The sequence below is a fragment of the Bradyrhizobium sp. SZCCHNPS1003 genome, assembly GCF_032381555.1.
GTDB lineage: Bacteria > Pseudomonadota > Alphaproteobacteria > Rhizobiales > Xanthobacteraceae > Bradyrhizobium.
Map to the genome: position 1 here is coordinate 1 of NZ_JAUHIU010000020.1, position 54570 is coordinate 54570.

General features: G+C 66.1%; 56 protein-coding genes and 1 pseudogene (1 of these 57 only partly in view). 29 read left to right on the forward strand and 28 right to left on the reverse strand.

The window, feature by feature from the left end:
- Positions 1-203: 203 nt before the first annotated feature.
- Positions 204-755 carry a hypothetical protein gene (locus tag QX126_RS27540; protein WP_315785055.1) on the forward strand — a complete coding sequence of 184 codons (552 nt, stop codon included), beginning with the start codon at positions 204-206 and terminating at the stop codon, positions 753-755.
- A gap of 217 nt (positions 756-972) precedes the next feature.
- Here QX126_RS27540 and QX126_RS27545 read toward each other — a convergent pair whose 3' ends face one another.
- Both QX126_RS27545 and QX126_RS27550 read right to left on the reverse strand, forming a co-directional pair.
- On the reverse strand, positions 973-1536 hold the full coding sequence (locus QX126_RS27545) for a hypothetical protein (protein WP_315785057.1): 564 nt from the start codon (positions 1534-1536) through the stop codon (positions 973-975).
- 359 nt (positions 1537-1895) lie between these two features.
- Positions 1896-2273 carry a tautomerase family protein gene (locus QX126_RS27550; RefSeq protein WP_315785059.1) on the reverse strand — a complete coding sequence of 126 codons (378 nt, stop codon included), beginning with the start codon at positions 2271-2273 and terminating at the stop codon, positions 1896-1898.
- Positions 2274-2370: 97 nt separating this feature from the next.
- Between QX126_RS27550 and QX126_RS27555 the strand changes: the two genes are divergently transcribed.
- The 3 genes from QX126_RS27555 (at position 2371) to QX126_RS27565 (ending at position 6415) form a co-directional block, all read left to right on the forward strand.
- Positions 2371-3228, forward strand: coding sequence for a LysR family transcriptional regulator (locus QX126_RS27555; protein ID WP_315716073.1), 858 nt, complete (start codon positions 2371-2373; stop codon positions 3226-3228).
- Positions 3229-3660: 432 nt separating this feature from the next.
- The gene (locus tag QX126_RS27560; RefSeq protein WP_315785062.1) at positions 3661-5010 is read left to right on the forward strand and encodes a carbohydrate porin; all 1350 of its coding nucleotides are present in this window, start codon (positions 3661-3663) and stop codon (positions 5008-5010) included.
- Between the two features lie 205 nt (positions 5011-5215).
- Complete coding sequence (locus QX126_RS27565; RefSeq protein ID WP_315785064.1) at positions 5216-6415, forward strand: adenylate/guanylate cyclase domain-containing protein; 1200 nt, start codon at positions 5216-5218, stop codon at positions 6413-6415.
- A 156-nt stretch (positions 6416-6571) separates the two neighbouring features.
- Here the strand turns inward: QX126_RS27565 and QX126_RS27570 are convergent, their stop codons facing one another.
- Complete coding sequence (locus QX126_RS27570) at positions 6572-6859, reverse strand: DUF3303 domain-containing protein (protein ID WP_315785067.1); 288 nt, start codon at positions 6857-6859, stop codon at positions 6572-6574.
- 176 nt (positions 6860-7035) lie between these two features.
- On the opposite strand from QX126_RS27570, the gene QX126_RS27575 reads away from it, so the two are divergent.
- On the forward strand, positions 7036-7944 hold the full coding sequence (locus QX126_RS27575) for an amino acid ABC transporter substrate-binding protein (RefSeq protein WP_315770475.1): 909 nt from the start codon (positions 7036-7038) through the stop codon (positions 7942-7944).
- 74 nt (positions 7945-8018) lie between these two features.
- Here QX126_RS27575 and QX126_RS27580 read toward each other — a convergent pair whose 3' ends face one another.
- The 3 genes from QX126_RS27580 to QX126_RS27590 form a co-directional block, all read right to left on the reverse strand.
- Positions 8019-9434 (reverse strand): TolC family outer membrane protein, encoded by a 1416-nt coding sequence (locus QX126_RS27580; protein WP_315785070.1) that lies wholly within the window; start codon positions 9432-9434, stop codon positions 8019-8021.
- 249 nt (positions 9435-9683) lie between these two features.
- On the reverse strand, positions 9684-10463 hold the full coding sequence (locus tag QX126_RS27585) for an enoyl-CoA hydratase (RefSeq protein WP_315739895.1): 780 nt from the start codon (positions 10461-10463) through the stop codon (positions 9684-9686).
- 85 nt (positions 10464-10548) lie between these two features.
- The gene (locus QX126_RS27590) at positions 10549-10938 is read right to left on the reverse strand and encodes a hypothetical protein (RefSeq protein WP_315739894.1); all 390 of its coding nucleotides are present in this window, start codon (positions 10936-10938) and stop codon (positions 10549-10551) included.
- 324 nt (positions 10939-11262) lie between these two features.
- Here QX126_RS27590 and QX126_RS27595 point away from each other — a divergent pair, with 324 nt between their 5' ends.
- On the forward strand, positions 11263-11808 hold the full coding sequence (locus QX126_RS27595) for a sigma-70 family RNA polymerase sigma factor (protein ID WP_315785073.1): 546 nt from the start codon (positions 11263-11265) through the stop codon (positions 11806-11808).
- 2 nt (positions 11809-11810) lie between these two features.
- Positions 11811-12449 carry a DUF1109 domain-containing protein gene (locus QX126_RS27600; RefSeq protein ID WP_315739892.1) on the forward strand — a complete coding sequence of 213 codons (639 nt, stop codon included), beginning with the start codon at positions 11811-11813 and terminating at the stop codon, positions 12447-12449.
- Positions 12450-12477: 28 nt separating this feature from the next.
- Here the strand turns inward: QX126_RS27600 and QX126_RS27605 are convergent, their stop codons facing one another.
- Positions 12478-13587 carry a DUF2336 domain-containing protein gene (locus QX126_RS27605; RefSeq protein WP_315785075.1) on the reverse strand — a complete coding sequence of 370 codons (1110 nt, stop codon included), beginning with the start codon at positions 13585-13587 and terminating at the stop codon, positions 12478-12480.
- 11 nt (positions 13588-13598) lie between these two features.
- Positions 13599-14747, reverse strand: a complete 1149-nt coding sequence (locus tag QX126_RS27610) for a GGDEF domain-containing protein (protein ID WP_315785078.1) — start codon at positions 14745-14747, stop codon at positions 13599-13601.
- Positions 14748-15069: 322 nt separating this feature from the next.
- On the opposite strand from QX126_RS27610, the gene QX126_RS27615 reads away from it, so the two are divergent.
- From QX126_RS27615 to QX126_RS27640, 6 genes are all read left to right on the forward strand, one after another.
- A complete protein-coding gene (locus tag QX126_RS27615) occupies positions 15070-15639 on the forward strand; it encodes a sigma-70 family RNA polymerase sigma factor (protein ID WP_008961196.1) in 570 nt (189 codons plus the stop codon).
- Complete coding sequence (locus tag QX126_RS27620; protein WP_315785081.1) at positions 15636-16481, forward strand: hypothetical protein; 846 nt, start codon at positions 15636-15638, stop codon at positions 16479-16481. The genes QX126_RS27615 and QX126_RS27620 overlap by 4 nt, the downstream gene beginning before the upstream one ends.
- A gap of 33 nt (positions 16482-16514) precedes the next feature.
- A complete protein-coding gene (locus tag QX126_RS27625; protein ID WP_315785083.1) occupies positions 16515-18158 on the forward strand; it encodes a S8 family serine peptidase in 1644 nt (547 codons plus the stop codon).
- Positions 18159-18627: 469 nt separating this feature from the next.
- Positions 18628-19254: a TIGR03809 family protein gene (locus QX126_RS27630; RefSeq protein WP_315739887.1), complete on the forward strand. Its 627-nt coding sequence runs from the start codon at positions 18628-18630 to the stop codon at positions 19252-19254.
- 123 nt (positions 19255-19377) lie between these two features.
- The gene (locus QX126_RS27635; RefSeq protein WP_315777642.1) at positions 19378-19974 is read left to right on the forward strand and encodes a TetR/AcrR family transcriptional regulator; all 597 of its coding nucleotides are present in this window, start codon (positions 19378-19380) and stop codon (positions 19972-19974) included.
- Positions 19975-20043: 69 nt separating this feature from the next.
- Entirely contained in the window at positions 20044-20904 is an 861-nt protein-coding gene (locus QX126_RS27640) for a DMT family transporter (RefSeq protein ID WP_315777538.1), read from the forward strand.
- 9 nt (positions 20905-20913) lie between these two features.
- On the opposite strand, the gene QX126_RS27645 is transcribed toward QX126_RS27640, so the two are convergent.
- Positions 20914-22290 (reverse strand): TIGR03808 family TAT-translocated repetitive protein, encoded by a 1377-nt coding sequence (locus QX126_RS27645; RefSeq protein WP_315785085.1) that lies wholly within the window; start codon positions 22288-22290, stop codon positions 20914-20916.
- Between the two features lie 228 nt (positions 22291-22518).
- Between QX126_RS27645 and QX126_RS27650 the strand changes: the two genes are divergently transcribed.
- Positions 22519-22806, forward strand: coding sequence for a GlsB/YeaQ/YmgE family stress response membrane protein (locus QX126_RS27650; RefSeq protein WP_315739884.1), 288 nt, complete (start codon positions 22519-22521; stop codon positions 22804-22806).
- A 46-nt stretch (positions 22807-22852) separates the two neighbouring features.
- Here QX126_RS27650 and QX126_RS27655 read toward each other — a convergent pair whose 3' ends face one another.
- The 10 genes from QX126_RS27655 to QX126_RS27700 all read right to left on the reverse strand — a co-directional run bounded on the left by QX126_RS27655 (position 22853) and on the right by QX126_RS27700 (position 32311).
- On the reverse strand, positions 22853-23509 hold the full coding sequence (locus QX126_RS27655; protein ID WP_315785088.1) for a pyroglutamyl-peptidase I: 657 nt from the start codon (positions 23507-23509) through the stop codon (positions 22853-22855).
- The gene (gene meaB / locus QX126_RS27660) at positions 23506-24495 is read right to left on the reverse strand and encodes a methylmalonyl Co-A mutase-associated GTPase MeaB (RefSeq protein ID WP_315785090.1); all 990 of its coding nucleotides are present in this window, start codon (positions 24493-24495) and stop codon (positions 23506-23508) included. The genes QX126_RS27655 and meaB overlap by 4 nt, the downstream gene beginning before the upstream one ends.
- Positions 24496-24530: 35 nt before the next feature.
- Positions 24531-25304 carry an RsiV family protein gene (locus QX126_RS27665; protein ID WP_315785093.1) on the reverse strand — a complete coding sequence of 258 codons (774 nt, stop codon included), beginning with the start codon at positions 25302-25304 and terminating at the stop codon, positions 24531-24533.
- Between the two features lie 201 nt (positions 25305-25505).
- Positions 25506-27662, reverse strand: coding sequence for a methylmalonyl-CoA mutase (gene scpA, locus QX126_RS27670; RefSeq protein WP_315785096.1), 2157 nt, complete (start codon positions 27660-27662; stop codon positions 25506-25508).
- Between the two features lie 17 nt (positions 27663-27679).
- Positions 27680-28144: a GFA family protein gene (locus QX126_RS27675; protein WP_315716096.1), complete on the reverse strand. Its 465-nt coding sequence runs from the start codon at positions 28142-28144 to the stop codon at positions 27680-27682.
- A gap of 2 nt (positions 28145-28146) precedes the next feature.
- Positions 28147-30009 (reverse strand): methylmalonyl-CoA mutase subunit beta, encoded by a 1863-nt coding sequence (locus QX126_RS27680; RefSeq protein ID WP_315785100.1) that lies wholly within the window; start codon positions 30007-30009, stop codon positions 28147-28149.
- A 102-nt stretch (positions 30010-30111) separates the two neighbouring features.
- Complete coding sequence (gene folK, locus QX126_RS27685; protein ID WP_315785244.1) at positions 30112-30600, reverse strand: 2-amino-4-hydroxy-6-hydroxymethyldihydropteridine diphosphokinase; 489 nt, start codon at positions 30598-30600, stop codon at positions 30112-30114.
- Between the two features lie 5 nt (positions 30601-30605).
- Positions 30606-30974, reverse strand: coding sequence for a dihydroneopterin aldolase (gene folB / locus QX126_RS27690; protein ID WP_009028138.1), 369 nt, complete (start codon positions 30972-30974; stop codon positions 30606-30608).
- Positions 30971-31828 (reverse strand): dihydropteroate synthase, encoded by an 858-nt coding sequence (gene folP, locus QX126_RS27695; protein ID WP_315785103.1) that lies wholly within the window; start codon positions 31826-31828, stop codon positions 30971-30973. Before folP ends, folB begins: the two co-directional genes overlap by 4 nt.
- Positions 31829-31903: 75 nt before the next feature.
- Complete coding sequence (locus tag QX126_RS27700; protein WP_315739877.1) at positions 31904-32311, reverse strand: DUF4332 domain-containing protein; 408 nt, start codon at positions 32309-32311, stop codon at positions 31904-31906.
- On the opposite strand from QX126_RS27700, the gene QX126_RS27705 reads away from it, so the two are divergent.
- The 3 genes from QX126_RS27705 (at position 32310) to QX126_RS27715 (ending at position 36050) form a co-directional block, all read left to right on the forward strand.
- Positions 32310-32645, forward strand: a complete 336-nt coding sequence (locus tag QX126_RS27705) for a hypothetical protein (RefSeq protein WP_315739876.1) — start codon at positions 32310-32312, stop codon at positions 32643-32645. The genes QX126_RS27700 and QX126_RS27705 overlap by 2 nt on opposite strands.
- A 275-nt stretch (positions 32646-32920) precedes the next feature.
- Positions 32921-34531 carry a helicase HerA-like domain-containing protein gene (locus QX126_RS27710; RefSeq protein ID WP_315785106.1) on the forward strand — a complete coding sequence of 537 codons (1611 nt, stop codon included), beginning with the start codon at positions 32921-32923 and terminating at the stop codon, positions 34529-34531.
- Positions 34532-34646: 115 nt separating this feature from the next.
- Positions 34647-36050 (forward strand): M20/M25/M40 family metallo-hydrolase, encoded by a 1404-nt coding sequence (locus tag QX126_RS27715; RefSeq protein WP_315785109.1) that lies wholly within the window; start codon positions 34647-34649, stop codon positions 36048-36050.
- Positions 36051-36194: 144 nt separating this feature from the next.
- On the opposite strand, the gene QX126_RS27720 is transcribed toward QX126_RS27715, so the two are convergent.
- Complete coding sequence (locus QX126_RS27720; protein WP_315739873.1) at positions 36195-37412, reverse strand: GGDEF domain-containing protein; 1218 nt, start codon at positions 37410-37412, stop codon at positions 36195-36197.
- Between the two features lie 145 nt (positions 37413-37557).
- On the reverse strand, positions 37558-38652 hold the full coding sequence (locus tag QX126_RS27725) for a trypsin-like peptidase domain-containing protein (protein ID WP_315785112.1): 1095 nt from the start codon (positions 38650-38652) through the stop codon (positions 37558-37560).
- Between the two features lie 222 nt (positions 38653-38874).
- On the opposite strand from QX126_RS27725, the pseudogene QX126_RS27730 reads away from it, so the two are divergent.
- From QX126_RS27730 to QX126_RS27745, 4 genes and pseudogenes are all read left to right on the forward strand, one after another.
- Positions 38875-39081, forward strand: a pseudogene (locus QX126_RS27730) (co-chaperone GroES); the annotation flags it as partial.
- 286 nt (positions 39082-39367) lie between these two features.
- A complete protein-coding gene (locus QX126_RS27735) occupies positions 39368-39598 on the forward strand; it encodes a hypothetical protein (RefSeq protein WP_315716108.1) in 231 nt (76 codons plus the stop codon).
- Between the two features lie 233 nt (positions 39599-39831).
- Positions 39832-40281, forward strand: a complete 450-nt coding sequence (locus QX126_RS27740) for an Hsp20 family protein (RefSeq protein ID WP_315739871.1) — start codon at positions 39832-39834, stop codon at positions 40279-40281.
- A 90-nt stretch (positions 40282-40371) separates the two neighbouring features.
- Positions 40372-40899 carry a hypothetical protein gene (locus QX126_RS27745; RefSeq protein ID WP_315785116.1) on the forward strand — a complete coding sequence of 176 codons (528 nt, stop codon included), beginning with the start codon at positions 40372-40374 and terminating at the stop codon, positions 40897-40899.
- Positions 40900-41006: 107 nt separating this feature from the next.
- On the opposite strand, the gene QX126_RS27750 is transcribed toward QX126_RS27745, so the two are convergent.
- Together QX126_RS27750 and QX126_RS27755 are read right to left on the reverse strand one after the other, a co-directional pair.
- Positions 41007-41786, reverse strand: a complete 780-nt coding sequence (locus QX126_RS27750; RefSeq protein ID WP_315785119.1) for a class II aldolase/adducin family protein — start codon at positions 41784-41786, stop codon at positions 41007-41009.
- A 104-nt stretch (positions 41787-41890) separates the two neighbouring features.
- A complete protein-coding gene (locus QX126_RS27755) occupies positions 41891-43543 on the reverse strand; it encodes a glycosyltransferase family 39 protein (protein WP_315785123.1) in 1653 nt (550 codons plus the stop codon).
- 441 nt (positions 43544-43984) lie between these two features.
- Between QX126_RS27755 and QX126_RS27760 the strand changes: the two genes are divergently transcribed.
- Positions 43985-44917, forward strand: a complete 933-nt coding sequence (locus QX126_RS27760) for a hypothetical protein (RefSeq protein ID WP_315785126.1) — start codon at positions 43985-43987, stop codon at positions 44915-44917.
- 229 nt (positions 44918-45146) lie between these two features.
- Complete coding sequence (locus tag QX126_RS27765) at positions 45147-45563, forward strand: MucR family transcriptional regulator (protein WP_315785129.1); 417 nt, start codon at positions 45147-45149, stop codon at positions 45561-45563.
- Between the two features lie 9 nt (positions 45564-45572).
- Here QX126_RS27765 and QX126_RS27770 read toward each other — a convergent pair whose 3' ends face one another.
- Positions 45573-45998, reverse strand: a complete 426-nt coding sequence (locus tag QX126_RS27770; protein ID WP_315739864.1) for a SufE family protein — start codon at positions 45996-45998, stop codon at positions 45573-45575.
- 74 nt (positions 45999-46072) lie between these two features.
- On the reverse strand, positions 46073-46534 hold the full coding sequence (locus tag QX126_RS27775) for a DUF5330 domain-containing protein (protein ID WP_315785132.1): 462 nt from the start codon (positions 46532-46534) through the stop codon (positions 46073-46075).
- Positions 46535-46986: 452 nt separating this feature from the next.
- Here QX126_RS27775 and QX126_RS27780 point away from each other — a divergent pair, with 452 nt between their 5' ends.
- Genes QX126_RS27780 through QX126_RS27790 form a run of 3 tightly spaced genes read left to right on the forward strand, consistent with a single transcriptional unit; the run spans position 46987 to position 49836 of the window.
- Positions 46987-48750, forward strand: a complete 1764-nt coding sequence (locus QX126_RS27780) for a PAS domain-containing sensor histidine kinase (RefSeq protein ID WP_315785135.1) — start codon at positions 46987-46989, stop codon at positions 48748-48750.
- A complete protein-coding gene (locus QX126_RS27785) occupies positions 48743-49435 on the forward strand; it encodes a peptidoglycan-binding domain-containing protein (RefSeq protein ID WP_315785137.1) in 693 nt (230 codons plus the stop codon). Before QX126_RS27780 ends, QX126_RS27785 begins: the two co-directional genes overlap by 8 nt.
- 50 nt (positions 49436-49485) lie before the next feature.
- Complete coding sequence (locus QX126_RS27790; RefSeq protein WP_315739860.1) at positions 49486-49836, forward strand: DUF1491 family protein; 351 nt, start codon at positions 49486-49488, stop codon at positions 49834-49836.
- Positions 49837-49868: 32 nt separating this feature from the next.
- Here QX126_RS27790 and QX126_RS27795 read toward each other — a convergent pair whose 3' ends face one another.
- Positions 49869-50822: a DUF2336 domain-containing protein gene (locus QX126_RS27795; protein ID WP_315739859.1), complete on the reverse strand. Its 954-nt coding sequence runs from the start codon at positions 50820-50822 to the stop codon at positions 49869-49871.
- A gap of 398 nt (positions 50823-51220) precedes the next feature.
- Between QX126_RS27795 and QX126_RS27800 the strand changes: the two genes are divergently transcribed.
- Both QX126_RS27800 and QX126_RS27805 read left to right on the forward strand, forming a co-directional pair.
- Entirely contained in the window at positions 51221-51409 is a 189-nt protein-coding gene (locus QX126_RS27800) for a hypothetical protein (RefSeq protein ID WP_315777554.1), read from the forward strand.
- A gap of 20 nt (positions 51410-51429) precedes the next feature.
- Complete coding sequence (locus QX126_RS27805; protein ID WP_315785140.1) at positions 51430-52191, forward strand: hypothetical protein; 762 nt, start codon at positions 51430-51432, stop codon at positions 52189-52191.
- Here the strand turns inward: QX126_RS27805 and QX126_RS27810 are convergent.
- Entirely contained in the window at positions 52188-53087 is a 900-nt protein-coding gene (locus QX126_RS27810; protein WP_315785143.1) for a LysR family transcriptional regulator, read from the reverse strand. The genes QX126_RS27805 and QX126_RS27810 overlap by 4 nt on opposite strands.
- Before the next feature lie 97 nt (positions 53088-53184).
- Here QX126_RS27810 and QX126_RS27815 point away from each other — a divergent pair, with 97 nt between their 5' ends.
- Positions 53185-54033, forward strand: coding sequence for an MBL fold metallo-hydrolase (locus tag QX126_RS27815; protein WP_315785145.1), 849 nt, complete (start codon positions 53185-53187; stop codon positions 54031-54033).
- Here QX126_RS27815 and QX126_RS27820 read toward each other — a convergent pair.
- A protein-coding gene (locus QX126_RS27820; RefSeq protein WP_315739854.1) for an acetyl-CoA hydrolase/transferase family protein crosses the window boundary here: on the reverse strand, positions 54020-54570 show its end. 940 nt of this gene lie beyond the right edge of the window; 551 of the gene's 1491 nt are visible here — the last part of the coding sequence; its start codon lies off the right edge, out of view; it ends in the stop codon at positions 54020-54022. The genes QX126_RS27815 and QX126_RS27820 overlap by 14 nt on opposite strands.

The following is a 54570-nucleotide window of genomic DNA, read 5'->3' on the forward strand; positions in this document are numbered from 1 at the left end:
ATGGCTCGAAATTGCACCGCGCCGAGCCCTCTCACCCCCCTAATTCGGATTCTTGCCCAGCCTCGTCGGGCAAATCAAATTGGAGCACACAGTGACGCGCCAAACGATCGCGGCGGCGGGCAACACAGAAGTGCCGGACGACAGTGGTGGAGATTCGAGTCTCGGCCCATGACTACCGAGGCCCTAGTTGAGGGACGTGACGCATGTCTGAATTGAGTTTCTTCTGCGATCGCTACGCGGTCTGCGCTTGCGTGGGGGTGCTGCCTTGGATTTACAACAGTTACGTCGAACACGCGGTTCTCAACGATGACCTGGGGATTCGTTCAACGGACGGAACTCCATTGTTCGTTGCCGTGGGTCGAGATTCTTCGTCCTGGCCGGAATTGGTTGTTTCTCTGCGTTTCGATCCAGGTCCTAAGTCCTTCTTCTACCCAGGCATCCTGCTCATCCCGGATCGAGATATCGTTTTCATCGGTGCAGGAACGACGCTCCTCGCCTACAAACTGTTGCCTCTTCGACGCCTTTGGGAGGACACCGCAGATTGTGGATTCTGGAGATGGCGGCAGCACGGCGAACTCGTCCTGATGTCGGCTGAACTCGAGTTGGCCGCTTGGCATGTCGATGGGCGGAAGCTCTGGTCCACCTTCGTCGAGCCGCCGTGGGGGTACGAGATCACCGAAGGTGATGTGTTACTCGATGTCATGGGACGAAAGTCCAGGTTCAACGCTGAGGTCGGGCCGGCAAGGAGGTCGTAGTTTCATTGCTGGAGGTCAGGCTGCCGGTGTTTTTTTCATCTCACGCATCGGTGGGCATGGATTCCGGGCTCGCGCTTTCGGCACGAGGCCGGCGCGCGCCGAGCTCGCTGCCTTCCGCGCGCCCCGGAATGATGAGGGGGAGAGAGGCGTTAGCAGGCGGGCGGTGCTCGATCGCGCCTGTAGAGGATGAGTGATGCGCCGGCCGCCCATACGGTCACTACATGCCGGCCAGTATAGCGATCCGCTCGTCTTCCGTGAAATGGGCCGCGATCCGGCCGAGCGTGCGCTGTCCCTTCGCGATCGCGACGACGCCGAGGATGCCATTGACCAGCATGGGGTCCCCGGTCGTAGCCAATTCCCGCAGTCCCATGTCGACGAGGTGTGCCCAGGCGGCGCTATAGCTCGGCTGAAGATCCGGTGGGATCGGTGGATTGCCGACCCTGTCGCGTGCGAGTTCGATCGTTGCGATGATGCCGTACATGTTCCAGTCAGCACCGCCGCGACGTTCGTGGATTCGGACCAGACAGGGCACGGCGGCGAAGGATGCTTCGCCGATGTCGCCTTGATGGTGCAATTCGTTCCAGAGTTCGTCCCAGGCGGATACATCGCCTTGAGCGAGGCGGTGCAATGCCGGTCGCGGATCATAATGGACGCGATAGCCGCCGCGGAGGCTGGCCCATCGTTCGTTCGACAGCTCGGGTTCGGGGACTTTCACGCAGCGTGACTCGTCTCGGGAGCAGTACGAGCATAGAGGAGCAGAGGGGCCCGCATCGATCAACAACTGCGGTCAGCCGGGGCACGCGCTGCTGCCAACGGCGTAAACGTCGATGCCTGCACAGGCAGGCGACGCCGTCAACTTCTTCATCGAGACATGCGGCCCACCGCCCAATTATCTTGGGCGAGCAAACGTGGGCACGATCCCTTCTGGTCTGCTTCGGGGCGTCGTTCGCGATGAGTGGAATGCCTTCATTCAAGATGCGCAGCCTCGCTAGGACGTACGACGCGCTCTGTCCTTGTCATTGCGAGCGCAAGCGAAGCATTCCAAACTGTCTCTCCGAAGGATTCTGGATTGCGTCGCTGCGCTCGCAATGACGCGCGCAGACATCGTGCTTCCAGGCGAGCCGCTCGCCACCGATCGCCTCACGCAAATTGCGCGAGGCCGTGGCCGACCGACCAGTTCTCCTTGGCGGCGTCGAGGATGGTCATGAACAGGTCCTCCGGCCTGATGCCGGGGCTGTCCCCGAGCAGGTCGGCGATGCGTCGGAACAGCGCCTTCTTCTGCTCTCGCGTGCGGGTGTTGAAGACGGTGATCTGGATGTAGACGAGATCGTCGCTGCGGTTGATGCCGAAGGCGTTGCCATAGCGGAAGTTGGAAGGATCGTGCTCGGTGATGGTCATGAACTGATCGTCCTCCGGCACGTCGAGCGCCTCGCGCATCGCCTGGTAGAGGCTGTCGAAGATCGCCTGCCGGTAGGCCTCCGGCTTGCCCGCGCGCAGCGAGATGTGAAGCAGCGGCATCCCTGGTCCTTTCATCCGTGATGTCGGCTGAGAGGTTAGATGCGGCGATGCGGTTCGGGTATGCTGGGGATCGAGATATCAGTCATAATGGCTGGAAATGACCGAACACCCGCTCGACCTGGACGAGGTCCAGGCCTTCGTCCGTATCGCCGAGCTCGGCAGCTTCACCCGTGCCGCCGAGGCGATGCAGACGACCCAGGCCGCGATCAGCCTGAAGCTGCGGCGGCTCGAGAACCGGCTGGGGTGCCGGCTGATCGAGCGCACGCCGCGTCATGTGCAGCTCTCGGAGCGAGGCAGGGTCTTCCTCGATCCTGCCCGTCAGCTGCTGGCAGCGCATGACCGCGCGCTCGCGGTGTTCGCCGGCGTGCGGCAGCGCCTGATCATCGGCATCAGCGACCATGTCGCCGGGCCGGAGCTGCCGGCGCTGATCGCGCGCATGAACGATCATGATCCGCATCTCGTGGTCGAGATCCGCATCGGATCGTCGGCCGACCTGCTGCAGAGCTACGACCGGCGCGAGCTCGAGGCGGTGATCGTCCGCCTGCATGCCGGACGCAGCGATGGCGACCTCGTGGCCGAGGAGAAGTTCGGCTGGTTCGCTGGCCCGGATTGGGAGCCGCGCGCGGGCGAGCCGTTGCCGGTCGCGACCATGGCCGAGCCGTGCGGCGTGCGCGCGATGGCCGCGCAGCATCTCGATGCGGCCGGCGTGTCCTGGGCCGAAATCTTCGTCGGCGGCGGCGTTGCGGCGGTCGTCGCGGCCGTCACGGCCGGGCTCGGCGTTGCCGCGCTCGCGCCGCGCATGCTGCCATCGGGCGCGGTCGATGTCGGCGCAAGGCTCGGATTGCCGGAGCTGCCCCGGCTGCCGGTCGTGCTGCACACGCGGGTGAGGGATGGCCGGGCGCGCGCGGCGCTCGATGCCCTCGTGGCGGCCTTCCGAAGCGCGGTGCGGGCGTGATGCATGCGGCGCGTGCCGCGGCGCAGGTGATGGAGCTTGGAGCTGAGATCAACTCCGAACGCTATTTCGACGGCCGGATTGATGTCCTGCTCGCGGATGGATCGCGCGTGCCCGCGCGCAGATCTGATCGCTCTTGGAATTGGCTCCTCAGGGGTCGCCGGGGTGGAATTGACGTAAGCCTTATTCCGCAATGCGGGATGTGACACTCGTGTCACAGTTACGGTTATACCGACTCCAAAATATAATATGACTATTCAAGGGCGCCCTGGTGCTTGCTAGGATTGCCATCCAATCTCAGGTTGACGAAATCGCTCCTCGAATGAGCGGCGGCCGGGGTTGAGCCGTGGGGAAGCGCGTGCCGGGACGAAGGCTCTGGGCCGGACGCGACAGAACAACATCCAGAGCCTGGGGACGCTGCGAGGAGCAGGAAAAATGAGTGGGTTTGCGACGACCGCGCGCATGTGCGGCGTAGGGATTGCCTTGTCTTGTTTGTTGGGTGGCGGTGGTGCGGTCGCGGCCGATCTGCCGATGAAGGCGCCGCCGATTCCCTATGCGGGTGTCGATGATTTCTGGATGCGGCCGTATCTGTTCGGCGATCTCGGCCGGACCAGGCTGAAGGAGCAGGGCATCTCGCTCGCGCTCACGCTCGGCGACGAAGCCGTCACCAATCTGTCGGGTGGCTCGCGCAACACCGCGGCCAATGCCGGGCAATTGTGGTTCGAAGCCAAGTTCGACATGGCCAAGCTCGCCGGCATCCAGGGCGGCATGATCGGCGTGACGCTGGTCGATCGCTTCGGCAAGAATCTCAACAGCGAGGCCGGCATTCCGGCGCTGCAACTGACCAACGAGGTGTTCGGCCGCGGCAACATCCTGCGCCTCACCGAATTCTACTATCAGCAGAAGCTGTTCGACGACCGCCTCGTGCTCAAGGGCGGCCGGCTGCCGGTCGGCTCCGACTTCTTCTTCGGCCAGTGCGAGTTCATCAACCTGACCTTCTGCGGCGGCCAGCCGGGCAACATCCAGGGCGGCTACATCTACAACTGGCCGGTGAGCCAGTGGGCCGGCGTCGTGCACTACAACTTCACCAAGGAATGGAAGCTGTCGGTCGGCGTCTACGACGCCAATCCGAACTATCTGACGACGTCGGACGCCGGCGTCTACCTCGCGCCGGGCATTCCGCGCTCCACTCCCGCCTCGGGCGTGCTGGTGCCGGTGGAAGTGGTGTGGGAGCCGAGTGGTCCGCTGAACGGCACCTGGCGCTTCGGCGGCTGGTATGACAGCGCGTCGACGATCGATGGCGGCTTGCCCGGCATCGTCGCCGTCGTCCCCGGTGGTCCCGGCGTGGGAGATCAGAATCTCAGCAGCCAGCGCGGCCGCTACGGCTTCTATGAATCGATCCTGCAGCGGCTGACGGTCGAGGGTCCCAAGGCGCAGGGCTGGTACACCTTCCTCAACACCAGCGTCGCCGATCACCGCACCTCGTATCAGGACTACCAGATCTCCTGGGGCGTCAAGCACACCGGCACCTTCTCGTTCCGTCCCGACGACGAGGTCGGCTTCGCGGTCGGCACGACGCATGTCAACTCGGCGGCGCTGACGCCGAATGCCGGCGGCAACGAGGTGCCGATCGAGGCCTGGTATGGCTGGCAGGCGACCGGCTGGATGAACCTGAAGTTCGACGCCCAGTATGTCATCAATCCGGGCGGACGCGGCTTCAACGCCGCCGGCGTGAAGACCGGCAATGCGGTGGTGCTCGGGCTGCGGACGGTCGTGCACTTCTGATCCTGCGATGTGAGCCGATGGGGCGGGTGTGCAGCATCCGCCCCATCTGCGCGAGGCGTCTCGGCTGTCCCGGCTCGCCGATCCGATGCGGAGCTGGCGCATCCTGCCCATCCGGGTGGGCCGCGGTGCGATGACGTCGATTGACTCTTTCGCATTGCGGCACGACATCTCCTGGACCGCGACGCCAAGCCGCCAGGAGACCGCCATGACCGCAACGGACGCCCATCTCGTCGCTGGCCCGCGCCTGGGCGACGAGGTCGTGGACTGGCTCACCAACGGCACCCGCGACGAGCGCTTCATCGACAACATCTTCGGGCAGATGTGCAACCGGCTGCAGCGTGCCGGCATTCCGGTGAAGCGGGCCTCGCTGCACGTCCAGATCAATCATCCGCAGTGGCTCGGCGCGCGCATGCTGTGGAGCGACGGCATGCAGGGCGCCGACATCGCCCGCGTCGACTACGACGTCCGCGAGCGCTCGGAATACATCGGCAGTCCCGCCAGCGAAATCCATGAGGGCGTCGACGAGATCCGCGAGAACCTCGCGCGCGACCCCGAGCTCGGCCGTCGGCACGCGATCTATGACGAGATGCGGGCGCAGGGCCTGACCGACTATGTCGCCTGGCCGATGTATCACACGCTGGGCAAGCGCCACATCGTCACCTTCGCGACCGACCGGCGCGGCGGCTTCGACCAGGCGCACATCGATGCGCTGTTGCGGCTCGTGCCGGTGCTGGCGCTGGTCAGCGAGATCCGCGTCAAGAACCGCCTGGCGCGGACCCTGCTCGAAACCTATGTCGGGCCGCATGCCGGCGAGATGGTGCTGGCCGGCGCCACCCGGCGCGGCAGCGGCACCACGGTGCGTGCCGCCATCATGATCTGCGACCTCCGGGACTTCACCCGCATCTCCGATAACTGGCCGCGCGACGACGTCATCGATCTGCTCAACAGCTATTTCGATGCCATGGTGGAGCCGATCACGCAGCACGGCGGCGAGATCCTGAAGTTCATCGGCGACGGCCTGCTGGCGATCTTTCCGCTCACCGAGCCCGCTGCCTGCGCCAACCTGCTGCACGCCGTGAGCGGCGCCCGCAAGGCGATGACCGAGCTGAACGCGCGCAACGGCGAGACCGGCCGCGCGCCGCTGAACTACGGCATCGGTGTCCATGTCGGCGACGTCATGTACGGCAATATCGGCTCGCGCACCCGGCTGGATTTCACCGTCATCGGCCCCGCGGTCAACATGGCCTCGCGGATGGAGGCGCTGACCAAGCAGGTGGGCCGGCCGGTGCTGCTGTCGCGCGATTTCGCCGAGCTCGTCGAAGGCCCGTTCGCGCTCGAGCGCGTCGGCGAATTCCCGGTGCGCGGATTCAACGACCCGATCGAGCTGTTTTCATTCGATGGGTAGGGCATTCAGTAGGGTGCGCAAAGGCGCAGCCGCGCTGTCTCCACGTTCGAGATCATCGTGGCGCCGTGCCCACCGTCCTGCTGATGAGTTCGTGGAAAGACGGCGGGCACGCAGCCGCCTGCTGCGTTGCCCACCCTACGCGGACTTCTCCGCCGTTCACGCCTCGTCCAGAAACGGCGCGACCACCTCGCGGGTCTCGGCGCTGGTCACGACCGGCACGATCTCGAAGGTCATGCCGGTGTCGCGGGCATTGGACAGGATCCATTGCTGCAGCAGCCTGATGTCGTCGCATTCCATCAATTGGAAGCAGCGGTCGAAATTGGGTTCGATCCAGCTGCCGAGATATTTCAGCCCGTCGGGAAACGTGATGCCGGGATCGCGGACGCGGCGATAGACCGGGATCGGATCGCGGTCCTTGAAACGTTCGATCACCATGAACAGCATGCGCGCCTCCGTCCTGACGTGCACGCATTGTGCGGTGAATCGGTGCGGGGTGCCAGCCCGGGGGGACATCGTTCGCCTGACGGACGAGGCCTCGATGGCCTCGTGGACGAGACGCCTTTCCCTGGCGCAGTCCTTGCTTCTGCGAGGGAACTCGCATCCAACGGGAAGAGAAACCCATGAAGAAGGCACGTCTCGTCGCGTACGCTCTGGTTGCAGCGGTGCTGGCCGCACCCGCCTTCGCGGAGGAGCTGACCGGCACCTTGCAGAAGATCAAGGAGACCGGCGCGATCACGATCGGCTACCGCGAAACCTCGCTGCCGTTCTCCTACATCGACGACAACCAGAAGCCGCTCGGCTTCGCGCTCGACATCTGCAACAGGATCGTCGACGAGATCAAGGCGACGCTGACGCTCGACAGGCTGGAGGTGAAGCTGACGCCGGTGTCGTCGGCGACCCGCATTCCGCTGATCGCCAACGGCACCATCGATCTCGAATGCGCCTCGACCACCAACAACATCGAGCGCCAGCGGCTGGTGTCGTTCTCGCCGACCTATTTCCTCACCGCCAACCGCTTCGTCGCCAAGGCCGCGAGCGGCCTCAAGACCATCGACGACCTCAAGGGCAAGACCGTCGCCTCGACGTCGGGCACCACCAACATCAAGCAGCTCTTCGAGGCCAACACGGCGCGCCAGCTCGGCATGAACGTGCTGACGGCCAAGGACAATGCCGAAGGTTTTCTGATGGTCGAGAACGGTCGCGCCGACGCCTATGTGATGGACGACATCCTGCTCGCGGGCCTGGTGGCCAGCGCGAAGACGCCGTCGGACTTCGTGATCTCGACCGATCAGTTCTCGATGCCGGAGCCCTATGGAATCATGCTGCGCAAGGACGATCCGGCCTTCAAGGCCGTCGTCGACCGCGCCGCCACGAAGCTCTATACGAGCCCGGAGATCGCGGCCTTGTACGCCAAATGGTTCATGGCGCCGGTGCCGCCGAAAGGCGTCAACTTCAACTTCCCGATGACATCCGCGCTGCAGAAGGCGTTCGCGCATCCGAGCGACAGCGGCGATCCCAAGGCCTATTAGTATCTTCGGCTTATGTCATGCGGCGTATCGACAGGATGGGATGAGGCCGGCGCTCGCGCGGGTCTCGTCCCGCGCTACTGCCCCGAGGGCGTGCGCAGCCCGTGCCAGGCGTCGCGCACCTGATGGTAGTGAACCTCGGGCAGGTAGTCCGGCGTGTTCAAATTGAGATTTTTGACGTCGAGCCGGCCGACCGCGCTGAGCAGCGTGTAGGAGGCGATGACGCGGTCGCGCTGGGCGCCGATCAGCCGCGCCTTGGCCTGGATCAGGTCGGCCTGCGAGTTGAGCACGTCGACCGTGGTGCGCTGGCCGCCTTGCGCCTCGCGCGACACGCCCTGCAGCGCGACGGTGGCGGCCTTCACCTCGGCCTCGGAGGCGCTGACGGCGACCTTGGCGCCTTCATTGGCGACCCAGGCGCTGACCACCGCGGTGCGCGCCTGGTTGCGGACCTGGTCGAGCACGAGGCGGCTCTGCGCCGCGAGCTCCTTGCTCTGGCGGGTCTGCGACGCCGCCGTGCCGCCGTCATAGATCGGCGCGGTGACGCTGCCGACGATCGAGGCCTGGTCGGTGCCGAAGGTGCCCAGCGTCTGATCCGAATCGCGGCTGCGGCTGACACCGCCCTGCAGGGTCACGCTCGGCAGCAGCGCGCCCTCGGCGACCTTGATCGAGGTCGAGGCCGCGTCGACGTCGAAGCTCGCCGCAGCCACGGCCGGATTTTCCTTGTTGCCGAGCGCAATCGCGTCCTCGCGGCTGCGCGGCAGCAGGCGATCGATCGGGTCGGCCGCGCGCAGCTGGCCTGGCGCCATGCCGATGACCTGGGCATAGGTCGCCTGGCTGATGGCGAGGTTGACCTCGGCGGCGTTGAGATCGGACAGGCCGCGCGACAGCCGCGCCTCGGCCTGCGAGGCGTCGGTCGGCGTGACGTCGCCGGCATTGAGGCGGCGCTGCGTGACGGAGAGCGTCTCGCGCAGGAAGGCGACGTTGGAGCGTTGTGCCTCGACCAGCGACTGGTTGGCGAGCACGTTGGTGTAGGCGGTGACGGCGTCGAGCAGCACGCCCTGGCCGACATTGCGCAGCGCCTCGCGGCCGGACTGCACCTGCAGCTCCGCCATGCGCACGCTGTTGGCGGTGCGGAAGCCGTTGAACAGCGTCTGCGTGACGGTCACGCCGATGGTCCAGGGCTTCAATGTCGCGGTCTGGATCGTGTTGTTGGGGAGCAGGTTGCGCACGGCCTGCAGGCCGGCGCCGAGGCTCGCGATCAGTTGCGGACGATAGCCGGCCAGCGCCTGCGGCACGTTCTCGTCGGTGGCGCGCTGGCGCGCGCGCTCGGCATTGAGCGCCGGGTTGGTCTGATAGGCTTTCGCGAGCGCGGCCGCGAGATCCTCGGCGCGCACAGGCGAGCAGACGACGAGGCTGGCCGCGAGGGTCAGGCCGAGGCCGATCCTTCGCGCACGCACCTCGCCGACGCCAAATTCCTTGGCTCGACCCACCATCCGACTCCGCCGCGTCCCACTGTCTTAACCAGTTGTTTACCTGTTTAGGGCGGATGGCGGCCACACACAAACCGTGGATGTGGAATCCGGCAGGCTTTTCCATGGTTTGTTGTGTCGTGCTCGCCACAGACCGTTTGTCGCAGTGCTGCGACATGGCCGCGCGGATACGCGCTCGGTAGGCGGGTGAGGGGCACCCGTGGACATCAGAGGCAGATCGATTCGTTCAGCTGCGAGTGACCCGCAGCAATCTCACCGGTTCTTGTTCACCGGCTTGCGCTTCTCGATGAAGGCAGCCATGCCCTCGGCGCGGTCCTCCAGCGCGAAGGTGGCGTGAAACAGGTTGCGCTCGACGTTCATGCCTTCGGACAGCGGCGTCTCGAAGGCGCGGTTGACGGCCTCCTTGGCCATCGCCGCCGCCGGGCGCGACATCGCCGCGATCTTCTCGGCCGCAGCCATCACCTCGTCCATCAGCCTGTCGGCCGGCACGATGCGGCTGACGAGGCCGGAGCGTTCGGCCTCGGCCGCATCCATCATGCGGCCGGTGAGGCAGAGGTCCATCGCCTTGGCCTTGCCGATCGCGCGCGTCAGGCGCTGGGTGCCGCCGATGCCCGGAATGGTGCCGAGCGTGATCTCGGGCTGGCCGAATTTCGCGGTATCGGCGGCGATGATGAAGTCGCACATCATCGCAAGCTCGCAGCCGCCGCCGAGCGCGTAGCCCGCGACCGCGGCGATGGTCGGCTTGCGGCAGCGCGCGACGCGGTCGCCGCCGATCGCGGTGAAGTCGCTCGAGAACATGTCGATGAAGCTCTTCGGCTGCATCTCCTTGATGTCGGCGCCGGCGGCGAACGCTTTCTCGCTGCCGGTGATCACGATGCAGCCGATGGCGTCGTCGGCCTCGAGATCATCCACGGCGGCGGCGATCTCGCGGAAGACGCCGAACGACAGCGCGTTGAGCATCTTCGGCCGGTTCAGGGTGATGACACCGACCGCGCCTTTGCCTTCGACGATGATGTGCTCGTAGACGCTCATGATGCCAACCCCGAGAAATCAAAACAGCGGGCAATGTGCCCGCTGGATCGATGCGCATCAAGTAGGTGCGGCGCCGCGCGGCGCCTCAGATCATGAACATCCGCGCCGCCGAGCCCAGGGTGAGCAGGGTGCCGCAGGCGATGAAGATCTTGCCGATGATCGAGGCCTTGTCCCAGCCGGAGCTGTCGTCATTGCTGACCGTGACCATGTTCACGGTGACGTCCGAGGCCGCCGGCGCATCGCTCGGCGCGGCGTCGGTCGATTGCGCCGCAGGTGCGGCCTGAGCCTGGGCTTCGGCCGGCAGCGGCGCCGGGAAGCCGTCCTGCTTCGCCGCCGGAGCGCTCTCGGACCCCACCGGCAAGAACGGACTGTAGCTCTGCTGTTCGGCCGCGCGCGCGAATCCAGTGCCAACGAGGCCCAGAACGAACGCGGCGGCAATGATCAATGCTGAACGTCCACTGGCTTGGATCGTCATCGTCGGCCTTCTCCCCATCCCGCCAGCCCAAGCCGGAGTGAGACCCCGACAGATGTCGAGAACGGGGCAGAAAATGGGTATCTTCCTGCCGCTCACGGCAAAAGCTGGGCGCCGCCGCACTTTGCGACGCTGCCCATCAAACCTGATCATGCACCTCGCGATTCGGTGCTATGGAGCGGTTCCAAGACTTGCCCGGTGGCGTGCTCTCGGTGTGGCGTAACTCGGATGGTTCCGAGGCCAATGTCCTCATCACGAATTAGTGATGAGGATGGAGCGAGAGTAACAAACTGAGTGTTTCGGGCGAATTGCTAGGGTGGAGCGGAGTTGCGCGAGCGTGACGACGAGTGGACGGGCTGGATGCGTCAGGCCGTCGCCGGTGACGACGAGGCCTATCATCGCCTGCTGAGGGCGATCACGCCCGTGCTGCGCGCAGCATCACGGCGCGGGCTGGCGCGCGCCGGCCAGCCCTCCGACCAGGCCGAGGACATCGTGCAGGAAATTCTGTTGGCGGTTCACCTGAAGCGGCACACCTGGGACGTCGACGCGCCGTTCGCGCCCTGGCTGTTCGCGATCGCGCGCAACAAGCTGATCGACATGCTGCGCCGGCGCGGCCGGCGGGTGTTCGTCGACATCGACGATTTCTCGGAGACGCTGGCCGACGCGCCGCCGGCGCCCACCGTCTCGGCTAGCGAGGTCGAGGCGCAGCTGAAGACGTTGCCGCAGCGTCAGCGCGACGTGCTGCAGTCGATCGCGGTCGAGGCCGCCTCGATCAAGCAGACCGCAGAGAAGTTTTCGATGAGCGAGGGCGCGGTGCGGGTGGCGCTGCACCGGGCGCTCGCAAGCCTCACGGCCAAGCTACGGGATACCTGACCATGGACACCGATCAGCTCATCCGCACCCTCGCGGCCGACAATGCGCAGCGCGCGCAGCCGGTCGGCATCGTGCTGGCGCTGGCCCTGATGGCGGCGACGCCGGTATCGACCGCGATGCTGCTCGTCGGCCTCGGCGTCCGGCCGGACATCTGGCTCGCGGTGCGCAATCCATTCTTCGACCTGAAGTTCGTCGTCACCACGGCGCTGGCGATCCCGGCGCTGATCATCGGCCTGCATCTGTCGCGCCCCGAAGCCTCGCTGCAGGGCTGGAGCTGGTTGCTGATCGCGCCGATCGTCGTCCTTATCGGCGGCATGGCGGCGGAGATGATGCTGCCGCAGCGCACGCCGATGATGGCGCGGCTGGTCGGCCACAATTCGATGGTGTGCATGAGCGCCATTCCCGTGCTGTCGCTGCCGCTGCTGGCCGCCGCGCTGTTCGGCCTGCGCCATGGCGCGCCGTCGCGTCCGGCGATGACGGGCGCGATCGCCGGGCTGGTCTCGGCGGGGATCGCGGCGACGCTCTATGCCGCGCATTGCACCGACGACTCGCCGCTGTTCGTGGCGACCTGGTACACGGTGGCCGCGCTGATCGTGGCCGGGCTCGGCGCGCTCATCGGCGCAAGGGTCCTGCGCTACTGAGGGGGCTGCGCGACGAGCGAGGTCGCGACTACGCCTGCATCGGCGCCGCGGCGTCCTGCACGCGGTGGAAGCGCAACACCTGCTGCGCGGTGGACCGCCGGAGCCGCTCATAGGTCGCCTTGCAGGCATCGAGATCGGCCGGCGCGGTGGTGGCGAGCTCGTCGCGCATCAGGATGATCGATTTCACCGTTGGCCAGGACAGACCTGCGACCTTGGCAAGGATCATCACGCCCTCGGCACGGCTTTCGATCATGATGCTTTCGGCGATCGCGACCGGCACGTTGGCCATGGCCGCGACGGCGGCATTGACCTCGTCGAACTTGCGCTGCTCGGTGAACTGCACGACGAGACGGTCGTCGAGCCGGCCCTCGGCATGCAGCGAGCGCACCAGCGCATGCGCGATCTCGGTCTGGCTGGTCAGCGCCACCGCGCTCGATCGCGCCCGCCGGCCCGCCATGCGCACCGCCGAGGAGACCTCCTGTGCGAGCTTCGGATTTGCCGCCTCGAGCCGCGTGCGGACCGTGGCAGACGCCTTGGCGACCAGCTTCAGATAGAGGTGGCGCGGCAGATTGGGCCGCATGGCGAGGCACGCGGCGAGGTTTTCGTCCAGCGCGGCGCGATCGACCAGCGTGTCGAGGCTGGCCCCCGAGACGTCGGCGCCGGGATTGCTGACGGTGCTGTGAACGACCTCGTCGTTGCCGCGCCTGAGCAGGATGTCGGTGACGGCGTGGCTGAGCACGCGCCGGAGCGAGATCGCGAGCAGATGCGCCTGGCTCTTGGTCTCGGCTGTGCGGATCAGCGCGGCCTCATCGATCCGTTCCGACTTCGACAGCACGGGGCCTGCGACATCGATGGCGTCGTCATCCGCCAGCCGGTGCAGCGTCCGCGGCGGCGCCGACGCAAGCGGCGCAAGCCGGCGCGCGAGCAGGGCGCGGGCCGAGATCTCGATGTGGTCGATCAGGCATTCGAATACGTCGTCGAACAGCGCGACCTGGTCATCGGCGAAGTCCGTCGCGCCGTCGACGAACAGGTCCGTCACCTTGCGCAGGGTCTCGACCCGCCGCGCGACGGTGCCGTGCGCGAGCGTGTCCTCGAGCTCGTCGAGCAGGCTTTCGTTCGGGGTGGGTTTCGGGGGCATGCCGGGATGGCTCAGGCGCTGGTGACGCGATTGCGGCCCTGCGCCTTCGAGTCGTAGAGCGCCCGATCGGCCCGGGCGAGCAGCGAATCGGCGGTCTCGTCGCCGCGCGGGGCGGCTACGCCGGCCGAGAACGTGACCTGCAGGCCGGTCGAGAACGCACTCCAGTCGAGGCCGGCGATGATCTGGCGCAATCGTTCGGCGAGCCGCGCGGCGGCGTCCGCCGGCGCGCCCGGCAGCACCAGCAGGAATTCCTCGCCGCCGTAGCGGCCGAAGCGGTCGCTGCCGCGAATGTTGGCGAAGATCGTGATGGCGAAGGTGCGCAGCACGTCGTCGCCGGTCGGATGACCATGCGTGTCGTTGATGCGCTTGAACCAGTCGAGATCGATCAGCACGACCGAGCAGGGCTGGCCGCCCTGCCGCGCCTGCGCCATCTCCTCGTCCAGCACATCCATGATCGAGCGCCGGTTCAGCGCGCCGGTGAGCTCATCGATCTCGGCCAGCTCCTCGATGCGGCGATAGGCTTCCTTGAGCTTCTGTCCGCGCTGGTACAGCGTCTCGCGCAGCGCGCTGGAGAAGATGCCGAGGAACATGCAGCCGGCGATGGTGAGGAGGAAGACCAGGAGCGTCGCGAGCCGCTCGAGGCCGCTGTCGTGCGGCATGCCGAGCGGCTTGTCGGTGAGCAGGAACAATCCCGCCAGCCCGATCGCGAGGAACGTCCAGCAGATCGCGCTCTGGCGCGGCGTCGCGCGCAGCGAGGCGAAGGCGACGACGATGTACAGCGTGCACAGGAACAGGATGCTGACTTCGGGCGCGATGTAGCAGAACGCGACCGTGATCATCATGCTGGCGAGCGATTGCGGCACCACGAGGTAGTGGTCGCGGAAACGGTCGTTGAAGCCACTCTCCGACAAAGCGGTCCACAGCGCGACGGTGAGAACGCCGATCGCTGCATAGGCTGGCGCGATCGTGACCGGGACGGTTCCCGCCTGGGCATAGATCAGCAGGATGACGGCGTCGATCAGGTAGCATCCGGCGACCAACGCCAGCATCTGCCGGCGCCGCCCGGCACGACGCGCGCGCAGGTCGCTGGACGGAGACGGCTGCGCGTCCCCGGCCTCAGCGACATTCGGACTGGGAAAAGGCGGTGCCGTCGTGCCCATGTGCTCGCGATTCTTCGTCGTTGGCTCAAAATCTACGTGGGAAAGCATTTAACTTTGGTATCTATGGGCATGGACGAAGAGGCCGCCGGCGTCGTGCTGCGACGGGGAATCTACGGCTTTCAGGACGCGCAGTTGGCGGGAACGGGCGGAACATGGTAGGCGGGAACCCGCTGGTCGCGATCGACCTGGGCGCTGCAGCGAAATCTGCAAGTCTGTGCGCCAACTCACATTTCGGGACGTATCTTTCCGGTATTTTGAAGATTTTTGCGGTTGTGTTCGAACCGCGACGTCAATCCTCCAGACCAATCTTGCGAGACGGCCATTGAGCGTGACAGCAGCGGCGTCAGATGAAACCCTGATTGCCCGGATCGCTCAAGGCGACCGGCTCGCCATGCAGGTGCTGTACGGACGGCACCATGTCAGGGTGTACCGTTTCGGGCTCCGGCTCGTGCGGGACGAGCAGGTCGCGGAAGACCTCATCAGCGAGGTCTTTCTCGACGTGTGGCGTCAGGCCGGCAAGTTCGAAGGCCGTTCTGCCGTCTCCACCTGGCTCCTGGCGATCACGCGGTTCAAGGCCCTGTCGGCACTTCGGCGCCGGAAGGACGTTGAGCTGGAAGACGAGGCCGCGAACGCGATCGAGGATACCTCCGACGATCCGGAGGTCGCGGTCCAGAAGAAGAATACCGGCGAAGCATTGCGCAAGTGCCTGACGGCGCTTTCGCCTGATCACCGGGAGATCGTCGATCTCGTCTACTACCACGAGAAGTCCGTGGAGGAGGTGGCCGAGATCGTCGGAATTCCGGAAAACACCGTCAAGACGCGCCTGTTCTATGCGCGCAAGAAATTGGCCGAACTCCTGAAAGCGGCCGGCATTGAAAGAGGCTGGCCATGATGGCTTTGAGCAAGATGCTGGAGCAAGAGCCCGGAGAGATCGAACTCCTGCTGCCGTGGTACGCCGCCGGCACCCTGAACGCGCGCGACATGCGCCGGGTCGAGGAGGTGCTTGCCCACGACGCCGATCTCGCCAGGCAATATGCGGAGATCCAGAAGGAATATGCCGAGACCATCGCGCTGAACGAAAGCCTCGGCGCGCCCTCGATGCGCGCGATGCAGAAGCTGTTCGCGGCGATCGAGGCGGATCCGGTGCAGAAGCCTGCCGCGCCGCGCGGCTTCAGCGCGCGGCTGATGGATTTCTTCGACAGCTTGTCGCCGCAGACCTTGGCGTGGACCGTCAGCCTCGGCGCGCTTCTGGTACTGGCGCAGGCCGGCGTGATCGGCGCCGTGCTGATGCGCTCGCAGACCGCGACCTATCAGACCGCCTCGGTCGAGGACAAGAACGCAGCTCCCGAGCCCGCGAGCAAACCGATGGCCGCGCCGCCGCCGCCACCGAGCGCTGCTGCGCCGGCCCCGGCGGAGCGGACGCCCGAGAGCATGACGCGTTCGCGGATGGCCGAAGCACCGGCCCCGGCCGCTCCGCTGATCCGCGGCCTTGGATCGCAGGTCGCCGGATCGACCGCGCCCGCCTATGCGCTGGTGCGGTTCGCGCCGGATGCGCGCATGGCCGACATCTCCGCGTTGCTCGACAGCTACCAGGCGTTGATCGTCGAGGGCGCCAGAGGCGGCCTGTTCAAGCTGCAACTCGGCGACCGGCCGCTGTCGAAGGCCGAGGCCGACAGCCTGATCGGCCGTCTGGCGCGAGAGAAGATCGTCAGCCTCGCGGTGGCCGCGCAATAGGCCCGCGCCGTCCGAACGTCATTCGGAGGCTCCATGTCGTCCACTTCGCCGCTACACTTCGCCAGATCGGTGGCGATACTGATTGTCGTCGCAATGCCTGCTTTCGCGGGTGGCGACCTCAGTGCCCATGCCCAGGCGATGATGCGTTCGCCCAACATCAACATCCCGAGCCGGGTGCCGAGCATCAACCCGGGCACCGCGATGCGTGTGCCGCCGCCGACCGGGATGGCCTTGCGCCCGACCTTGCCCAATGCGCGATTTGCACCGAACCTGCAGGCGTCCTGCAACCCGGCGGATCGCAGCGTGTCGGGTGAATGTCTCGACCGCCGGTCGGTGACGGGGGACGGGCAGGGCCGGCGGTCCCAAGGAAGATTGGACAAAGGCAGGTCCGCCAAGGTGACGCAGCGCGGCGAGCCGAAAGCTGCGGCCGCGGTCGACCCGCGGACCGTCGCCAACGAGATCGTCGCCGAGATCGATGACGGTCTCTCGATCGACCAGGCCGACGCGCTGGCGCGCCGCCATGGCCTGCAGCGCATCAGCTCGCAGCGCTTTCCGCTGATCGGCGCCACCATCGGTCTGTTCAGGATCACCGATCGCCGCTCGGTGCAGGCGGTCAGCCGTGCGCTCGCGGCAGATGCCAGGGTGCGTTCGGTGCAGCCGAACTACCGCTATACGCTGCAGCAGCAGAGTGCGCCGCCTGTCGAGGGCGATCCGGCGCAATACGCGCTGGCGAAGCTGCGGCTGCCGGAAGCGCACAGGCTGGCCGAGGGCGCCAACGTCACCATCGCCGTGATCGACTCCGGGGTCGATCTCAAGCACCCGGAATTCGCCGACGCGTCGTTCGACGCGTTCGACGCGCTCGGCGGTGACGAGGGACCGCATGCGCACGGCACGGGCATCGCCGGCGTGATCGTGTCGCACAAGCGGTTGATGGGCAGCGCGCCCTATGCACGCATCATCGCCATCCGCGCCTTCGGCATGGCCAAGAAAGGCGGCGGGCCGGAGAGCAGCTCCTATGTGATCCTGAAGGCGCTGGACTACGCGGCCCTGCACGGCGCGCAGATCGTCAACATGAGCTTCGCCGGCCCGAAAGATGCGGTGATCGAGCGCGCGATCGCGGCCGTCGCTTCCAAGGGCGTCGTGATGGTCGCCGCGGCCGGCAATGCCGGGGCCAAGTCGCCGCCGCTGTATCCTGCGGGCAATCCGAACGTCATCGCCGTCAGTGCGACCGATGACAGGGATCAGTTGCTGCCGGCGTCGAACCGCGGCAATTACATCGCGCTGGCCGCGCCCGGCGCCGAGATCTTCCTGCCGGCGCCGGACGGAAAATATCAGATCATCTCGGGCACCTCGTTTTCCGCGGCCTATGTCAGCGGGCTTGCGGCGCTGGTGCTGGAGCGCAATCCGGCGTTGAAGCCGGAAACGGTGCGGACCGTGCTGACCGGGACCGCGCGCGATCTCGGGACCCCCGGACGCGACGATCTGTTCGGGGCAGGGGAGGCGGATGCGTTGGCGGCGGTCCAGGCCGTGGTCTCGCCGCAGGATGCGCCTGCTGCTGCTGTGCCTTCCGCGGGGCTGCAAACGGAGCCCGCGGCGGCCCGCGAGTTGCGTTCGGCGCCGGCCGCGGTGACCGAGGCATCTCCAGCCGGCGACGCGCTTCGGCCGGCGCAGCAATGACGCCAACGTTTTCGTGAACGTTCCGAAATTCTCCCGCTCGCTTTGAACGTGCAGCGGGGCGGTCACGACAGAAAGCATGTGGGAGCGGTGATCCCCTCCCCAAGGCTATATACGGCGCGAGCGCCCATCCACCCCAAGCGCCCATATGGCTCGACCCGTCCGGTTGTCCCCCCGGACGGGTCTTCCATTTCTGGGCCAGGTCGAATCCCGGCGACATTGATATCCGACAGTGTTCGCCCGCCCGATGGGCACATCTTCGGGTTGTCAGGCGATGTCGTTGGCCGCGTTCGCGTGGCTGCACTAGGCCGGATTCCGAAAAAGCACGGAGAAAATTTCCGCACGACTACGGTTTGGCCGCCAAACAACATGGCATTAGCTAGACTTTGTTAACCTTTTCCACAAAATATTCACGTCACGTTGCGTTGATTCGTGCCGAGTGCGTCCGTCCCCTTATCTCACGGGCTCCCCCATGACACATCGACCGGACGTGACTTGCAGCCGCGAACTGGCTGCGCGCTGGTGCGCGCTTGCCGAAAGGCGCCTGGACCATCTGACCGAGCTGTTCCAGAGCGGCCGTTGGCGCCGCTACTACACCGAGCAGTCGCTCCTCGACGATATCCGGCACGCCAAGGCCGCGGTGCAGACCTGGCAGGCGCTATCCCGCGCCGAGCCCGAGCAGGTGAGCATCGTGCCGAGCCAGCGGCCGGCTGCGATGGTGGCTGCGCCACCCGCTCCCGTGCGCCCCGCCGAGCCGGAGCCGATCAAACTCCGTCTCCACGAGAATCACCCCATCGAGCGGCGCCCCATCGCGCTGCCGCCCTCGCTCGAAACCATCCTTGCGGAGTCCGAGATCATCGTCGAGCCCGAGATCGAGCTGGCCGCGGATGATCTGGAACCGGACGACGTCATCGAACCCGACTATGTGGCCGAAGATGCCATCGCGCCGGAGCCGGCCGTCGCGCCGCCCCGCATCGACATGTTCGCCCTGGAGCAGGCTTTGAGCATCGGCATTCAATCCGACGCCGAGTATGACGAGCCGGTGGTCGATCTCGATGCCATCGAGCGCCGCTATCCCGCGCTGGCGGTCGCGTTCTAGGCGCAGGGCGAGCTCCAGACCCACTCCGCATCGCAGCCAAGGGGGCCGCAAGCCGCCCTCAATCTGGTCACTTGATTTCAAGACCGAATGGTCCATATATCGGTGATGAGCCGCCAGACTCCGATGCAGTTGCCGCGTGGGCGCCCGCGAAGTTTCGACATGGACGCCGCTGTCGAGCGGGCAATGGGTGTGTTTTGGTCGCGTGGCTATCACGCGACGGCGCTGCCTGATCTTCTTCAGGCGACGAAGCTCTCGCGTGGCAGCCTCTACGCCGCGTTCGGTGACAAACACTCGCTGTTCCTGCTCGCGCTTGACCGTTACATCGCCGATGCCCTGGCCCGGATGGATACCGAGCTCGACCCAAGCAGGGAGCCGGTCGACGGCCTGCGGGCCTATCTTGCCGGCTACGTCGACCGCACCTGCGGGGCCAAGGGTCGGCGCGGCTGCCTGCTGGTGGCGACAGCCATGGAGCTTGCTGGTCAGGACACCGAAGTTGGTCGGCGCATCGCGAGTTTCTTCAAGGCCATGGAGATCCGGGTGGCTGGTGCACTGTCCCGCGCGAAGATGGCGGGCAAACTGGCCGAGGGTGTCGAACCTTCGAGTGCCGCGCGAATTCTCGTCTGTTTCGTTGAGGGGCTGCGCGTGGTCGGAAAGACGGGGCCGGCGCCCATCACATCGCAAGCCACCGTTGACGCGCTTCTCGACCGCGTCATTCGATAGAGACCGTTGAGCGCCTTGTTGTTGAGCTGCCTATATCTGGACTGATCAGTCCATTAAATGGAGAATGCCATGACCATCGTCCAGATTCTCTGCTCGGTGGCCGTTCCCTTGCTGTGGGGTTATCAGTTCGTCGTCATCAAAGTGGGGGTGACGGAGTTTCCGCCGCTATTCTTTCTCGCGCTTCGATTTCTGGCCATCGCGCTGCTGCTCGTTCCGTTCGTCAAAAGGCCGACGCGTCAACAGCTCGGTCACATCGCAGTCATTTCCGTTTTCCTGGGCGGCCTGAACTTCGGGCTGTTCTATGTTGGTCTTGGGCTCGGCTCGGGAAGCATGTCTGCCGTCGCCTATCAACTCGCCACGCCCTTCACCGTCCTGTTGGCGTGGCCGCTGCTGGCGGAGAAGCCGTCCCTCTCCACATGCGCTGGAGTAGGGCTTGCATTCGCCGGCGTGGTCGTGCTGGCGGCCGAGCCGGGTCTGACGGCAAACGTGCTCCCGCTGCTGCTGGTGGTTGGCGCAGCCTTCGCATTCGCGGTGTCCAACGTCCTGACCAAGCGCTACGGCCCTTTTGAACCGCTGATGCTGATGGGATGGTCGTCGCTGCTCACCGTGCCGCAAGTCATGGTCATGTCGTCGTTCCTCGAATATGGCCAGGTGGCGAGCCTTGCCGCGGCGGATGAACGCGGATGGCTGGCGCTCGCCTACACGGTCTTCATCGGCGGAATTGTCGGGTTTGGCGTCTGGTTCTGGTTGATCGCCCGCTACTCCATGAGCCGCGTCGCACCGTTCAGCCTGCTGCTTCCGGTGTTCGCCTTGATCTCGAGCGTATTGTTCCTGGACGAACGGATGACACCGAAGCTGATTGCGGGCGGGCTGCTGGCGATCACCGGCGTCGCGATCACACAAGTGAGGCCGAGCGCTCGGCCGATTTGAAGCGGCGGCTCAGCTTCGTCGCACCGCGTTGCCGCTGACCACGATCTGCGCATAGCCTTGCGTCCCGTCGCGCGTCAGGTCCGATGTCACCGGCTTGATGTGATCGAGCCCGATCACGGCGCCACGGGGCGTGCCCGAGATCATGTTGTTGCTCACAAGCGCCGTGCCCGCGCCCGGAACGACGGACACGCCGACGCCCGCCAGCGCATTGCGAATGACGTTGCCGGAGATCACCACGTCCCTGAGATATCGGCCCCAACCGGCGACGATGCCGTAGGACGGGGCATTCTCGACCACGTTGCCGGTCACCGAGGAGTCCGCCTCGACATAGATCCCGATGCCGGCATCGTCGTCAGGTGCTGTGCCGATCGGCCGCTTCGGGATCAGATTGCGGATGATGTTGCCCTGGACCACCGCGATGCGGCCGCCTTCGTTGAAGTTGCAGACGGAGACGCCGAAGGCGGCACCATCCACCGTATTGCCTGAGATGACGGCGCCCTCGAATGCGAACTCCGAGTAGAGCGCGACCTCGCGCACGTCGCTGACGCTGTTGCCGACGATCTGGATGTTCGAGGCGGAGTTGCCGCGCACTGCCGAGTAGTCGCAGTTCCTGATGCGGTTGCCGCTGATGATGACGTTCCCGGCGCGAAAGGCGTTGATGGCGTTGCCGTACTGGCCGGAGCCGCCGGGACCGGCCTTGATGTCCTCGATCCTGTTGTCGAGCACCATCGTGCCGTCGTCGCCGATCGCGGTGCGCAGGATCTCGATGCCGTTGTCGCGGGTGCCGTTGATGGTGTTGCGCGACACGATCAGGCCGAGCGCGTCGAACGACACGATGGCGGTGACCGCGATGTCGGTGATCACGTTGCCGCTGACGTCGCCCGAGACCTGCTCGAGCCAGATGCCGCTGCCGCCGGAGCGGGTGATCTCGCAATCGGAGATACGGGCGTCGCGGCTAGCGGCGACATGGAGCAGGCCGCGGCGCTGGGGCAGGGCGATGCCGCCGCCGTCGAGCGCGATGCCGCTGACGCCGAGGCCGTCAGCGCCTTCTGCTGACAGCATCGACGGGCCGCCACCGGTGAACACGAGCTTGGCGGCGCCGCGGACGCCGACCAAGTGGCTGCCCCTGGCGAGGCGCAGCATCGAGGTCCTGTAGGTGCCTGGCGGCAGCGCCAGCGGCGCCTGCGCGCGGGCGGCCTCGTCGATCGCACGCTGCAGCGCGCGAGTCTGGTCGTCGGGACTGTTGGGCTTGACGCCATACTGTGTGGCGTCGCGCCCGAGCGCGGAGATCAAGGGGGCGGCCTGTGCGGCATCCGCCGGCAGGGCCAATGCCCCGGCGGCGCCGGCAGCCGATCCAGCCAGAATGCGGCGGCGATTGACATCCATGGTCAGCGTCTCACGCAAAAGATGATGTGCGGCCACGACTTAAGCTGAAAGCCTCAAAGCTGATGCTGAGGATGAGCGCCTGCGCCCGGGATTGTTGGCGGTAGGGTTAAATCTTCACGTCAGATCGCCGCCGGCGGTGGGTTGCCCGTCGAACCGGTGAGCCTCTCCCGAGGGAACCAATGGGACTCGGGGACATTGTTCCCGCAATGGATCGGCGAGGAGAGGGTCATGCATCTGTCAAATGAGAGTCTACTGGTTATTCTGTTCGTCGGCATCGTCGCCGGGTGGCTCGCGGGCCGCGTCATGGAGGGCGGCGGTTTCGGCCTGATCGGCGACCTGGTCGTCGGTCTCGTCGGCGCCTTCATCGGCAACTGGCTGTTGCCGCAGCTCGGCATCCATCTGGGCGTCGGACTGGTCGCCGCGATCATCAACGCCTTCATCGGCGCCGTGGTCCTGCTGCTCCTGCTGCGCCTGATCGGCGGGGGATTTGGCGGTCGGCGCCGTTGGAGCATCTGACACAGTGCTGACGGTCAGCGGTCATACGGTCATACCACTATCGACGTCAGCTCGTGCGACAGGTCGCCTGTCGCACGAGCTTGACCAGCTCCATCAGCATGGCTTCGCCGGCATCGACCAGCCCCTCCAGCGTGACGCGCGAACTGCCGTGCGGCAACGCCGAGCCGGCACGCGGCAAGGGAGGAATGTGGATGAAGGCGGCGACCCGCGGCCCTTCGGCGGCCTTGGTCGCCTCGATCGCGCGCCAGCTCAGATAGTTGCAGAGATAGCTGCCGGCATCGCGCGAGGCCCGGGCATCGATGCCGGTGGCGCGCGCCGCGCGCAGCAGCCGCGCCATGTGCGGACCGAACGTCGCCGGATGTGCGCCCGGCGCGATCACGCCCTTGCGCGCGACGTGGCGATCGGCATCGGGGAAGGTCGTGGTGATCGCATTGCGCGCGCGGGTCTCGATGCGCAGGTATGATGTTCGCCCGGCGAGGCCGAACATCAGGAGCGCATGCGGGCGCCGCTCGGCGATCAGGGCGGGCAGCTCGCGATCCACGGTCGCATAGGTCACGTGAAAAATGTGGCTGCTGATGGCGACGTCATCCAGCGCCGGCCGCCGCAGCTCCGACAGCCGCTTCACCAGCGGCATGGTCGGATTGGACGGCGCGCCGGGAAACGGGCCGAATCCGGTGATCAGGATGCGCGGCCGCTCGCTCATGTCAGCATCTCCGCGAGCTGCTCGGCGGCGAGCGCCGGCGCGACGCGGCCCTCGGCGACGTCGGTCTCCAGCTTCTTCACTTTCGCGCGGACGGACGGATCGGTGCGCAGCCGCGCCATCAGGCGCTGCTCCAGCATGGTCCACATCCATTTCACCTGCTGGTCGCGGCGACGGGCGGCGAATTCTCCGGAGGCGATCATCGCCTTGCGATGGTCGAGGACCTTCTGCCACAGCTCGGCAATGCCCGTCCCGGCCATCGCCGAATAGGTCACGACCGGCGGATGCCAGTGCTCGGAGCGGGGGCTGAGCAGATGCAATGCGCCGCGATAGTCGGCGGCGGTGATGTTGGCGCGCTTGACGTTGTCGCCATCGGCCTTGTTGATCGCGATCATGTCGGCGAGCTCGATCAGGCCCTTCTTGATGCCCTGCAGCTCGTCGCCGCCGCCGGGCAGCATCAGGGCGAGGAAGAAATCGGTCATGTCGCAGACCGTGGTTTCGGACTGGCCGATGCCGACCGTCTCGACCAGGATCACGTCGAAGCCCGCAGCCTCGCACAGCAGCATCGCCTCGCGCGTCTTGGCGGCGACGCCGCCGAGCGTGCCCGACGATGGCGAGGGGCGGATGAAGGCGTGCTCGTGATGCGACAATCGCGCCATCCGCGTCTTGTCGCCCAGGATCGAACCGCCGGTCCGCGCCGACGAGGGGTCGACCGCGAGCACCGCGACCTTGTGGCCCTGTTCGATCAGATACATGCCGAGCGCATCGATCGTGGTGGACTTGCCGACGCCGGGCGAGCCGGTGATGCCGACCCGGATCGCGTGCCCCGTCCGTGGCAGCAGCGCCTGCACCAGCTCCCGCGCGGCGGCCTGGTGGTCGGCGCGGCGGCTCTCGACCAAGGTGATCGCACGCGCCAGCGCCGCGCGGCTGCCGGCGCTGATATCGTCGGCCAAGGCCGTGGTATTTGGCGAAGGAGAACGAGAGGACATGCGCCCGTTATAGCGGATGCGAGCGGCCCGGCCAGCTAGTTCTCCTCCGCATCCCCCTTCGGCCTCGCGCCGCCGAAGATCGCCTGCCCCTCCACGCTGAGATAGGGCTTCAGCGTTTCCCAGGGCACGAAGGCGACATAATCGCCCTCCGCGTAGGCGCCGACGGCGTAGGGCGGATAGTGGAAGGTGAGGCCCGAGCTCTTGCCGGCCAGCGTCGAGGGCGCGAGCGTGACGGCGCCAATGCCGAGCAGCTTCGGCTCGACGCTCTTCAGCCACCACTCGTCAGTGTCGCCGGCGTCGCGCGCCTTCTTCTCTGCCCGCAGCGAGGCGATGATCGCCTTGCTGATCGCGGTCATGGTCGGACCGTTGTCGGCGGTCTCGTTGAAGAACGGGCGGATCGAGATGCGCTTGGCGGCGGCCTTGTCCCAGAGGATGGTGTCGACCGTCCGGTTGGGATGGGCGCCATGCGTGTCCATGTAGTCGTTGCGCAGCACGCTGACATAGCGATCGGCGACGATCGAACGCACCGAATAGTCGCGGCCATAGGTGTAAGGGCCGTCGCGGAACAGTTCCTTGTCCGCCTTGTAGTCCTTGGCGGCGTCCGCGGCCTGCTTGTCCATCCACTTGCGGCCTTCGGCGAGGCAATTCGCGGCGAGCGCCGGATCGGCCTTGATGTCGGCACTCAGCGTGACGCTGGCCTCGGCGGCCTTGGTCTTGATCGACGCATCGGGCTTGGCTTCGGCGGCGATCGCCGGCGAGAGGGTGAGCAGGCCGAACAGGGCGGCGACAAGCAGTTTGGCAGAATACATGAGACTTGTGATCCGGGTTTGGTTGTCTGTGCGCGCACGTACCGCAAAGGTTCGATCGTGCCCAGATCGAACGCGCGGCGATTGATTACAGCGCGTCAATAGCTCGACGCTCTCAGGAATGGACGCAAGACAAGGTCGAGATTCCGGGTTCAAGGCCTTTGGCCTTGCCCCGGAATGACGGTGGGGTGTGACGCAGTCGGACTACTCCGCCGCCTCGCTGTGGCCCAGCCGCGCGTTGAGCTTGTGGATCAGCTCCTCGGCGGCGTCGGCGATGACGGTGCCCGGCGGGAAGATCGCCTCGGCGCCGGACTTGTACAGCGCATCGTAATCCTGCGGCGGCACGACGCCGCCGACGATGATCATGATGTCCTCGCGGCCCTGCTTCTTGAGCGCGGCCTTCAACTCCGGCACTGCGGTGAGATGCGCGGCCGCCAGCGACGAGACGCCGAGAATGTGCACGTCGTTCTCGACCGCCTGCCGCGCCGCCTCGTCGGCGGTGGCGAACAGCGGCCCGATGTCGACGTCGAAGCCGATGTCGGCGAAGGCCGACGCGATCACCTTCTGGCCGCGGTCGTGGCCGTCCTGTCCGATCTTGGCGACCAGGATGCGGGGACGGCGGCCCTCGGCCTCCTCGAACGCCTCGATCAGCGCCTGCAGCTTCTCGGCTTTGCCGGACATGGCGGCAATCTCCCGCTTGTAGACGCCGGTGATGGACTTGATCTCGGCGCGATGGCGGCCGAACACTTTTTCCATCGCGTCGGAGATCTCGCCGACGGTGGCCTTGGCGCGCGCCGCGTCGATTGCGAGCGCCAGCAGGTTGCCGTTGCCGTCACCGGCCGAGCGCGTGAGCGCCGCCAGCGCCGCATCGACCTCGGCCTGCCTGCGCTCGGATTTGAGCCTGGACAGCTTGTCGATCTGCAGTCGGCGCACGGTGGAATTGTCGACCTTGAGCACGTCGAGCGGCGGCTCGTCGGTCGGCTTGTACTTGTTGACGCCGATCACCGACTGCCTGCCGGTGTCGATGCGGGCCTGCGTCTTGGCCGAGGCCTCCTCGATGCGCAGCTTCGGCACGCCGGCCTCGATCGCCTTCGCCATGCCGCCGAGCTCCTCGATCTCCTGGATGTGGCCCCAGGCCTTTGCGGCGAGGTCGCGGGTCAAGCGCTCGACATAGTACGAGCCGCCCCAGGGATCGATGATGCGCGTGGTGCCGCTCTCCTGCTGCAGGAACAATTGCGTGTTCCGGGCGATGCGGGCGGAGAAGTCGGTCGGCAGCGCCAGCGCTTCGTCGAGCGCGTTGGTGTGCAACGACTGCGTATGGCCCTGGGTCGCCGCCATCGCCTCGACGGCGGTGCGCACGACGTTGTTGTAGACGTCTTGCGCGGTCAGCGACCAACCCGAGGTCTGGCTGTGGGTGCGCAGGGACAGCGAGCGCGGATCCTTCGGGTTGAACGGCTTCAGCAGCTTCGCCCACAACAGCCGCGCGGCGCGCAGCTTGGCGACCTCCATGAAGAAGTTCATGCCGATCGCCCAGAAGAACGACAGCCGTGGTGCGAAGCGGTCGACGTCGAGACCCGCGGCGATGCCGGCGCGCAGATATTCGACGCCGTCGGCGAGCGTGTAGGCGAGCTCGAGATCCTGCGTCGCGCCGGCCTCCTGCATGTGGTAGCCGGAGATCGAGATCGAGTTGAACTTCGGCATCTTCTGCGAGGTGAAGGCAAAGATGTCGGAGATGATCCGCATCGAGGGAGACGGCGGATAGATGTAGGTGTTGCGCACCATGAACTCTTTCAGAATGTCGTTCTGAATGGTGCCCGACAATTTCTCCGGCGGCACGCCTTGCTCCTCGGCGGCGACGACGAACAGCGCGAGGATCGGCAGCACGGCGCCGTTCATGGTCATCGACACGCTCATCTGGTCGAGCGGAATGCCGGCGAACAAGGTTCGCATGTCGTAGATCGAGTCGATCGCGACGCCGGCCATGCCGACATCGCCGCCGACGCGCGGATGGTCGGAATCATAGCCGCGATGGGTGGCGAGATCGAATGCGACCGACAGGCCCTTCTGGCCCGCGGCGAGGTTGCGGCGGTAGAACGCGTTGGAATCCTCCGCCGTGGAGAAGCCGGCATATTGCCGGACCGTCCAGGGCTGGTTGACATACATGGTCGGGTACGGACCGCGCATAAACGGCGCGATGCCCGGCCAGGTGTCGAGGAAGTCGATGCCGGCGAGATCGGCCTCGCCATAGGCCGGCTTCACCGGAATGCCTTCGGGCGTGAGCCACGGCTCGGCTGGGCCTGCGGGAGCCGGCGTGGCCGTGGGCGCGAACGCGATCGCGGTGAAATCGGGAATGCGGCTCATGGCCCGGCGTCCTCGTCTCAATCGTGGTCCGGATGCTGATGGCTGACGATGGTCGCCATCTTCTCCGGTCCATAGTTCTGTTGTGTCGTCTGGCTCGGCAGATTGGCGATCGCGACCACCCAGCCAAGTCGCGACTCCGAGCCATATTGTCGCGTCGGCACCACCCGGTCCGGCCGGTCGAAGCTGCCGGTCATGATCTCGATCCGCGGCCCATCAATACGCCCGAAGCCGAGCGGCGTGCCGCAGGCGGGACAGAAGAAGCGCTCGGCGATCGTGGATGAACGGAACGCGGCGGGCTGACCGCGCGTCCAGGCGAAGTGCTCGCGGTCGATCTCAGCGAACGAGGCGAACGGCGCGCCGGAGGCTTTCTGGCACATCCGGCAATGACAGATGCTGACCTTGTTCGGCGTGGTCTTGAACGCGAAGCGGACGGCACCGCATTGGCAGCCGCCGGTCAGGAGAGGCTTGGTGTCGTCGGTCATGCTCACTCCAGATGCGTATAGGCGTCTTCGAGCGTCTTCAGCGCGTCGCCGCCGGCGGACACGAAGCTGCCGATTCCGGCCTCGCGCAGCGCGGCCTCCTGCTCGCTGCCGCGGCCTGCCAGATAGATATGTCGCGCGCCCGCGGCCTGAAGGGCCTTGGCCGCCGGAACCGCGGCGTCGGCATAGACCTTGTCGGACGAGCAGAGGCAGGCAATGGCGGCGCCGGAGGCGCGGAAGGCGGCAGCCAGCGCGGCCGGATCCGAAGCGCCCGCGCCATCGATCGCCGCGATGCCGCCGGCCTCGAAGAAGCTGCGGGCGAAAGTCGCGCGTGCGGTGAAATCGGCGGCGGTGCCGAGATTGGCGAGGAAGATCGAGGGGCGCTGTCCCTGGCTCTTCAACAGGGCGTCGGAGCGATCACGCAGCGTCTCGAACCCGTCTGCGAGACGGATGGGCGCGAGCGCCGTGAAGGTGAGCGCAGCCTTGGCTGTCGCCTGCGGAGCCAGCGGTGCAACCGCTTCGACCGCGACCTCGGCCTCGTTGAGATTTGGAAACTCGCTGGCGCCGGTCAGCACGTCGCGACGCCTGGCGATGTTGGCATTCCGCGCCGCCTTCACCGCGGCGACCTTGGACTGGATCAGCCCAGCCCGCAAGGCAGCCACGACGCCACCGGCCTTTTCGATCTCCTGGAACAGTGCCCAGGCGGTAACGCACAACTCGCTCGTCAGCGCCTCGATGCCGCCGGCGCCGGCGGAGGGATCGGCGACGCGGGCGAGATTGCTCTCCTCCAGCAGCACCAATTGCGTGTTGCGGGCGACACGGCGCGCGAAGGCGTCGGGCAGGCCGAGTGCGGCCGTGTGCGGCAGCACCGTCACGGCGTTGGCGCCGCCCAATCCGGCCGCGAACGTCGCAATGGTTGCGCGCAGCATGTTCACGTAAGGATCGCGCCGGGTGAGCATGCGCCACGCCGTCTCGCCTGAGATGAAGAGCGGCCTCGGTGTCAGCCCGCACGCCTCCTCGATGCGCGCCCACAGCCGCCGCAGGCTGCGGAATTTTGCCAGCGTGAGAAACTGATCGGTGTCGGCGGCGAGCCGGCCATAGATCATGCCGCGCGCGGTCTCGAGCGCGATGCCTTCGGCTTCGAGCGCCCGCAGATAGGTAACACCAGAGGCGAGCACGAAAGCGAGTTCCTGCGCCTCCGATCCGCCGGCGTCGTGCACGACCCGGCCGTCCGCGGCGAAGAACGGGCCTTTGAAGCCGGCCTCGTGCAGTTGCTTGACCAGCGCGCCCGAGTTGCCGCCGAGCATCGATGCGTCATGTGAGCTTGCGCCGCGACTGGCAGCATCCCCGATCGGATCGAGGCCGAATCGGATGTCGCAGCCAGCGGCCTCGACGCCGCGCTGCTTGACGTAGTCGGCGAGAAGCGAGGCGGGCGAGACCGATTCACCGAGCTGCAATTCGATTGCAATCGCAGCATCGAGATGCACGCCGTCGAGCGCGCGCGCCACTGCGTCGGCGCTGGCGGCGAGGCCGAAGCCGTGTGCGGCATTCGAGCCGGCGAACACCAGCGACAAGCCGGTCGCGCCGTTCTCGAGGTCGATCAGCGCCTGCGCATTGGCCTTGGCCGGATCGGGATGATCGACGCGCTGCATGATCTGCCATGGCGCCGATGCTGAGCGGCCTGCGACCGGCGCGGCATGCTTGGCGCGCGGATAGATCGGCTGGATCTGGAGCCCGTCATAGGTCTTGCCGACCAGCTTCTCGAAAGCCGCGCCCTTCAGCACGCCATCGACCAGCTTGCGCCAGTCCGCTTCGCTGGCCGGAGCAAAATCGGCAGCCAGTCGCAGATCGTCGGTCTCGGTCGTCATGTCGGCACGCGTCTCCCGGGGCGTCTGTTATCGCGATTGTTGTGGCGCAAAATGCCACGTCAGGGGGGCCAAGCCAAACGGTTGTTTGGCCGGAGACGTCAGCTATTCGGCTGGCAGCGGCCGGATTCCGTCGCGCGAAACGGCGCGCAGGGCCTCATCGACGCGGCGGCCGGCAATCCGTCGCGCCGGCACGATCTCGGCCAGCGGCACCAGCACGAAGCCGCGTTCGAACAGCCGGGGGTGTGGCAGCGTGAGATCGGGCGTGTCGATCGCGAAATCGTCATAGGCGATCAGATCGAGGTCCAGCGTCCGCGGACCCCACCGCGTCTCCTGCGCGCGATTGCGGCCGAACATGCGCTCGACCTGGTGCAGAATGCCGAGCAGCGGCCGTGGGGGCATCGCGGTCGCGATCTCGATGCAGGCATTGATGAAAGGCGGCTGCTGCTCCTCGCCCCATGGCGGAGTGATGTAGTCGGACGACCGCGCGACAAGCGCCGCCGAGGCGCGCGCACAGATCTCCGGAATGGCGCGCCGGAACGTCGCCCTGACGTCGCCGACATTGCCGCCGAGAGCAATCAGCGCGCTCGCCATTGCCGTCATGGATGCCGCGAGCGCGTCAGCACGACGCCGACATCCTCGAAGATGGCGGCGATCGGCGCATGCGGCTTATGCACCGTGACCTTCACGGCGCGAATGCGGGCGAAGGTCGACAGGATCGCATCGGCCACCGCGCCGGCCGCGCGCTCGAGCAGGCGGTAGTTGACGTCCTTGAACGCCGCGGTCGCGGTCTCCACCACGTCGGAATAGGACACGGTGTCGGCGAGGCGGTCGCTGCGCGAGGAGTCGGACAGATCGGTGTAGAGCTCGAGATCGATGACGAAGCGCTGGCCGACCTCGCTCTCATGCTCCATCACGCCATGACGCGCGTGGATGAGAACGCCCTTGATGAAGATCGTGTCGGTCATCCCAGTGCCTCGATTGCCGCGGCCACGCGCACGGCCTGAACCGTCTCGGCGACGTCATGCGCCCGGATGATTGCAGCACCGCGCCGAGCCGCAATCAAATGCGCCGCGATCGAGCCGCCGAGCCGCTCCTGCGGCTCCGACGCGACCACGGTGCTGATGAAACGTTTTCGCGACGCGCCGACCAGCAGCGGCAGCCCGAAGCGCGCGAATGCGTCGAGCCGCGCCAGCGCGGTCATGCTCTGCTGCGCCGTCTTGCCGAAGCCGATGCCGGGATCGAGCACGATGTTACCAATGGGGATGCCGGCCTTGGCGGCGATGTCGAGCGAGCGCGCGAAGAAGCCCAGCATGTCTTCGATGATGTCGATCTCCGGATCGACGGCAGCGCGGTTGTGCATCACCACGACCGGCGCGCCATGCGCGGCGACGATCGCGGCCATCGCGAGGTCGCGCTGCAGACCCCACACATCGTTGGCGATCGCCGCACCATGGTTCAGCGCGTAGTCTACAACTTGAGATTTCATGCTGTCGATCGACACGGGGACGCCGAGTGCGACGATCGCGGGCAGGATCGGCTGCAGGCGCGCCAGTTCCTCCTCGGCCGTGACCGGCACCGCGCCCTTGTAGGGCCGGGTGGACTCGGCGCCGATGTCGATGATGTCGGCGCCGGCCGCGATCATGCGCTCGGCCTGCGCGATCGCCCGCTCCGGTGCATCGAAACGGCCGCCGTCCGAGAACGAATCCGGCGTGACGTTCAGGATGCCCATCACCGCCGGGAATGGACGCGCCAGCCACGGCCGCAGCAGCGGGTGGCTCGACGTGAGGTCCGAGGCGGAGTGCGGCGAAATGGCGCTCATGGGCGCCGCTTTGCGCGGTTGCCACCGTCAAGTCAAGGTGTCGCGCCGTACAAGCGCGGTCAATCTAGAGGCTGGTCAATAGCTGATCTTCGGCTCCAGCCGGCGCGCCTTTTCGATGAGCTGGCCGACCGACTTCTCCGACGGCAGGATGCGAACCAGCTTCCGCCGGGTGTTCACTTCCTTGATGTTCTGCGCCAGGCGGGCGGGGTTGCGGTGCGCCAGCTCGCGCACGGTGGGCACGCCGGCCGCGCGGACGAGGCAGACCTTGGCCTTGCCCATGCCGGGAATGCGCATGTAGTCGGCGGAATTTGCCCAATCGAGCAGTTGCTGCTCGCTGATGCCGGTCGTGGCGGCAAGCGCCTTGCGCCCTTTCACGGTCCGGGCGGCTTCGAGAAATGCGTCGGTGGTGCGGATGCCCAAAGCTTTCAGCTTGGCAGCATAGAAGGCCGTCATGCCTTCGAGTTCGGTGATCGGATATGTCATGATGCTCGGCGCGCGCGAAGGTGCTTCAGGTGATCTGGCCCAGGCGGTTGGGCTTTGGGCAACCGGCTCAGGCCGGGTGTGCCTGTCGCGATCGTGCCAACTGATCCGCTTCGGTTTGGTCGCGGCCGAATTTGAAAAGTTCACCGGCGGATCGCTGCTGCTCCCGTCGTTGCCGTCCATTGTCGCTGAGGAGGTCGGGCTCGGTGCCGATGATTTCAGCCACGACTCTACCGATGCCGGCCGTTCTGGCCAGCGGCTCAATCAACTCGTTCATGTGAACCCCGTATCATCCGGTCCCCCAAGACCGAACGTCCTCTCGCTGAATTCATCTTGATCGGACGATCCGTGAATTACAAGCGAGGAGCCGGCCCGGTGCGCGAATCGATTCGTGATCGACGATGAACTGTTGCAGCGATGCAAGACCAGATGTTGAATCCACGGCTCAAACCTGCGTATCCCGCAGCACCAATGTTAAGAAGAGTGCGTGTCGTGCGAAGAGGTAAGGCAGCCTGACCCTAGTTCCCATTCGCGAAACTCAACTATGTTACTGGACGAGATGCTCCGCTCCACGTGCGATGCGAAACAATCACTCTCGAAAGATGGATCATCATGGCACCATCCGGAAAATCCCTGGCTGATACCGACGACAAGATCTTCGTGGGAGCCGGTGAGCAGCCGGCCTGGTTGACGCTTGCGCTCGCCAATCGCCACGGCCTGGTCACCGGCGCAACCGGCACCGGCAAGACCGTCTCGCTGCAGGTGATGGCCGAAGGTTTTGCTCGTGCAGGTGTTCCGGTCTTCGCCTCCGACATCAAGGGTGACCTTTCGGGCATCTCGCAAACCGGCGAAGCGAAGGACTTCATCATCAAGCGCGCGACCGAACTCGGGCTCACCTATCAGCCCGATCAGTTCTCGACGGTATTTTGGGATGTGTTCGGCGAGCAGGGCCATCCGGTGCGCGCCACCGTCACCGAGATGGGGCCGCTGCTGCTCGCGCGGATGCTCGACCTCAACGATGTCCAGGAGGGCGTGCTCAACGTCGCGTTCCGCGTGGCCGACGAGAACGGCCTCGCCCTGATCGACATGAAGGATCTGCGCGCGCTGCTCGACGCCATCATTCCGGAGGCCGGCAAGAAAGGCGCTGATGCGGACGTCGATCCGCTGGCGCCGATCCGGAAGGCTGCGCAATCGTTCGGCAACGTCACGCGCGCCACCGTCGGCACGATCCAGCGGCAGTTGCTCGTGCTCGAGAACCAGGGCGGCACGAAGTTCTTCGGCGAGCCGGCGCTGATGCTCACCGACTTCATGAAGACCGACCGCGACGGCCGCGGCATGATCAACATCCTCGTTGCCGACAGGCTGCTGGAGAGCCCGCGACTCTACGCGACGTTCCTGCTGTGGATGCTGTCCGAGCTGTTCGAGGAGCTGCCGGAGGTCGGCGATCTCGCCAAGCCCAAGCTGGTCTTCTTCTTCGACGAGGCGCACCTCTTGTTCAACGATGCGCCGAAGGCGCTGATGGACAAGATCGAGCAGGTGGTGCGGCTGATCCGGTCGAAGGGCGTCGGCGTCTATTTCGTCACGCAGAATCCGCTCGATGTTCCGGACCGGGTGCTCGGGCAATTGGGCAATCGCGTGCAGCACGCGCTGCGCGCCTTCACGCCGCGCGATCAGAAGGCGGTGGCCGCCGCCGCGGACACCTTCCGCCCCAATCCCAAGCTGGACACCGCCAAGGTGATCACCGAGCTCGGCAAGGGCGAGGCGCTGGTTTCGTTCCTGGAGGGCAACGGCACGCCGGCGATGGTGGAGCGCGTCCTGATCCGGCCGCCGTCGGCGCGGATCGGGTCGGTGACGCCGGAGGAGCGCAAGGCGGTCATCGCTGCGAGCCCGGTCAAGGGCAAATACGACACCGCGATCGACGCCGAGTCCGCCTATGAGCTGCTGCAGAAGCGGATCAGCGGAACCGCCGTGACGACGGAAGCCTCGTCCGGCAGCGTGCTCGGCAAGATCGGCGACATCGCCGCGACGATCTTCGGCACCAACGTCAAGCGCGGCCAGCTCTCGACGACACAGGTGATTGCGCGCAACGTCGCCCGCTCGGTCTCCGACAAGGTGGTGGGCGGGATTGCGGCCGATCTCGGCAAGCAGGTCGGCGGCTCCTTGGGCAGTTCGATCGGCCGCTCTTTGGTGCGCGGCGCGCTTGGGGGATTGCTGCGGCGATGATCCAGGCAGCGCTCTCCTTCGGCGCGATGCTCTCGCCGCGGGAGGCTGGCCCGGACCGCGCAACGGAGCTACAAGCGGGCCGATCGTCGTCAATTGCTTAAGGGGTCTCGTGGCCATGGCCAATGCGCAGCTTCAATCCGTTCTCGACCACATCGATGCTGATTTCGACAACAGCCTGGAACGGCTGTTTGCGCTGATCCGCATCAAGTCGATCTCGGCCGATCCGGCCTTCACGGAGGATTGCAAGGTGGCGGCCAACCACCTCGCCAAGGATCTTGCGACGCTCGGCTTTGCGACCGAGGTGCGGCCGACCGCCGGTCATCCCGCCGTGGTCGGCAAGAGCAACGGCCATGGCGCCGCCAGGCCGCATGTCCTGTTCTATGGTCATTACGACGTGCAGCCGGTCGATCCGCTCGAATTGTGGCACCGGCCGCCGTTCGAGCCTGTCGTCGCCGATCACGCCGACGGCCGCAAGATCATCGTCGCGCGCGGCGCCGAGGACGACAAGGGCCAACTGATGACCTTCGTCGAGGCCTGCCGCGCCTGGAAGAAGGTGACGGGCGCGCTGCCGCTCGACGTCACCGTGGTGATCGAAGGCGAGGAGGAGGTCGGCTCGAAGAACTTCGTGCCGTTCCTCGAAGCCAACAAGGACGAGTTCAAGGCCGACTTCGCGCTGGTCTGCGACACCGGCATGTGGGACCCGAACACGCCGGCGATCACGACCTCACTGCGCGGTCTGCTCTATGAAGAGGTGAAGATCAAGGCCGCCAATCGCGACCTGCATTCGGGCGTGTTCGGCGGCGGCGCGCGCAATCCGATCCGGGTGCTGACGGAAATTCTCGGCGGTCTGTTCGACGCCGACGGCCGCATCACCATTCCCGGCTTCTATGACGGCGTGAAGGACGTTCCGCCTGAGGTTCTGGAGCAGTGGAAGAAGCTGAACCTCACTCCCGAAAGCTTCCTCAAGCCGATCGGATTGTCGATCCCCGCAGGCGAGAAGGATCGTCTGCTGATCGAGCAGATCTCGTCGCGGCCGACCTGTGACATCAACGGCATCTGGGGCGGCTATATCGGTGAGGGCTCCAAGACCGTGATCCCGTCGCTGGCCCATGCGAAGGTCTCGTTCCGGCTCGTCGAGGGCCAGGACCCGCTGAAGATCCGCAAGGCGTTCCGCGACTACGTGTCGGCGCGCATCCCCGGCGACTGCTCGGTCGAGTTCGGCGATCATTCGGCAGGTGCCGCGATCGCGCTCGACTGGACCATGAAGCCGCTGGCGGCTGCCAAGCAGGCGCTGACCGAGGAGTGGGGCAAGGAGACCATCCTGATGGGCTCGGGCGCCTCGATCCCGATCGTGACCGACTTCAAGAAGACGCTCGGTCTCGATTCACTGCTGGTCGGCTTCGGTCTCGACGACGACAACATCCATTCGCCGAATGAGAAGTACGACCTCAAGAGCTACCACAAGGGCATCCGCTCCTGGGCCCGCATCCTCGCTGCGCTCGCGGAGATGCCGCGCTAGATCCGCTGGCCCTCGCATGAGTCCGTAGCCCGGATGAGCGAAGCGACATCCGGGGGCAACGCGGCAGCGCGTGAGATCCCGGATGTCGCTTCGCTCATCCGGGCTACGACTGCGACGGCGCAGATTGTTTGCACGAGGCTGAACTCACGCTGCGCTGGCGACCGACTTCGCAGCGAGATCGCCGCCGGCGATTTTGCGCAGCGCTGCGAGGTTGGCTTCGGCCGAGGCCAACCGCCAGCAGGATTTCCCGCTCGATTTCGCTTCATACAACGCGGCGTCCGCCGCGAACAGCAGGGCTTCCGGATCGGTGCCGTGCTCGGGCGCGACGGCGATGCCGATACTGATGCCGATCTGGACATGCGCACCGCCCGGCATGACCATCGGGGCGGCCATCACCTCGATGATCCGCTCGCCGAGCGCCAGTGCGTGATCGATCGCCGGATCGCCGGCGAGCACCACGAATTCGTCGCCGCCGATCCGGGCGATGACGTCGTCCGGAGAGGCGGTCCGCCGTAGCGTGTTGGCGACGATCTTCAGCAGCTCGTCGCCTGCGGCGTGACCGAAGGTGTCGTTGACCGGCTTGAAGCCGTCGAGATCGAGATACAGGACGGCGAAGCTCCGGTCGCCGCCGGCCTGGTCCGTGAGCCTGCTCTGCAGCGCGTCGATCAGGCCGGCGCGGTTGGACAGGCCCGTGAGCGGATCGCGCCGCGCCCGCTCGTCGCTCTCGCGTTTGGACTGCATGACCGCCACCAGCATCTTGTTGAGCCGGAACGCCGCGCCGGTCATCGCGAGGAAGTAGACCGGCATCTGCAGATACATCGCGAACAACAGCGGCTCATGCGACGTCGCGACGCCCGGGATCACCGGGCCGATGCTGAACAGGATCATGGTGCCGACGAGGCGCGGCGCGCTGAAATTGCGAAAGCAGATGCCGCCCACCATGGCAGCCGACGAGATGCAGGTGAGTGACGCGGCGACCCAGTCGCCCGACGCCAGGCTGATGCCGACGCCGAAGCCGACGCTGGCGCTCCAGGCCACCGACAGCAGGATGTGGATGTCGGTCGGCGTCGTTAGCCGCTCGCGCGCGCGGCGGTAGGCAATGATCATCACGATCAGCCGCGACAGGCAGATTACGACTTCCATCACGAACCATGTGATGAAGAGGGCGGTCGGCGTGCGCAGCGCAAGCGCCGCGGCGACCGCCACGGTGTTGATGGCGCCGCCGGCGAAAACCGACCAGCAGCCGTACAGCTCACCCGTCAATGCGAGTCGGATATCTGATGACACCGGATATCCCGGGTCGGCCAGCCAGCGCGTCACGCGCCAGCGTGGCAAACTGAACGCCAAACCATCACCCCGCATTTCAATACCTCCGCGGGGTTGCAATAAGCGCGATGGCACTTAACAGGCGTTTAGAGAGGTATCGGCGTCTCGCTGCATGCTTGATGCACGGTAAAAATTTACTCCACGTGGTATGCGCAGCTAATAGCGAACAGAAGTTGAATTCTCAGCCCGAGGTTCTCGCGCGCGCACGTTCTTCGGTGACTGGCGCGACCTCCACCGTCGCGTTGCCGAGCGCGCGGTCGCGCTCGAACACGAGACGGACGCGCTGCCCGACCGGTGTGAGGCCGATCAGGTTGCGAACCTGCGTGGCGCTGCGCACCGGCATGTCGTTCGCTTTCACGATGATGTCGCCCTTGCGCAGTCCCGCGCGTTCGGCCGGCGAGCCCACGCTGACGTCGGCGACGCGCGCGCCCTGAATCCGGCCATCGGCCGGCGCGTCCAGGTCGAGCAGGGTCACGCCGATACGCCCGCGGTCGACGCGCCCGTTGGCGACCAGTTGCTCCATCACCCGCCGCGCCATGTTGATGGGCACGGCGAAACCGATGCCGACATTGCCGCCGCCCGGCGAGATGATCGCCGTGTTGATGCCGACCAGCTCGCCGCGCAGATTGATCAGCGCGCCGCCGGAATTTCCGGGATTGATCGCCGCGTCGGTCTGGATGAAGTCCTCGTAGCCCTGCTTGCCGAGGCCGGTTCGCCCGAGCGCGCTCACGAGACCCGAGGTGACGGTCTGGCCAAGGCCGAACGGGTTGCCGACGGCGATCACGAAGTCGCCGACCTCGAGCGCATCACTGTCGCCAAGCGAGATGACCTTGAGGTCGATGGGGTCCCTGATCTGCAGCAGCGCGATATCGGTGGCGGGATCGCGCCCGACCAGGCGGGCGGCGAATTTGCGGCCGTCCTTGGTGCGGATCTGCGCTGTCGTGACGTGCTCGACGACGTGATTGGCGGTCATGACGTAGCCGCGCTGCGCATCGACGATGACGCCCGAGCCGGTGGCGCTGATCTGCTTCTCGACCTGCTTGGGGACGTCGAAGAACTCGCGAAACAGCGGGTCCTGGTAGAGTGGGTTGTCCTGGCGGACCTTGCCTTCGACCGAGATGTTGACGACGGCCGGCGTCACCTCCTTCACCAGCGGCGCCAGCGTCGGCACCCGGCCGAGCTTGAGATCGGGAATTTGGGCCAGGGTGGGCCCGGTCATCAGGCAAAACAGGATGGCAGGCGCCAGGACGGCCCGAAGAGAAGGCGGAAGCTGCATCGTGATCCCCAACAAGCGCGATCAGGTTCTTTTGGCGACGACAGAGCTGGGAAAGCAGCCGGCCCGGTTCAAGAGCCGCACTGGCAATCGTTCCCCGAGAGTGCCAAAAAATTTACGTGACCCTCTTGAACGAAAAGTTCGGCTTTCCTAGGTCGTTGCTCGCTCGGGGGCCTGATGGGACCCGAGGCTTATGACATCGCTGATCTGTAAAGGAGGATGTGCATGCATTTCCGTCCATTGCACGACCGCGTGCTCGTGCGCCGCATCGATGCCGAGGAGAAGACCAAGGGCGGCATCATCATTCCCGACACCGCCAAGGAGAAGCCGCAGGAGGGCGAGATCGTTGCCGCGGGTCCTGGCGCGCGGAATGAGCAGGGGCAGCAGGTCGCCCTCGACGTCAAGCCCGGCGACCGGGTGCTGTTCGGCAAGCCGCGCCATCGATGGACTTCTGATCGCACGAATCCGGGCGGACTGGTCGCAGCCCGGCCCCGGCTGCGCGAAAGAAATACCTACAAACAACTCATCGCTGCCGCGGCCGGTCGTGGATCGGCCACAACGCGCAGCTATCAATCAGGTTGACGACCGCAATCGGTCCAGAACCGGCCACAATTGCCATGCGGCTGGACTGTGAATGGATCGACGGTTCACGGGAGGTGTGGTTGAGCGCTGTCGCGCCGCCCGGTCTCATCAGCAGCGCGAGCTCGCAGGCCCGATCATGCCAGCCTGGCAATACGATCATCCGCCGCCTAACCCGACCTCCGTCATGAGCATGGGTGATCCTAGACGTTTGACGCGGTTCCTGATCGAGAGCGAGCAGCGCGTGGTGGCACACTGCCAGGCCGTGTTGTCGCGTGGCGACATCGACCAGCGCGAGCGCGACCGGCTGGTCAGCGTGCTCCGGGAGGCGACGATGCGGCTGCAACGGCTGTCCGCCGTGGCCGCCTGACGGGTGTTGCGCTGCGATAGAGGCTGCGACAAAAAATTCGATTTTTCCTCTTGAAACGGATGTCGGCTGTTCTAAGTCGTCTGCTGCCGCTTCGGCGGCGCCGGGTGCCGTAAGGGCCCGGTCGATATCTGGGCGCTGACCGGTCGTCTGATACTCAGAAGTTTCTGGGACTTTGAAGTTTGCATCGGCTCGGCGCTCCTTCGTATCCATCTTGCTCTTAGGAGGACTTGGCTATGAGGACCTACGACTTCTCTCCGCTGTGGCGTTCGACCATCGGCTTCGACCGTCTGTTCGACCTGCTCGACGAGACCCAGCGCGCGGTCGAGGACAACTATCCCCCGTACAACATCGAGCGGCTCGGCGACGACCGCTACCAGATTTCGCTGGCGCTGGCAGGCTTCGCCCCGGACGAGCTGTCCATCACCGCCGAGCACAACGTGCTCACGGTGGAAGGGCGCAAGGCCGACAAGGAGACCCGCGAATATCTCTATCAGGGCATCTCGTCGCGTCCCTTCAAGCGGCAGTTCAATCTCGCCGACTACGTGCAGGTCACGAACGCGGCGTTCGACAACGGCCTGCTGCGGATCGAGCTGGTACGCGAGATCCCCGAGGCGATGAAGCCGCGCCGCATTGCCATCGGCACGGCACCGGTCGAGCAGATCGCGCAGCAGAAGGCGGCTTGACGCCTTGTTCGAGCTGCGGCGCGGGCGGAATGTCGCCCGCGCCCTCGCAGCAACTGTCTCTTGTGAAAGGAGTGTAGGAGGAGAGACGCCATGAGCGAGCACCGTTTTTCGATCACCCCCGGCAGTGCCGGATTCCATCCGGTCTCACACTACGAGTCGCCGGCAGACCTGCTGAATGACCGCAAGCTGTCACTGGCCGAGAAGCGGCTGATCCTGTCGTCCTGGGCGTCGGACATGTATGCCGTCGAGTCGCAGCCTGGCCTGCGCAAGATTCCCGGCATCTCCAGGCCGCTGCATCTGGCCGACGTGCTCGGCGCGCTGCGTCAGCTCGACCGCGAAGATCAGCCACCGCGCCCGCGCGGCGGGGCCGCCATGCGCATCGTTCCGCCTGTCGATGTCGATGCCGATGGCGCCGCGGCCGACAATCTCCCCGGCGGCCGGATGCGGCCCGCCGCTCGCCTGCGCTTCTCGCGCGAGGCCAATGTGCGGCGCTATCGCAAGCTGCTCGCCACCCGCCTTGCCGAGCACGAGCGGCGCTTCGTCGAGCGCCGGCTGGCCGAGGAACTGCAGCAACTCGACGGTCTGCCTGAGCGGCAGAGCCGGGCGGTGTGCTGCTGACGGACGCATCATCGGACAAATAAAAACGCCGCCCGGAATTGGGCGGCGTTTCATTCCGAAAAGCGTAGAGGATGATGGAATCAGACTAGCCGATCAGCGGGCGACAATCAATTCCGGTAGCCTGGATTGAGGCGATCGAGCCGGCGCAGCAGTGGCGGCCAGACCAGCTGAGTGGAGCGCAGCTCGACGCGATCCTCATTGTCGAACAGCTTCGCGTTCTTGTCGATGACCTCGTCGCGCACCGGATAGGCCGAGGGTCCCAGCGTGCGCGTCCGCACCTGGATCGAGCAGGCGCGCTCAAGGTGATACATCCGCTCGAAGGCGGAGGCCACCGAGCGACCGACCGTCAGCGTGCCGTGATTGCGCAGCAGCATGTGGTTCCTGGTGCCGAGGTCGCGCTGCAGCCGCGGCCGCTCGTCATGGTCCAGCGCCACGCCCTCGTAGTCGTGGTAGGCGAGGTCGTGGGTGACGTATTGCGCGATCTGGTTCAGCGGCAGCAGGCCGTCGGCGCAGCTTGACACCGCGACGCCGTCGAGCGTGTGCAGATGGATGACGCAGCCGGCATCCTCGCGCACCTCGTGGATCGCGGAATGGATGGTGAAGCCGGCGGGATTGATGCTGTACTCGCTCTCGGACAGCTGGTTGCCGTAGAGGTCGACCTTGATCAGGCTGGAGGCGGTGATCTCCTCGAACAGCAGGCCGTAGGGGTTGATCAGGAAGTGATGCTCGGGGCCGGGCACGCGGGCCGAGATGTGAGTGTCCACCAGGTCGTCCCAGCCGAACAGCGCCACCAGGCGGTAGGCGGCGGCGAGATTGACCCGCTGCGACCATTCGGCCTCGGTCATGTTCGACGGCACTTCCTTGAGGCGCGCTTCGGCTGGCGACATGGCATTCTCCGATTTCCAGGGTTGACCGGAGCCTAGGCGGCACGCCGCCGTGCGGCAAGGCGCAGGGCAGGGCAGCAGTCATGTCGTTTGGCTGAGCAGGCCGCTCAGGGCGCCGGGATCGACAGCAGGCTGGAAATGCTGCGGCCGCGGATGTCGTAGACCCGGGCGAACACGACGTCGTCGCGCTTGATCTCGACCATGACGGGGGCAGTCAGTCCCTTGCAGTAGAACTCGCCGAGCGTCATGGCGAAGTCGGCCGCATGGCTGTCCCAGCCGATGGTGAAATCGGGGCCGAGCGCGACCTGGGCGGGACGCTGCGGGCCGCACACCGCGACCTTCCATTTGTGCCCGATCGGCGGCACCTCCTGGCGCTCGTCGAGCTGCTCCTTCAGCCCGTCGGAGGCCTGCTTCAACGCCAGCCCCCAATAGTCGAGCATGAAGCGGGTGTCGGCCTCGCGCACGGTGCCGGCGATGAAGTTGAAGTGGGTGTACTGATAGGGATGCAGCCGGATCATCTCGGCCAGCGGCAGCAGCAGGCCGAAGCAGAAGGCGGCGATCGCCACCGGCTGCCAGCTGCGGCGCTCGTCGGCGTTGAGCCACGACAGCAACCACGAGAAGGCGATGCCGCCGAGCAGCGCCATCGGCGGGATCACGAACACGAAGTGGCGGATGCCGTTGTAGAGCGCCGGGCGTTTGACGATCGCGATCAGGATCGGCAGCGTCGCCGCCAGCGTCAGCATCAACAGGATGCTCTTCTGGCGTGCCGGCACGTCGGGCCGCGACAGCGACATGATGGAGGCCACGACGCCGGCGACGAACAGCGCAATCATCAATTCAGGCAGCTGCAGCGCGAACAGCGTCGGCAGGTACGACCAAGGCATGTCCGGCACTGAGACCAGCGCACCGTCGAACATCTCCTTCCACGGCTTCTCGAAGAAGTGCGAGAAGTAGGTCAGGGCCCGGAACGGGTTGGCCGGCTCGATGATCGACCAGGGCCAGATCAGTCCCATGATCAGGTAGCCCAGGATCAGGCCGGGGATCAGCACATAGAGCACGTGGGCGAAGCGGCGGATCGCCTCGCGCGGCCCTTGCGTGCGGTATTCCTCCATGAACAGCGGCAGGAAGCCGACCATCGCATAGACGACAGCCATGCCGCCCAGGATGCGCGAGCCGATCGCAAAGCCGGCCCCCAGGCCCAGGATCAGGATGGTGCGCGGCGAGGGGTAGGGATACTCATCGGCGAGGCGGACCAGGCCCATCAGCAGCACCACCATCGCCACCGCGAAGGGCGCATCCTTCGGGTTCATGAACATGTGGCCGTAGAAGATCGGGCAGAGCGCCAGCAGCAGCAGGGCGGCAAGGCCGGCCACCGGGCCGCCGATGCGGCGCGCCAGGCGCCAGGTCACGGCAAGGCCGATCAGCCCGACGATGGCGCCGACCAGCCGGCGGGTCTCGAACAGCTCCAGCGGCAGGATCTTGTGCAGCAGGGCTGCAACCATGTCGAAGCCGCCGCCGTACATATAAAGGTTGGCGAACGACAGCGCCGCCTGATCCCTGAAACCGGAACCGTACATGCGCAGCAACAGATCGGCATATTCGGCATGGGTGTAATCATCCCAGCCGAGGCCGTAATCCCGGAATGTGAGCCCGGCCACCACCGCGACCGCGGCAAGCGCGAACATGGCAAGATCGTCATACGTCCGCTCAAGGGACCGCCGCGTCGGCGTCTCGAGGACCGAAGTGGTTATCGTTGTCATGGCTGAGTGTAACCCGGCGTCCCCTGGCGACCCCGCTTCCGCGTTTCAGGCCTGTGTTCCCCGCCTCCGTATAGCGCGTCCCGGCTTCCGAGGTGTCGGAATTATGGGAAGGCATGCTTCTCGCAGCGCAGCGGGGACCCGAATTTCGGCTGCTGAGCGCCATATTGGCACAGTCAAATGAACGCCCGCTGAACCACGGGGGCCGGAAGAACCCGGGAGGAACCTCAATGAATGCCGAGGGTTGGCCGATGTATATTGTGGCGGCATCATGACGATGGCTGCACGGCGGACGAGAACTTCAGCAGGATTGGCCGAACTTCCGCTGCAAATTGTCGCGGATTTGGACTAGAAACCGGATTCAAGGACGCGGGCAACCGCAACTATCTAATGTGATTTCGGTCGGGACACCGTCCGGAACCGGCGCATTAGGGGATGAGTTCGATGATGAGTGCAATGTTGGCCGCCGGGGCCCTCGCCGTGTTGGCCGGGCTCGGGGCGATCGCCTGGGGAATTCCAGTCAAGGAGTTCAGCGTCGGTAACACGCTGATCCTGTCGGGGACCCTTGGCGTCTGCAGTGGGCTGATCCTGTTCGGACTGTCGGCCGTCCTGAGCGAGCTGAAGATGATCTCGAGTCGGCTGCGGTCGCGTCCGGGCGCTGAGGCTGAGTCCGAACCCAGACCTCTTCAGCTCCCGCTCGCCGCCGGCAAGACCGACTTCGAGACCGCCCCGGTGCCGCCGACGGAGGACGTCTGGCGCGAGGGCGGCTCGCCACGTCCGCGTCCCCGCATGCCGGACCTGTCGTCTCCCTTGTCCTCGGGGGTGTCGTCGTCGCCACTGTCCTCGTCTCCCTTGTCGGCCTCGCTGCGCGAGTCGAAGCCGGCCTCGGATGAGCCGCCGGCCGAACCCGCCGAGCGGCCCAAGCGCAACCTGCTGTTTGCGTCTTCGTCGCGCCGCGAGCGGGAGCGCGCCGAGAAGCGCGGCGCCGAGCCGCTGCCGACGGATTTCCGGTCTCCGCCCCTCAGCGACCCGCCGCCCGTGCCGCTGGACGAGCCCGCCGCAACCGAATCGGATTCGTCGCTCGACAATAGCTGGTCGCGACCGGAGCGGACGCGGACGCCGGAGCCTCTGCGCCCGCCCTTCCCGCGACGCTTGGCGCGGGCCGCACCGGCCTTCGTCGAGCCCGAGCCAACCCCGCCGCCGCCCGAGCCGAAGGACCTGGACGCGCCGGCCGTCAGCATCGTCAAGTCGGGCGTGGTGGATGGGATGGCCTATTCGCTCTATTCCGACGGGTCGATCGAGGCGCAGATGCCCGAAGGGATGATGCGCTTCGCGTCGATCGACGAGCTGCGCACCCATCTCGAAGGCCGCTCCTGACGGGCCAGACCACACGGTCAGGTTGAGCGCGTCTGGAATGTGGTACACAGTACTTGGCAGGTGACAGACTTCTCAAGAAGAAGTCCTCACTATCTTGTCATTTTGCCAGTCAATTGCCCATATTGCTTGTAGAATCGCGAGACAACGCTGTCACTCGGCGTGAGTGATACTTGCGATCGAGGAATACTTTGCGATCGACGGTCACAGGGCGGAGCGGGATGAGGGTTCGATGACCGAAGCGGCCGGCAAGAGCTTTATCGATCTGACGGCCGACATCGTGTCGGCCTATCTCAGCAACAATCCGACCCCGGCGGCGGAGATTCCCTCGCTGATCAGCCAGGTGCATGCCGCGTTGACCCGGGTCGCGGCGGGACGAAGCGAGGCTGCGCCGGAGCCGGCGCGGCCGGCGGTGCCCGTCAAGAAATCGATCCACCCGGACTATCTGGTCTGTCTCGAGGACGGCAAGCGCTTCAAGTCCCTGCGGCGGCATCTGCGCACGCAGTACAACATGACGCCGGAACAATACCGCGACAAATGGAACCTGCCGCCGGACTACCCGATGGTGGCGCCGAACTATGCGGTCACCCGGTCGCAGCTCGCCAAGAAGATGGGCCTGGGCCAGCAGCGGCCCGAGCGGGAGAAGTAGCCGAACCGATCAGGATGCCGTGGCGAGCGCTTCGCGGGCGTCGGCACGGATGCGCTCGACCATCGAGCGCAGGCCGTTGGAGCGCTGTGGCGTCAGGTGCTCGCGGAACCCGAGCTCGTCGAACACGGCGGGCGCATCGATGGTCATGATCTCCTGCGGCGTCCGCCCAGAATACAGCGTGAGCAGAATTGCGATCAGACCGCGAACGATATGGGCGTCGCTGTCGCCGAGATAGTTCAGCACCGGCACGGCGCTGCTGCGATCGACGTGCTTCGACAACCAGACCTGGCTGGCGCAGCCCTGCACCTTGTTCGCGGCGGAGTGCTCGTCCTCCGGCATCGGCGCCAAGGTGCGGCCGAGCTCGATCACGTAGCGGTAGCGGTCGTCCCAGTCGTCGAGCAGGGCGAAATTGTCGCGGATGTCGTCGATCGTCATGATGCTCTTCGGTCCCGATATCGGCCTTCATATAGGCGTTCGGGACGGCGAAAGCGACAGTCGGTTCCGCCGGTTCAGGGCGTCGGCGGCAGTTGCCATTCGGCGGCGAGATCGTCGGCCGAGAGCGTGTCGGCCGGCGCGTCGCCCGGCGGAACCTCCTCGACCACGGGGGCGTCGATCGAGCCGGTGTGATCGTTGCCGCGCTTGTCGAGACTGGCCGGTTTCACCGGGCCGATGAACTTGTCGGCGCCGGCCGGCTTCTCCGCGGCATCGGCCTTGTCGGTGATGATCTGGTAGATCTTGCGCGCGCCTTCCTGGGCGCGGTGGCCGATGACGGTCGCAGCCTGGCCGCCGACCTCGCAGGCCTGCGGCTGCCGCTTGCAGAACTGGCTCATGTCGGAGACGGCGGCGGTCGCAGCTTGCACGGCTTCGTGCGCATTGATCTGCGGCAGCTTGTCGGCGTCTTGGCTCTTCTCGCGCGGCAGCAGCACCAGCACGAGCCCGAGCCAGAATGCCATCCGAAGCAGAAAGAACATCACGCAACCCCGACCGTGCTGCTGATCTCGCGTGCTCAAATCGCGCAACCGGGATCGCAGCTGATTGTTCTATGTCGCGACTGCTTGCATTGGGCTTAATTGGTTGAGATTTCGCGAAGCCGGAGGCCGGATTTTCTTCGGAGTAAATTTTTCATTGGCGCGGGCCGCATGCGCCGCGCAACCGGCTGTAGATCGCACAGCTTTCGCAACCGCAGGCCCGGCCGGAAACGATGCATTCACCATCCCGGCCGAATGGCGGGCTTACCGCAGTCTGGCCCTTAGCGTTCGCTTAATGCGAGTCTGACACGGTGACTTCCGACGACAGGGGGCGTCCCGGCGCGTTCTCTTTGTGAGAACGACCGACAGGCCGAGGCGCGAGAGCCGTGAGTGTGTTGAGTATCATCCGCGATTGTCTCGATGCGTTATTGCATCCATCGGCTCGAACTGATGCGATGACGCGCGCGCGTCACCGCGCCTTCATCGCGCCGCGCCTGCTCGGCAGCCTCGCCGTCTTCGCTGTGTTTCCTGCCTATCTCGCGATGCGCGGCGCGCCGAGCGCGCTCGAGGTCGGCGCGCTGTCGTGGCTGATCGCGCCCATCCTGCTGTCCTGGTATCTGTCGCGCACCGGCCGCTACGAGAGCGCCTGCGCGCTGTCGTCGCTGGCGTTGTCGGCGTTGATCATGGCGGTCTCGATCGAGACCGGCGGCATCGAATCCTTTGCTGCGGTGTGGCTGATCGTCGTTCCCCTGGAAGCCTCGTTCTCGGCCTCGCGCCGCGTCGTCGTGTTCTCCGCGGGGCTCGCGCTGTGCTGCGCGCTGCTGCTCATCCTCATCGGTCATTTCGGCTGGCTGCCGAAGCCCGAGACCACCCCCGCCTTGCGCACCGTGCTGCTCGCCTTCGGCGTCGCCTCCGCGACGCTCTATGCGGCCGTGCTCGCCTTTGCCGCCGACACGCTCGCGCGCACCAGCGTGACCCTGCTGTCGATGGAGGAGGAGCGCTATCGCCTGCTCGCGCGCAACATGAGCGACGTGATCTCCCGTCATCGCCGCAACGGCGCTGTCATGTTCATCTCGCCCGCGGTCGAGACGCTGCTCGGCGCGCCGGTCGCGCAGTTGCACGGCCATGGCCTGTTCGAACGCGTCCATGTTGTCGACCGGCCGGCCTATCTCACGGCGCTGTCGGAGGCGGCAGGCGGCAGCGAAGCCTCGAGCGTCGAGTTCCGCCTGCGCCGCGATGCGCCGGGCGAGGGGCGCGGCTTTCAGCATCCGGTCGATTTCATCTGGGTCGAAATGCGTTGCCGCCCGCTCGACCGCATCGGCGTGGCGCCGGGCGGATCGGAGCAGGAGGTGGTCGCGGTCATGCGCGACGTCACCGACCGCAAGCTGCAGGAGCAGGCGCTCGAATTGGCGCGCGGCGCCGCCGAGCGCGCCGACGCCGCGAAGACGCGATTCCTCGCCACCATGAGCCACGAGCTGCGCACGCCCTTGAATGCCATCATCGGCTTCTCCGAGATGCTGATGCAGGAGCAAATGCTGGTGCTGAACGCCGCGCGGCGCCGCGAATATGCGCAGCTCATCAACGATTCCGGCCAGCATCTGCTGTCGGTCGTGAACGGCATTCTCGACATGTCGAAGATGGAGTCCGGCAATTTCGAGCTGACGCCGGAGCCGTTCGCGCCGCGCGCGGCGCTGATCAATTGCTGCAACCTGCTGGCGCTGCGGGCGCGCGAGAACGGTGTCGATCTGTCGGCCGACGTGCCGCAGGACCTGCCGATGGTCACCGGTGATCCGCGCGCCTTCAAGCAGATCGTGCTCAACCTCGTCTCCAATGCCATCAAGTTCACCGAGCGCGGCGGCCGTGTCACGGTCTCTGCCGGCGTCGACGGCGCGCGCCTGCTGCTGCGAATCACCGACACCGGCGTCGGCATCGCCGCCGATGATCTCAAGCGCATCGGCGATCCGTTCTTCCAGGCCGGCAAGACCTACCAGCGCCGTCACGAGGGAACCGGCCTCGGTCTGTCGATCGTCAAGAGCCTCGTGAACTTGCACGGCGGCGAAATGTCGATAGAAAGCAAGATCGACGAGGGGACCACGGTCACGATCGCGCTGCCGATCAACTTCGTGGCCGAGGCGACCGCGGGCGCCACCATCACGCCGCTGTCGCCCTCGCGCTCCGCCCTGCCAGGGCAGGTCATGCAGGTGAAGAAGAGTGCCTAGACGAGCTGCAGAGGATGATCCGGCGCCCCCGCGCCGTCGCAAGCGCGCTGCCGCGGCTGCAGCCGTCGTCGACGTGGCGGACGAGCGCGGCTGGCTGCTGCGGGCCATGCTCTACAGCCCCAAGGATCTGTTTGCGGGCCTGTTGGCCTGCGCGGCCGGCAGCGCCATCATCGTCAATGCCGTGTTCCTGCAATCCGGACCGCATCCAGCGCCGATGTTCGGGTCCATCGTGACCATTCCGCCCAATCTGACGAGCTCCAATCCGCTGCCGCGGCCCCGGCCGATGGACATCTCGCCCTTGGATCCGAAGGTCATCGAGACGCGGCCCGCTGAAACCAGGGCTGCAGAGCAGAGGGCGGTTGAGCAGCGCGCCACCGAGGCGCGTCCGGATCAGAAATATGCCGATCCTCTGGCTGATCTCGTCCGCTCGGTCAGCGGCGGTCAGGGCAACGTGCCGCGTCCGCAGCCGACGCAGCAGGGCGGCAATGTCCGCCGTGTCGCCGCGGTCCAGCGTGCGCTGACCGAATACGGCTATGGCCAGTTGAAGCCGACGGGGATGGTCGGCTCCGACACCCAGGCCGCGATCCAGAAGTTCGAGCGCGAGCGCAAGCTGCCGGTGACGGGCCAGGTGTCGGACCGCCTGGTGCGCGAGCTTGCGATTGTCATCGGTCATCCGATCGAATAGAGCAGGGGCGGCTGCGACTTGCAGCGCGCTTGCACCTGCATCGAACCATCATGCGATTGAAGAGCAGCATCTGGGTGAGCGCCTATCTGCGGCGTTGCCAGTCGGCCGGCGCGTTCAGCGCGATCCGCCACCGTGGCGCGGAGGAAGCCGGCGCGGTGTTCGTCAAGGTCGCGCTGATGGACGGCACGGCCCAGCTCTATGTTCCCGCGCCGCAGACCGTCTATGATGACAGCCGGCCGATCGACCGCTTCTTCGTACCGATATCGCCGCAGCCGATCGAGGAAGCGCAGATCGAGGAACGCCTGGTCAAGGAGCTGCGCTTCGATCCCGACGCCTGGATCATCGAGACCGAGGACAGGCAGGGCCGTCATTTTCTCGATCTCGTGCGCGAGCGTCCCTGATCATCGCCAAGATTCGGGGCAGCGATCGCGCGTCATCGCTTGAAGCCGTCGGTCCCCGTGCGCACGATCGGCCTCGTCGCGGTGCCGGCCCGCGCCGTGCTGCCACGGACGTGCTGACGTTCGTCGTCATAGAGCGCCGTGCGATGCTTGGCCCTGATCGCGGCCATCCCGGAGCCGCGCCAGGCCGCCAGCATGATCAGCGCCGCGCGCTCGCTGAGGCGCTCGTAGAAACGTGACAGCCGAAACACGGTCTGGACGGACTGGCCCATCTCCGGCTTGAGGAACAGCAGCACGCGCTCGAACACCGGCGCCGGCATGCCGAGCGCCTTTGCGGCGCAGGCCAGCGGCTCGCCGTTCGGGTCGTTGACGACCTCGTGGGTCATGCGTGAGGGCAGGATCAGGCTCTCGCCGAGCTCGATCGTGAACGTCTCGACGTCGGCGTTGAAGGCGGCCATCTCCAGCGCCTCGATCGCATGCACCGCGCGGTGCAACGGCGTCGGCGCGGCAGGTCTCAGCGGCGTGGTGGCGAGGTTCTGCAGGATGGCGATGCGTTCGTGCGAGGCGGCGCGCATGAACATCTCGCTGAGCTCGGCGGCATCCTTCGGCTGCATCGACAGTCCGGACGCCGCGTCGTCGCGCGGCGGGATCGGAGACGACGAGCGAAGCGATGCGGGAATGGGGCCGGCGAGCGGCGGCGTCGGCTCGCTCTGCGCCGGGCGCAAGCCCAGCTTGTTCAAAATCTCGATCGGCGTCGCCGGATAGATCGCCAGCCGCGCTCGCACCGCCGCACGGGTCGCATCATCGACGTCGTCGACCAGACGGGAGGCCAATTCGACGAACTGCCGCTCCTCGTCGGCGGAATGCGCGCTCGCCTGGACATAGAGGTCGGTCAGGACGCGCAGCAGAGTGGGCTTGATGTCCACGCCCTCGCGGCGCGAGAGCGTGAGCAACCCGTCGAAGCCGGGGAACAGCGATGATCTTGTCATGTCGGGGTACGCAACTTCGGCAATCGTTGCGCCGATTAGAGCGGAGTTGTTTTAATGCGGCGTTAAGGAAAACAATCGGTGAAGATGGGCCGAAATGACCCGGTGAGACAAAGGCGCCACGCTGGCTTGCCTTCTCTCCCGCCGGTACACGCGATCCGTGTCGGGCGGCCCGCGCATTAATATCCTCTTAACCACGTCCTGATCTTAATCGATCCGTTCGATGATCTCGCCTTGGCCGCGTCACGCGGCCAGCCTGATCTTCGCCGCGCCGAATGCCAAAGTGCAGCTTCATGCGCCGGCATTCGTGATCGTCAGTTCTGCGTGCCCTCTTGCCTGCGAAGTTCGGGCGACGGGGAGTTTTCAGGGGGTCAGAACTTCGGGCACGAAAGAGAGTCAACATGGCGACCATCATTGAATTCCCGGCGGGCGTTGCGCGTCGCGCGCGGCCTGCCGTGACCGGCGCGCCGCAGGAGGGCATGGGAACGATCCTGATTCTTCCCGTCGTTCGGATCGAGCGCGAGACCCCGACCGACGACCGCGGGCCCCGCGAGGGCACAGCGCCAAGCCGCCGCCGCCGTCGCCGCTGACAAGGTCGGGGGAAACGGGAATGCCGGCCATCGTGAATCCGGCCCGGCGCGCGGTGCCGGTCCTCGCACTCGTTCTCGTCGGCGGACTGCTCGGCGCCTGCAGCGGCGGCGATTTCGGCCGCACCCGCGCCGACATGCGCAATGACGACATGCACAAATGGATCGGGGCGGAAGCCACCGCCAGCGTCGGCGTCAACCCATCGCAATTCCAACTGACCGACAACGAGCGCCAACTGCGCGATCTCGCTTATCCGCTGATCGAGCCGCCGCATTCGCGCCCTGCCTGGAAGAGCGTGTTCGGCGACTATCAGCCATCGGCCTCGCCCTGGCGCCAGAAGGTCGTGTTCGACCGCACCGCCTATGGCCGCGCCCTGATCGACGAGCCGCACCGCTCGCACGCCTCGCGCTACGCCCAGTTGATCGACGACGTGCGTGACGACATCACCCGCTTCGAGCCGTTCTTCGCATCGGCCATCCGCGTCATCGATCTCGACCGCAAGCGCGATGCCAGCATGAGATACATGACCGAGCTCTCGCCGCGCGAGAAGGCCGATGCGGTCGCGCGCATGCAGGAGAACTCGCTGATCGTGCAATGGGTGCAGATCAGTCTGGAGCAGCGCGTCTCGTCCTACCGCTGGGCCTTGGAGCGCCTGGTGCTCCAGGCTCCCGACGGATTGGCCGCCGACGCCGATCGCCTGATCCATGAACTGGCGGCTCAGACCGCCAATCCGCCGGTCGCCGCGCGGCCCCTGATCGAACGGCCGCTGACGACGCGGGGCTAGCCCGGCGCGACCTTGCTCCGGCGCCGGCCTCGCTTGGCCGGTGCTCCCTTTTGCCGCCCTGCTGTCGCACGGAGCTTCTGCGGCGCCGCCGCGCGCAGCGTCGCGATCAGGATCTTCAGCGCCTCGGATGGGGCGCGCGAGGCGGAGTAGGCGAGGCCGACCTGGCGCTTCAACGTCATCTCGATCTCGCGGACCGCAACGTCGCTTCGGCCGTGCACGACGCCTTCGGGAACGATCGCGACGCCGACGCCGGCGGCGACCAGCGCCAGGGCCCAATCCTCGGTTTCAGCAATGGCGGCGATCTCGCGCGGCCCGCCGCTGCGTCGCGCCAGTGCGCTGTGCTCGCAATGGCAGCGGTCGATCATCGCCACGTCGGCGAGGTCGGCCGCGCGCAAGCGCGGCTTCAGCGTGAGCGGATGCGCGAGCGGGAGCGCCGCGACATAGCGCTCGCTCCACAGCGGCAGGAAATACTCGCCGTCGCCGACCAGGCTTTTTGAGACGATGCGTCCGTCGGCCCGCTCGGTCGGACCGACGATGTGAAGCCTGAGATCCTCGCGCGCCGTGAGCGGCTTGAGCAGCGCGGTCACGCGGCGTCCGTCAAGGGTGCGCATGAGCCCGAGCTTGAGCGCCTGCTTCGGCGCGCCGTGCCGGAACAGGTTGCGGGCGGCATCGGCCTCGCCGACGATCCGGCGCGCGATCGGCTGCAGGCGTTCGGCCGCCTCCAGCGGCACGACACCCTTGCGGTGGCGGAGGAACAGTTCGGTGCCGAGCTCGGCCTCGAGATTGGCGATCGCCAGCGAAATCGATGGCTGCGAGACGAAGCAGCGCGCCGCGGCTCTGGTCAGGCTGCGTTCCTCGAACACGGCGGAGAAATAACGGAGCTCGCGGATATCCATAGGAGCTGCCTATGATGCGTATCACTGATCAATATTTTACTTATCTCAGGCCGGCACGCAAGGATGCGCCCGATATCGGCAATGAAGGAGGAGATCGATGCGCGTCCACCACCTCAACACCGGCACGATGTGTCCACGCGGCGGTCGGCTGGTGAGCGGCAGCGGCGGCCTGTTCGCGCGCGCCCGCCTCGTCTGCCACTGCCTGCTGATCGAAAGCGATGACGGCCTGGTCCTCGTCGACACCGGCATCGGCACCGGCGACATCGCCGCGCTCGCACGATTGGGGGCACGCTGGGTGAGGCAGGCCGCGCCGCTTCTCGATGCGTCGGAGACGGCGCTGCAACAGGTGAGGGCATTGGGCTTCTCGCCCGGTGACGTCAGGCACATCCTGCTCACTCATCTCGACCGTGACCACGCCGGTGGCATCGGCGATTTCCCGAAGGCCAAGGTGCACGTTCATCGCGCGGAGCATGCGATGGCTGTCGAGGGATCCCCGGCGCCGCCGCGCGGCCGCTACGTCGCCGGCCAATGGCGGCATCGTCCCGACTGGCAGTTCTACGGCGATGACGGCGAGGACTGGTTCGGCTTTCGCGGTGTGCGCGCTGCCGTTGATCGCAACGGCGACATCCTGATCATTCCTCTGCCGGGCCATACGCGCGGACATTGCGGCGTCGCCGTGCGTCGCGGCGACAAATGGCTGCTGCACGCCGGCGATGCCTATTTCTTCCACGGCCAGCTCGATCCGCGGCCACGCATGCCGCTGCTGCTCGGGCTATTCCAGCGCAAGGGCGATCAGGATCGCACGATGCGGATCGCCAACCAGGAGCGGCTGCGGCGCCTGAAATGCGACCATGGCGACCGGGTCACGATCGTGAACAGCCACGATCCCGTTGCCTACGAGACGTGCCGCTGCGGTGATCGGGCCGCAGCACTCATTCCGGCCTGAGCAGGCGGAACGCCTCCTCGAGCAGATGCGGCGTGTGCTTGCCGGTCGAATCACGGCAGGCGCGTTCGAAATAGTCCGCCAGCGCCGGCCGGAATTTGGGATGCGCCGCCTGGTCGATGATGGCGCGGGCCCGCTGTTTCGGCGACAGGCCGCGCAGATCGGCGAGGCCGCGCTCGGTCACGAGAACCTGTACGTCGTGCTCGGTGTGGTCGACATGGGTGACCATCGGCACGATGCAGGAGATCGTCCCATTCTTTGCCGTCGAGGGCGTCATGAAGATCGATAGATAGGCGTTGCGGGCGAAGTCCCCGGAGCCGCCGATGCCGTTCATGATGCTGCTGCCGCGGACATGGGTCGAATTGACGTTGCCGTAGATGTCGGCCTCGATCATGCCGTTCATGGCGATGACGCCGAGCCGGCGGATCACCTCGGGATGGTTGGAGATCTCCTGCGGCCGCAGCACGATGCGGTCGCGCAGGAACTCGATCTCGCGATTGAATTCGATCGCAGCTTCCGAGCTCAGCGACAATGCGGTCG

What these genes read in the sequence shown, in the direction of transcription:
- QX126_RS27540 (WP_315785055.1), top strand. Translation starts at nt 204, where the DNA reads ATGTCTGAATTGAGTTTCTTCTGCGATCGCTACGCGGTCTGCGCTTGC.
- QX126_RS27550 (WP_315785059.1), bottom strand. Translation starts at nt 2,273, where the DNA reads ATGCCGCTGCTTCACATCTCGCTGCGCGCGGGCAAGCCGGAGGCCTAC.
- QX126_RS27555 (WP_315716073.1), top strand. Translation starts at nt 2,371, where the DNA reads ATGACCGAACACCCGCTCGACCTGGACGAGGTCCAGGCCTTCGTCCGT.
- QX126_RS27560 (WP_315785062.1), top strand. Translation starts at nt 3,661, where the DNA reads ATGAGTGGGTTTGCGACGACCGCGCGCATGTGCGGCGTAGGGATTGCC.
- QX126_RS27565 (WP_315785064.1), top strand. Translation starts at nt 5,216, where the DNA reads ATGACCGCAACGGACGCCCATCTCGTCGCTGGCCCGCGCCTGGGCGAC.
- QX126_RS27570 (WP_315785067.1), bottom strand. Translation starts at nt 6,859, where the DNA reads ATGCTGTTCATGGTGATCGAACGTTTCAAGGACCGCGATCCGATCCCG.
- QX126_RS27575 (WP_315770475.1), top strand. Translation starts at nt 7,036, where the DNA reads ATGAAGAAGGCACGTCTCGTCGCGTACGCTCTGGTTGCAGCGGTGCTG.
- QX126_RS27580 (WP_315785070.1), bottom strand. Translation starts at nt 9,434, where the DNA reads ATGGTGGGTCGAGCCAAGGAATTTGGCGTCGGCGAGGTGCGTGCGCGA.
- QX126_RS27585 (WP_315739895.1), bottom strand. Translation starts at nt 10,463, where the DNA reads ATGAGCGTCTACGAGCACATCATCGTCGAAGGCAAAGGCGCGGTCGGT.
- QX126_RS27590 (WP_315739894.1), bottom strand. Translation starts at nt 10,938, where the DNA reads ATGACGATCCAAGCCAGTGGACGTTCAGCATTGATCATTGCCGCCGCG.
- QX126_RS27600 (WP_315739892.1), top strand. Translation starts at nt 11,811, where the DNA reads ATGGACACCGATCAGCTCATCCGCACCCTCGCGGCCGACAATGCGCAG.
- QX126_RS27605 (WP_315785075.1), bottom strand. Translation starts at nt 13,587, where the DNA reads ATGCCCCCGAAACCCACCCCGAACGAAAGCCTGCTCGACGAGCTCGAG.
- QX126_RS27610 (WP_315785078.1), bottom strand. Translation starts at nt 14,747, where the DNA reads ATGGGCACGACGGCACCGCCTTTTCCCAGTCCGAATGTCGCTGAGGCC.
- QX126_RS27620 (WP_315785081.1), top strand. Translation starts at nt 15,636, where the DNA reads ATGATGGCTTTGAGCAAGATGCTGGAGCAAGAGCCCGGAGAGATCGAA.
- QX126_RS27625 (WP_315785083.1), top strand. Translation starts at nt 16,515, where the DNA reads ATGTCGTCCACTTCGCCGCTACACTTCGCCAGATCGGTGGCGATACTG.
- QX126_RS27630 (WP_315739887.1), top strand. Translation starts at nt 18,628, where the DNA reads ATGACACATCGACCGGACGTGACTTGCAGCCGCGAACTGGCTGCGCGC.
- QX126_RS27635 (WP_315777642.1), top strand. Translation starts at nt 19,378, where the DNA reads ATGCAGTTGCCGCGTGGGCGCCCGCGAAGTTTCGACATGGACGCCGCT.
- QX126_RS27640 (WP_315777538.1), top strand. Translation starts at nt 20,044, where the DNA reads ATGACCATCGTCCAGATTCTCTGCTCGGTGGCCGTTCCCTTGCTGTGG.
- QX126_RS27645 (WP_315785085.1), bottom strand. Translation starts at nt 22,290, where the DNA reads ATGGATGTCAATCGCCGCCGCATTCTGGCTGGATCGGCTGCCGGCGCC.
- QX126_RS27650 (WP_315739884.1), top strand. Translation starts at nt 22,519, where the DNA reads ATGCATCTGTCAAATGAGAGTCTACTGGTTATTCTGTTCGTCGGCATC.
- QX126_RS27655 (WP_315785088.1), bottom strand. Translation starts at nt 23,509, where the DNA reads ATGAGCGAGCGGCCGCGCATCCTGATCACCGGATTCGGCCCGTTTCCC.
- meaB (WP_315785090.1), bottom strand. Translation starts at nt 24,495, where the DNA reads ATGTCCTCTCGTTCTCCTTCGCCAAATACCACGGCCTTGGCCGACGAT.
- QX126_RS27665 (WP_315785093.1), bottom strand. Translation starts at nt 25,304, where the DNA reads ATGTATTCTGCCAAACTGCTTGTCGCCGCCCTGTTCGGCCTGCTCACC.
- scpA (WP_315785096.1), bottom strand. Translation starts at nt 27,662, where the DNA reads ATGAGCCGCATTCCCGATTTCACCGCGATCGCGTTCGCGCCCACGGCC.
- QX126_RS27675 (WP_315716096.1), bottom strand. Translation starts at nt 28,144, where the DNA reads ATGACCGACGACACCAAGCCTCTCCTGACCGGCGGCTGCCAATGCGGT.
- QX126_RS27680 (WP_315785100.1), bottom strand. Translation starts at nt 30,009, where the DNA reads ATGACGACCGAGACCGACGATCTGCGACTGGCTGCCGATTTTGCTCCG.
- folK (WP_315785244.1), bottom strand. Translation starts at nt 30,600, where the DNA reads ATGGCGAGCGCGCTGATTGCTCTCGGCGGCAATGTCGGCGACGTCAGG.
- folB (WP_009028138.1), bottom strand. Translation starts at nt 30,974, where the DNA reads ATGACCGACACGATCTTCATCAAGGGCGTTCTCATCCACGCGCGTCAT.
- folP (WP_315785103.1), bottom strand. Translation starts at nt 31,828, where the DNA reads ATGAGCGCCATTTCGCCGCACTCCGCCTCGGACCTCACGTCGAGCCAC.
- QX126_RS27705 (WP_315739876.1), top strand. Translation starts at nt 32,310, where the DNA reads ATGATGCTCGGCGCGCGCGAAGGTGCTTCAGGTGATCTGGCCCAGGCG.
- QX126_RS27700 (WP_315739877.1), bottom strand. Translation starts at nt 32,311, where the DNA reads ATGACATATCCGATCACCGAACTCGAAGGCATGACGGCCTTCTATGCT.
- QX126_RS27710 (WP_315785106.1), top strand. Translation starts at nt 32,921, where the DNA reads ATGGCACCATCCGGAAAATCCCTGGCTGATACCGACGACAAGATCTTC.
- QX126_RS27715 (WP_315785109.1), top strand. Translation starts at nt 34,647, where the DNA reads ATGGCCAATGCGCAGCTTCAATCCGTTCTCGACCACATCGATGCTGAT.
- QX126_RS27720 (WP_315739873.1), bottom strand. Translation starts at nt 37,412, where the DNA reads ATGCGGGGTGATGGTTTGGCGTTCAGTTTGCCACGCTGGCGCGTGACG.
- QX126_RS27725 (WP_315785112.1), bottom strand. Translation starts at nt 38,652, where the DNA reads ATGCAGCTTCCGCCTTCTCTTCGGGCCGTCCTGGCGCCTGCCATCCTG.
- QX126_RS27735 (WP_315716108.1), top strand. Translation starts at nt 39,368, where the DNA reads ATGCCAGCCTGGCAATACGATCATCCGCCGCCTAACCCGACCTCCGTC.
- QX126_RS27740 (WP_315739871.1), top strand. Translation starts at nt 39,832, where the DNA reads ATGAGGACCTACGACTTCTCTCCGCTGTGGCGTTCGACCATCGGCTTC.
- QX126_RS27745 (WP_315785116.1), top strand. Translation starts at nt 40,372, where the DNA reads ATGAGCGAGCACCGTTTTTCGATCACCCCCGGCAGTGCCGGATTCCAT.
- QX126_RS27750 (WP_315785119.1), bottom strand. Translation starts at nt 41,786, where the DNA reads ATGTCGCCAGCCGAAGCGCGCCTCAAGGAAGTGCCGTCGAACATGACC.
- QX126_RS27755 (WP_315785123.1), bottom strand. Translation starts at nt 43,543, where the DNA reads ATGACAACGATAACCACTTCGGTCCTCGAGACGCCGACGCGGCGGTCC.
- QX126_RS27760 (WP_315785126.1), top strand. Translation starts at nt 43,985, where the DNA reads ATGATGAGTGCAATGTTGGCCGCCGGGGCCCTCGCCGTGTTGGCCGGG.
- QX126_RS27765 (WP_315785129.1), top strand. Translation starts at nt 45,147, where the DNA reads ATGACCGAAGCGGCCGGCAAGAGCTTTATCGATCTGACGGCCGACATC.
- QX126_RS27770 (WP_315739864.1), bottom strand. Translation starts at nt 45,998, where the DNA reads ATGACGATCGACGACATCCGCGACAATTTCGCCCTGCTCGACGACTGG.
- QX126_RS27775 (WP_315785132.1), bottom strand. Translation starts at nt 46,534, where the DNA reads ATGTTCTTTCTGCTTCGGATGGCATTCTGGCTCGGGCTCGTGCTGGTG.
- QX126_RS27780 (WP_315785135.1), top strand. Translation starts at nt 46,987, where the DNA reads ATGACGCGCGCGCGTCACCGCGCCTTCATCGCGCCGCGCCTGCTCGGC.
- QX126_RS27790 (WP_315739860.1), top strand. Translation starts at nt 49,486, where the DNA reads ATGCGATTGAAGAGCAGCATCTGGGTGAGCGCCTATCTGCGGCGTTGC.
- QX126_RS27795 (WP_315739859.1), bottom strand. Translation starts at nt 50,822, where the DNA reads ATGACAAGATCATCGCTGTTCCCCGGCTTCGACGGGTTGCTCACGCTC.
- QX126_RS27800 (WP_315777554.1), top strand. Translation starts at nt 51,221, where the DNA reads ATGGCGACCATCATTGAATTCCCGGCGGGCGTTGCGCGTCGCGCGCGG.
- QX126_RS27805 (WP_315785140.1), top strand. Translation starts at nt 51,430, where the DNA reads ATGCCGGCCATCGTGAATCCGGCCCGGCGCGCGGTGCCGGTCCTCGCA.
- QX126_RS27810 (WP_315785143.1), bottom strand. Translation starts at nt 53,087, where the DNA reads ATGGATATCCGCGAGCTCCGTTATTTCTCCGCCGTGTTCGAGGAACGC.
- QX126_RS27815 (WP_315785145.1), top strand. Translation starts at nt 53,185, where the DNA reads ATGCGCGTCCACCACCTCAACACCGGCACGATGTGTCCACGCGGCGGT.